Genomic DNA, 57,671 nt, shown 5'->3' with positions numbered 1-57,671 from the left:
ACGTGTACGGCTCACTCGAGGAGATCGAGCGTGACTTCGGTCGACTGCCGGTGAACGCCGACGGCGAGGTCGACCTGCACCGCCCGTTCATCGACGACCTGACGCGCCCCAACCCGGACGACCCCACCGGGAAGTCGACGATGCGCCGGATCACCGACGTGTTCGACGTCTGGTTCGACTCCGGGTCGATGCCGTACGCCCAGGTGCACTACCCGTTCGAGAACCGCGAGTGGTTCGAGTCGCACAACCCGGCCGACTTCATCGTCGAGTACATCGGGCAGACCCGCGGCTGGTTCTACGTCATGCACGTGCTGTCCACCGCGCTGTTCGACCGGCCGGCGTACAAGAACGTCATCAGCCACGGCATCGTGCTCGGCTCCGACGGCCAGAAGATGTCGAAGTCGCTCCGGAACTACCCGGACGTCTCCGAGGTGTTCGACCGCGACGGTGCCGACGCGATGCGCTGGTTCCTGATGTCGTCGTCGGTCATCCGCGGCGGGAACCTCGTCGTCACGGAAGAGGGCATCCGCCAGGGCGTCCGCGAGTTCCTGCTCCCGCTCTGGTCGACGTACTACTTCTTCACCCTCTACGCGAACGCGTCGGGGGAGTCCGGGTACCAGGCGTCGCGGAGCACGGCGAGCACCGACGTGCTCGACCGCTACCTGCTCGCGAAGACCCGGGTGCTCGTGTCGGACGTGCAGCAGCACCTGGACGCGCTCGACACCCCGCTCGCCGCCCAGGCCGTCCGCGACTTCGCCGACGTGCTGACGAACTGGTACGTGCGCCGGTCGCGCGACAAGTTCTGGCTCGGCGCCGAGTCCTCGCCCGAGGCCCGTGCCGCGTTCGACACGCTGTACACCGTGCTCGAGACGCTCACCCGCGTCGCCGCACCCCTCGCCCCGCTCGTGACCGACGCGGTCTGGCGGGGACTGACCGGCGGCCGCAGCGTCCACCTCGAGGACTTCCCCGACGCCGAGGAGTTCCCGGCCGATCAGGCGCTCGTCGACGCCATGGACCGCGTGCGGGACGTCGCCTCGAAGGGGCTCGCGCTCCGCAAGGCCACCGGCAAGCGCGTCCGCCTGCCCCTCGCCACCCTGACGCTCGTGGTGCCCGACCCGGCGGCCGTCGAGCCCTTCGTGGACATCCTCCGCGACGAGCTCAACGTCAAGCAGGTCGTGCTCGAGCAGCAGGAGGAGTCGTCGCTCGGTCGGTACGGCATCGAGCGGAAGCTCACCGTGAACGCCCGCGCCGCCGGACCCCGCATCGGCAAGCAGGTCCAGCAGGTCATCCCGGCCGCCAAGAAGGGCGACTGGACCGCGACCGAGTCCGGCGTGACCGTCGGCGGCGTCGACCTCGTCGAGGGCGAGTACACGCTCGACCTCACCGTTGCCGACGACTCCGTGGCGGTGGCGTTCCTCGACGGCGGCGGCTTCGCGGTGCTCGACACCGTGACGACGCCCGAGCTCGAGGCCGAGGGGCTCGCCCGCGACGTCGTCCGCGCCGTCCAGCAGGCCCGCCGTGACGCCGACCTCGACGTCAGCGACCGCATCGTCCTCACCCTCGGTGCGGACGAGGTCGCCGACGCGGCGGTCCGCACCCACCAGCAGCTCATCGCGGGGGAGACCCTGTCGACGAGCGTCGAGATCGTGCCCCTCGGGGCAGACGCCACCACCACCGACGTCGGTGACGGTGCGAAGGTGACCGTGGAGGTGTCACGCGCATGAGCGAGTACCCCGAAGAGCCGTCCGAGGACGGCATCGAGATCCCCGTCGGCCCCGCCGGTGCGACGGACCCCGCCGACGCCGTGCCCTACGGTGCGGACGACGACGAGGTCAAGCGCGTCGAGGCGGCTCTGTACGCCCGGATCGGCGAGCAGTCGCCCGAACACCGGCTGTCCGCGACCCGGCGCGCCGTCGAGCTCCTCGGCGACCCGCACCTGTCGTACCCCGTGATCCACCTGACCGGCACGAACGGCAAGACCTCGACCGCGCGCATGGCCGAGAGCATCGTCCGGGCACACGGCCTCCGGACCGGACTCATGACGAGCCCGCACCTGGTGTCGATCCGGGAGCGCATCGTCGTCGATGGCACCCCGATCGCCGCCGACCGCTTCGTGGAGAACTGGGACGACATCGCCCCGATCCTCGAGATGACCGACCAGGAGCTCACCGACAAGGGCGAGCTCCCGCTGACCTTCTTCGAGGCGCTGACCGTCCTCGCCCTGGCGTGCTTCGCCGAGGCTCCGGTCGACGTCGCCGTGATCGAGGTCGGCATGGGCGGCGAGTGGGACTCCACCAACGTCGTGCAGAGCCAGGTGCAGGTGTTCACGCCGATCGCGATCGACCACGCCAAGCAGCTCGGCAGTACCGTCGCCGAGATCGCCCGCACGAAGTCCGGCATCATCAAGCCCTCGTCGTCGATCGTCTCGAGCGCACAGACGCCCGAGGCGCTCGCCGAGCTGCAGCGCGCGGCCGAGCTCACTGAGTCGACCCTCGCGGTCGAGGGGGACGGCTTCCGGCTCGTCGACGTGACGCCGGCCGTCGGCGGCCAGCTCATCACCGTGCAGGGCATCGCCGGCCGCTACGACGACCTGTTCCTGCCGCTCTTCGGCCGGCACCAGGCGCACAACGCCGCCGTCGCGATCGCCGCCGTCGAGGCCTTCCTCGGCCGCGGCTCGCAGGCCCTCGACGAGGACGTCCTGTCCGAGGGACTCGCCGGTGCGACCAGCCCCGGCCGACTCCAGCCGATCGCCACGGGTCCGACCGTGGTGGTCGACGCGGCGCACAACCCGCACGGCGCACGCGCGCTCGCCGAGGCGCTCCCCGTGGCGTTCCCGTCCGAGCACGTGGTCGGCGTCGTCGGCATCCTCGGTGACAAGGACGCCCGCGGCTTCGTCCGCGCGCTCAAGGACACCGTCGCGACCTTCGTCGTGACCCAGCCGCCGGGGGAGCGCGCTCTCGACGCGGACGAGTTCGCCCGGGTCGTCGTCGACGAGGTCGGCGAGGACCGGGTCGTCGTCGAGCCGTCGCTCGAGGCCGCCCTCCAGGAAGCCCGTGACCTCGCGGACGACGCCGAGGCCGACGACGCCATGGTGCTCGTCGCGGGCTCGATCGTGATGGTGGGCCGCGTCATGGACCTGGTCCACGCCGAAGGCGGGACGAAGTGACGGACGCGGGCCGCGCCTCCAGGACCCCACGCGCACCGCGCACCCGTCGGCCGCGACGCGATCGCGGTGCACGGGAGAGCCTGCTGTCGATCACCCTCGTGCTCGAGGCGATCATGTTCTTCTTCCCGATGCTCGTCGTGTTCGGCAAGGGGACGCTCCCGCCGGCGGTCGCGTTCGGCGGCGGCATCGGCTCGATGATCGTGCTGGCGCTGGCCTCTCGCCTGACCGGCAACCGCGCCGGTGTAGGGTTCGGGTGGCTGCTGCAGGCGGCCATCCTCGCCACCGGGTTCATCGAACCGTTCATGTTCGCCGTGGCCGTGGTGTTCCTGGCGCTGTGGGTCTTCTGCTTCGTCAAGGGCGGTCAGCTCGACCGTCAGAACGCCGCGAGGCGCGCGGCCCTCGGCGAGGACTGACCACCCCGTTCGACCACGAAACACCAGGAGTTCCGCGTGTCCGATCTCGAAGAGACCCTCGTCCTCGTCAAGCCCGACGGCGTCGCCCGCCAGCTCACCGGTGAGATCCTCCGCCGGATCGAGGCCAAGGGCTACGAGATCGTCGACCTGAAGATGGTGACGGCCCCCCGCGACCTGCTCGACGCCCACTACGAGGAGCACCAGGGCAAGCCGTTCTTCGAGCCCCTCGTCGAGTTCATGCAGTCCGGCCCGGTCGTCGCCGTGCGCGTCGCCGGCAACGGCGTCATCGCCGGCTTCCGGTCGCTCGCCGGCACCACCGACCCGACCTCGGCCGCGCCGGGGACGATCCGCGGTGACCTCGGCCGCGACTGGGGCCTCAAGGTGCAGCAGAACCTCGTGCACGGCTCCGACAGCCCCGAGTCGTCGGCTCGCGAGCTCGCGCTCTGGTTCGCCTGAGTCCGGGGGATCGACGCGTGACGAACAACGACCGTCCCACGAAGAACGAGCGTCGCCAGCACGCCCGTGACGTCGCCCGGCAGCGCGCCGAGGCCGAGAAGCGCCGCAAGCGCCGCAACCGCTGGTTCCTGCAGGGCGGCATCGGCCTCGGGATCATCGCCGTCGCCGCGATCGTCGCGATCGTGGTGGTGAACGTGAACAACCAGCCCGCCGTGTCCGCGGCCGGGCCGAAGAACATGGCGACCGGTGCGATCCAGTTCACCGGCAGCGACGGCACGGTCACCCCCGTGACCTCCGGCGCGGTGGCGGCGAAGGCCACCCCGTCCCCGGTGCCCACCGCGGCCGCCGACGGGAAGGTCCAGGTCACCGAGTACGTCGACTGGGCCTGCCCGGTCTGCAAGCAGTTCGAGGCCGCCTACGCCGACCAGATCCTCGACAAGGTGAAGTCGGGCGACGCGACCCTCGCGATCCAGCCCGTGTCGATCCTCGACCGCAGCTACCAGAACTCGCGGTACGCCAGCCGTGCCGCGAACGCCGCGATGTGCGTCGCGAACTACGCGCCGGACAAGTTCCTCGACGTCCAGACGCAGTTCTTCGACAACCAGCCGGAGGAGGGCACGAAGGGCCTGACGAACGCCGAGATCGCGAAGCTCGTCAAGGCCGGCGGAGCGACCGGGTCCAACGTCTCCGAGTGCCTGTCGAGCGAGCGCTTCCGCGGGTGGGTGACGAAGTCCACCAACGCCGTGCTGGCCGATCCGGCACTGCAGGGCACGCAGGGCTTCGGCACGCCGACCGTCCTCGTGAACGGCAAGAAGATCGCCACGCTGACCGACGTCATCACCGAGATCGACGCCGCGTCGAAGTAGCACGCTGGACGACGACGGCCCCCGCTTCCGATCGGAAGCGGGGGCCGTCGTCGTCCGGAGCGGGCGGGACTACGCCTTCCCACCGTTCTGCTCCACGAACGCGGCGAAGGCGTCCGTGTCGGTGAGCGAGCCGTTGTACTGCTTGCCGTTGACGATCACGGTGGGGGTACCGGTGACCTTGTCGAGCGATGAGTTCGGGATCGGGTCGTTGAGCACCCGGTTGGTCGCGTCGGCAACCCACCCGGCGAACTCCTGGTCCGTGATGCAGGACGCCACGTTCTCGTTCGTCGCCCCGGCGGCCTTCGCCAGCGATGCGAGCTTGTCGTTCGTGAGGCCGCGCGTGCTCTCGGACGGCTGGTTCTCGTAGAGCGACGTGTTGTACGCGAGGAACGCGTCCGGGTCGTAGTTCGCGACGCAGGCTGCGGCGGCGGCCGAACGGGTCGAGTACTTCGAGCCGAGGGACACGCGGTCGAGCAGGTTGAACGGGTGCAGCTCGAGCGTCGCCGATCCGTCCTTCACCCACTGCTGGATCTGGGACATCTGGCTCGTCTCGAACTGGTTGCAGTACGGGCACATGTAGTCCGAGTACACGGTGATGTTCGCGACCGAGTCGTCCTGCTTCGTCGGGGTCGGCTTCCCGCCCTCCGGCGTGGCCTTCGTGGTGACCGGGACGATCTGCCCGTTCGACCCCGTCAGGAGCACACCGTCGCTCGCCATGTTCTTCGGCCCGGGGCCGGCGGGTTGCACGGAGTTCGCGACCACCACGACGACGATCGCGGCGACCGCGAGCGCGCCGACGATGATGCCGCTGATCCCCAGGGTCTTGTTGCGGCGTCGACGCGCCTGCTCCTTCGCGCGGGCGAGGCGTGCGCGCTCCCGCGCTGCCTCCCGCCGGGCCTTCTTGCTCTCGTTCTCGCTCATCGCCATCGAGCGTAGGTCGTGCCGGTGGGTCGATCGGCCGATCTGGCTGGGAAGGACCCAGGAATTCGATGACGCGTCATCGGCAACGCTCAGCGGGCGCTCAGAAGGAGGAGAGGACCCGCGGGAACACGATGAGGATCGACACGGCGATGAACAGGTAGTTCGCCAGCGGGAACGCCCAGCAGAAGGGCAGCAGGGTCCGACCGAGCCGCTGTGCGCCGGCGCCGAAGCGACCCTGCGCGGCGTTCCAGATCGTGAACACCCAGAACATCGGGATCGTCATCGACCACACGAGCATGCACCACGGGCAGAGCGCGCCGATGAACCAGACGGTCTGGGTGAAGAGCCACGTGACGAAGACCCACGCCAGGAACACGCCCGCGTTGAACGCGATCCAGAACCAGCGCGAACCGTTCCGGAACCCGGCGAGGAGCATGACCGCGACGGCGATCGGCGCGACGAAGCCCATGACGCCGAGCAGCGGGTTCGGGAACCCGAGCAGGTGCCCCTGCCAGCTGGCCATCACGTCCGAGCAGTTGATGAACGGGTTGACGTCGCAGGACAGCACTGCCTGGGGGTGCGCGTACTTCTCGAACTCGTCGATGACCAGTCGGAACGCCCCGTACAGGCCGACGGCACCGGTGATCAGGAGGAAGACGCCCATGGCGATCGGACGGCGGACGGCAGGTGCTGGCGTGCTCACGGCGTCATCATCGCATGCTCGATCCGGTCCTTTCCCGGTGCGGCATGCGATAATCCCTGGAGGTCGTGCGGCCATCCGCACGGCGACGAAAGCTTTCCGGGCCCAGCCCGGACGATCAGGTGCGGTGAGAGCGCACCGTGACCGGGACGCGCGCGACGCGACGGTCACAAGACAGCGAACGCGGGGGCGTGGTCGCCACCCGCTACAACTACAGAATTCCCGCCGTCCGGACAGGATGCGAGCGGGGTCAAGGAGTGCACCAGGTCCATGGTGGAGCAGAACAACGACAACACGAACAACGAAGAAGTCGCACCGAAGCGTCGAGGCCGCCTGTTCGGCGGTCGGCGCGCCCGGTCGGCCGGCCAGGAGGCACGGGGTGACGCCGCGCAGACCGGTCCCGTCGAGCAGGTGACCGGGTCTCCGGCGGACGGCACGTCCGACGCCGGCGCGGAGACGCTCGCGGTGACGGACGCAGCGCCGGACGCCGGGGGAGCGCCGGAGGCGCCCACCGTGTCGGTCGCCGTCGAGGCGACCGCCGGCGGCGACGAGCCGCACGACGTGAGCACCCTCACGGGCGACCTGCCGGTCATCACGGCCGGTGACGACACCGAGACCGCAGCCGCACCGGCCGCGACGGTCGAGGCGGACGCGAGCAGCGCCTCCAGTCCGGCGGAGCCCGTCGACGAGCCGTTCGTCCCCAAGGCGACGAGCACGCTCAGCCTGATCTTCCACGCCCCGGTCCTGCCGGACCTGCCCGAGCGCGCGCCCCGTCACGACGAGGACGACGACGACGAGCAGGGCGGCGGACGCCGTCGGTCGCGTCGCCGCGGCACGAGCGCCGACCGCGAAGGCCGTGAGCCGCGTGAGCCGCGCGAGCCGCGGGACCACCAGGAGCCCCGCCGCCGCGAGGTCGAGTACATCACCGAGCCGCAGAAGGTGAAGGGCTCGACGCGGCTCGAGGCGAAGAAGCAGCGTCGCCGCGACGGGCGCGATGCCGGTCGTCGTCGCCAGGTCGTCACCGAGGACGAGTTCCTCGCCCGCCGCGAGAGCGTCGACCGGCAGATGATCGTCCGGTCGAGCGCCTCGAAGATCGAGATCGGCGTGCTCGAGGACGGTGTCCTCGCCGAGCACTACGTGACGAAGTCGCACAACGTGTCGCTCATCGGCAACGTCTACCTCGGCAAGGTGCAGAACGTCCTGCCCTCGATGGAGGCGGCGTTCGTCGACATCGGTCGCGGTCGCAACGCCGTGCTGTACGCGGGCGAGGTCGACTGGAACTCGGTCGACACCGGCAACCACGGGCGTCGGATCGAAGCCGCGCTCAAGCCGGGCGACAAGGTCCTCGTGCAGGTCACGAAGGACCCGGTCGGGCACAAGGGCGCCCGTCTGACGAGCCAGGTCTCGCTGCCGGGCCGCTACCTCGTGTACGTGCCGAACGGCTCGATGAACGGCATCTCGCGCAAGCTGCCGGACACCGAGCGTGCGCGCCTCAAGAAGATCCTCAAGGAGGTCCTCCCGGAGCACGCGGGCGTCATCGTCCGCACCGCCGCCGAGGGCGCGACCGAGGAACAGCTCACCCGCGACGTGCAGCGGCTCACCAGCCAGTGGGAGGTGATCCAGAAGAAGGTCGCGAACGGCCAGGCGCCGGTCATGCTCCACTCGGAGCCGGACCTGCTCGTGAAGATCGTCCGCGACGTCTTCAACGAGGACTTCACCAAGCTCATCATCGACGGCTCCGCGGCGCGCGAGACGATCGACGAGTACCTCACCGCGGTCGCGCCGGACCTCAAGGACCGCGTCGAGATCTACGACGGCCCGGACTCCTTCGAGGAGTACCGCCTCAACGAGCAGATCGAGAAGGCCCTCGACCGCAAGGTCTGGCTGCCCTCCGGTGGTTCGCTCGTGATCGACCGCACCGAGGCCATGACGGTCGTCGACGTCAACACGGGGAAGTTCGTCGGGTCCGGCGGCAACCTCGAGGAGACCGTCACGAAGAACAACCTCGAAGCGGCCGAGGAGATCGTCCGCCAACTCCGCCTGCGGGACATCGGCGGCATCATCGTCGTCGACTTCATCGACATGGTGCTCGAGTCGAACCGCGACCTCGTGCTGCGTCGACTCGTCGAGTGCCTCAGCCGTGACCGGACGAAGCACCAGGTCGCCGAGGTCACCTCGCTCGGCCTCGTGCAGATGACCCGCAAGAAGATCGGCGTGGGGCTCCGCGAGTCCCTCGACGAGGTCAACGCCAAGGTCAACGACAACAACGCCGACCCGGGGCCGTCGAAGAGCCGTCGCAAGAGCCGCGGTGGGGCCGGCAACGGCGGGTCCAACGGTGGGAACGGTTCGAACGGTGGGAACGGGTCGAACGGCGGGTCCGGCAACGGTTCGTCGTCGAACGGCTCGTCGCACGCGCACCAGATCACGGACGACGTGAAGAGCGCGCTGTCCCGGATCGCCGCATCGACCATCCCGCACGAGGAGCACGACGGGGCTGCGACCCCGGCTTCGGCGTCCTCTGCGGTGTCGGCGGGTTCGGCGGCATCGGCGGCATCGGCGGCATCGGCTCCGGAGGCTCCCGCCGCGGAGTCCGGTCCGGACACCGGCGCGTCGCAGCCCGAGCACGGCGAGCAGTCGTCGGGCTCGAAGCGTCGACGTCGCCGTGGTGGCCGTGGTGCCGGTGCGCCCGAGACGACGGCGGACACCGCGTCCGGCTCGTCCTCGACGCCCGATGCACCGTCCGCGCCCGAGCAGGACACGTCGGCTGCTGCCGCTCCGGCTGCGGCGGCTCCGGTCGCTGCTGCCCCCGTCGTCGAGGACGTGCCGGCCAAGGCGCCGACCCGCCGTCGGGTGAGCTCGAGCGCCCCGGTGACCCCGGCCGAGACCTCGGTCGCGATCCTCGACATCCCGATCGCCGCCACGAAGCGCGAGCCGCGCCAGGTCAGCGGGGACGCCGAGTCCCTGCTCGACTCCGTGCTGCAGGCGCTCCCGGAGCCCAAGCAGCCGGGGCAGGGCCGTTCGCGGTCCCGTCGCGTCTCGTCCCCGAGCATCAGCGCACCGGCGACGGCCGAGGGTGACGACACCGACGACGGCGCCGTGATCCTGGGGAACTGACGATGTCGAACCCCGGCGATCCGCAGCGGTCGCAGCACGACCGTGGGTACTACGGCGCGGGCTGGTCCCAGCCCGCGCCGCCCGCCGGTGCCCCGCAGCAGCCGGGCGGAGCGTACGGGGGACCGCAGCAGTCCGGTGTCCCGTACGGTGCGCCGCAGGGCGGCCCGTACCGCGGGCCGCAGTACGGCGGGGCAGCGCCGGCTCCGCGGCCACCGCGGACGCCGGCGGATCCGCGTCGGGCCTTCGCTCCGGGAGCGTCGGTCACGAACACGGCCGGCGCACTCATCGCCGTCGTGTCGATCGTCCTCGTCGAGTTCGTCTCAGGGCTCGTCGGCCTGCTCGGCGCCTCGTTCGTGGTACACCCGTTCGCGAGCTACGGCGCGGGCGGCAGCCTGGTCGGCGGGTTCGTGTCCGGGGTGTTCGCCACGCCGTTCCCGTTCTACGCCGGGGCCTTCCTCGCGCTGGCGTTCCTCACGCCCGTCGACCGACGGAGCCCGCTGCCGACGGTGCTCCTCCGCGCCGTGCTCGCCGGGGCCGCTGGGACGATCGCCCTGGCGCTCGTCGGGGTCTTCACGGGCACGTTCAGCGCCGTCCGCTCGGGAGGCGCCCAGCTCCTCATCGACGTCGTCACCCGCCCGCTGCAGTCCGGTGTGCCGTTCACCCTGATGCTCATCGCGACGTCGACCGCGGCGTGGCTCTGGCTCGGGCGGCCGAGGGGCGGACGTCGTGCGCCCGGAGCACCCGGCACGCCCGGGACGGTCCGACCGGCCGACGCGGTGCCGCCGGCGACCGTGCAGCCGTCGTCGCAGCAGGGTCAGGCGGGCCAGCCGGGGGCACAGGGGGCCCAGGTGCCGCCGTACGCGCCGCCGCAGCCCCCGTCGAACCCGTGGGGTGGTCCGGCGCCGCGCTGAGCCGCTGAGCGGCCGCGTGCGGCTCGTGGCCGTGCGCCGTGTGCCGTGCGCCGCGCACCGGGCGCCGACGTGGTGCGACACGGTCGATGTCGTACGACGTCGACCATGTCGCACGGTGCGTGCGCCGTCCGTTGCACCCGCGGGGGTGCGACGTCCCCGACGTCGTCCGACCTCGGCGATGTCGTTCGGGCTCGCCACGCGCGCTGGCGCCGCACCGCCGCGCCGCGCCACGCCCGGGAGTCGGCCGCGCGCCGAGGGAGGTGCCCGGCGGGGCGGGGGCGCGCCGCGCCTCCTGGACCGCCGCGCGCCACCGCGCCGTGCAGCGTGCGAAGCGCCGGGCAGGGTGCGAGGGTGCGACCGTCGCACCCAGCACGGGACATCGCACCGTGCGTGGGCGGCCGCGCGCTCAGAACGTGTGCTTGTCCCGCTGGGCGACCCGCAGCCCGCTGCCGATCAGGCGCAGCACCAGCTCACGCCCGGTGACCGCCGTGGCCCCCGCGGCGACGAGTTCCTCGTAGCGCGACAACGGCACGTCGTAGTGGTCGTGGTCGAACGCGCGGCGTGGGATACCGACGCGTCCAGCGAACTCGTGCAGCTCGTCGTATGATGTGTCACTGACGAGGTGCGACCACAGAGTGTCGTGTGCGGGCCACGTCGGCGGGTCGATCATCACGGTCACACGGCAATCGTACGTGTGTCGCCGTTTGACCGGACCTGGGGGCATCGAGTATTCTCGATCCCTGGTGTCAGCGGGCCGTTCTGCCTGCGTCGCCGATCGGGCCCGGCCCTCCGGGAACCGCTCGTGCAGAAGTGGGCACCCGAGACTTCCCTCAAGCAGAGTTACGTAAGGATTTCCACGTGGTTTACGCAGTAGTGCGCGCCGGCGGCCGTCAGGAGAAGGTCGAGGTCGGCACGATCATCACGATCGACCGTGCCAAGGCCGACGACAAGGGCAACATCGACCTCGCCCCGGTGCTCCTCGTGGACGGTGACAAGATCACGTCGGCGGCTTCCGAGCTCGCCAACGTGACGGTCACCGCCGAGGTGCTCGAGGACCTCCGCGGTCCGAAGGTCGTCATCCAGAAGTTCAAGAACAAGACCGGGTACAAGAAGCGTCAGGGTTTCCGCGCTGAGCTCACCCGCGTCAAGATCACCTCGATCGCGTAAGGCGGGAGTAGAAGATGGCACACAAGAAGGGTGCGAGCTCCACTCGCAACGGTCGTGACTCGAACGCACAGCGCCTCGGCGTGAAGCGCTTCGGTGGCGAGGTCGTCAACGCCGGTGAGATCATCCTCCGCCAGCGCGGTACCCACTTCCACCCGGGCGCCAACGTCGGCCGCGGTGGCGACGACACGCTGTTCGCCCTCTCGGCCGGTGCGGTCGAGTTCGGCACCAAGGGCGGCCGCAAGGTCGTCAACATCGTCAACGCGTAAGCAGTTCGACGATCTGACTCTGCGGGAGGGGCGGGCCACGTGCCCGCCCCTCCCGTTCTTTCGTTGCAACACCAAGGAGTGGACCCATGGCGACCTTCGTCGACCGCGTGACCCTGCACCTCACCGCGGGGAACGGCGGCAACGGCTGCGTGTCGGTCCGCCGTGAGAAGTTCAAGCCGCTGGCCGGCCCGGACGGCGGCAACGGCGGTGACGGTGGCGACATCGTCCTCGTCGCCGACCCCCAGGTGACGACCCTGCTCGGCTACCACCGCTCGCCGCACCGTTCCTCCAAGAACGGGCAGCCCGGCATGGGCGACATGCGGAGCGGCATCAGCGGTGAGACGCTCGAGCTCCCGCTGCCGATCGGCACCGTCGTGTACGACGAGAACGGCGACGTCCTCGCGGACATGACCGAGCCGGGCATGCGCGTCGTCATCGCCCCCGGCGGTCAGGGCGGTCTCGGCAACGCTGCGCTCTCGACCACGAAGCGCAAGGCCCCCGGTTTCGCGCTGCTCGGCACCGAGGGCTGGGCCGGTGACGTCAGCCTCGAGCTGAAGACCATCGCCGACGTCGCCCTCGTCGGGTTCCCGAGCGCCGGCAAGTCCTCGCTCATCGCCGCGATCTCCGCCGCGAAGCCGAAGATCGCCGACTACCCGTTCACGACCCTCACGCCGAACCTCGGCGTCGTCGAGTCCGGGTCCACCCGCTTCACCGTCGCCGACGTCCCCGGTCTGATCGAGGGCGCGTCGGAGGGCAAGGGCCTCGGCCTCGAGTTCCTCCGTCACGTCGAGCGCTGCGAGGCACTCCTGCACGTGATCGACTGCGCCACGCTCGACCCCGGCCGTGACCCGATCAGCGACCTCGACGTCATCCTCGGCGAACTCGAGCGCTACCCGGTCCCCGAGGGCCAGGTGCCGCTGCTCGAGCGCCCGCAGATGATCGCGCTCAACAAGGTCGACGTCCCCGAGGCCGAAGAACTCGCCGCCTTCGTGCGCGACGAGCTCGAGGGTCGTGGCTACCGCGTCTTCCCGATCTCGACCGCGTCCCGCAAGGGCCTGCGCGAGCTGACGTTCGCGCTGGCCGACGTCGTGGAGCAGGCCCGCGCCTCCCGTGCCGCCGAGCCGGTGGCCGAGCGCATCGTCCTCCGCCCCAAGGCGGTCGACGACAAGCCCTTCACCATCCGCGCCGAAGGCGGCGAGGAACACCGCTTCTACCGCATCCGCGGTGCGAAGCCGGAGCGCTGGGTGCAGCAGACCGACTTCACCAACGAAGAGGCGATCGGCTACCTCGCCGACCGCCTGGCGAAGCTCGGCGTCGAGGACGGCCTGTTCAAGGCCGGAGCCGTCGCCGGGTCCACCGTCGTCATCGGTGGCGACGGCGGCACGATCTTCGACTGGGAGCCCACGCTCACCTCGACCGCGGAGCTCATCACGAGCGCCCGCGGGACCGACGCCCGGATCGGCGCGACCTCGCGTCCGACCCGCAACGAGCGTCGCGAGGAGTACTTCGAGCGCATGGACGCCAAGGCCGCGGCGCGTGCCGAGCTCGAGCAGGAGCGCATCGCCGGGCTGTGGGCGGAGGACGGAGACCTGTCTCCCGCCGAAGCCGACCGGGACGACAGGGACTGACCACGGCATGACCGACACGACCGCACGCACCGACCTCGGACCCGTCACCCGGCGCGAGGACATCCCGCGTGCCAAGCGGATCGTGGTCAAGGTCGGGTCGTCGTCGGTCAGCGGTGACAACACCGGGCAGATCGCTCCGCTCGTGGACGCCATCGCGGCAGCGCACGCCCGGGGGACCGAGGTCGTCCTCGTGTCCTCCGGCGCCATCGCCACCGGGTTCCCGTTCCTCGGGCTCGAGGGCCGCCCCGACGACCTCGCCACCCAGCAGGCGGCCGCCGCGACCGGGCAGAACGTCCTGATGTTCCGGTACCAGAAGGAACTCGACCGGCACGCGGTCGTCGCGGCGCAGATCCTCCTGACCGCGGGGGACCTGCAGAACCCGACGCACCGGGTGAACGCGCAGCGGGCCATCGACCGGTTGCTCGCGCTGCGGGTGCTGCCGATCGTGAACGAGAACGACACCGTGGCGACGCACGAGATCCGCTTCGGGGACAACGACCGGCTCGCGGCGCTCGTGGCCCGGCTGCTCCGGGCCGATGCGCTCGTGCTGCTGTCCGACGTGGAGTCGCTCTACACGCGGCCCCCGGAGCAGCCCGGCGCGGAGCCGATCACGCACGTGCCGTTCGGCGACGAGCTCGCCGGGGTCACGTTCGGGTCGATCGGTGCCGCGGGCGTGGGGACCGGGGGAGCGGGGACGAAGGTCGCTGCCGCCCGGCTCGCGGCCGAGGCCGGCACGGCGGTGCTCGTGACGGCGACGGCGCTCGTGGAGCGGGCGTTGGCGGGGGAGCAGGTCGGGACCTGGTTCGAGGCGGCGGCGCGGGGCTGACGGGGTTCGGTTCCGGTTGGTTCGGTTCCGGTTCGTTCGGTTCCGGTTCGGGAGGCGCGGGTCGGCTGCGACGCGCCGCTCACGTCCGCCGAGGGGGCATTGTTCGTCACGCTCGGCGTCTCCGAGCGACGGATTCCGCGACCTCGGCGGCACGCCTGCGGCGTGTCGTGCCCGCTCGCGAGGCGCGCGGACCGAGGGGCGAGGGCGCTACGGGCGTGTGCTGACTCCTCCACAGGACCCGCGCCTCCAGGGCCCTCCACAGGTGAGCCGGACCGCCGTCATGTGGCGGCCCCCCGCGCCTAGAATCGAGCCATGTCGCTGACCGCATCCGCCCCGACCCTGACCGACAAGCTCGTCGCTGCGCGCGACGCGGCGTCGGTCCTCGCCACGGCGACGACCGCGGTGAAGGACGCGGCGCTCCTCGCGATCGCCGCGGGCGTGCGACAGGCGACGGACGAGATCGTCGCGGCCAACCACGAGGACCTCCTGGCGGGCGAGGAGAGCGGGCTCTCGTCCGGGCTCCTCGACCGACTGCGGCTCGATCCCGTCCGCATCGACGCCCTCGCCGCCGCGGTCGAGCACGTCGTCGGCCTCACCGACCCGGTCGGGCAGCACGTCCGCGGGTCGCGGTTGCCGAACGGGCTGCAGCTCTCCCAGGTGCGGGTGCCGTTCGGGGTCGTCGGCGCGATCTACGAAGCGCGGCCGAACGTCACGGTCGACATCGCCAGCCTCGCGCTGAAGAGCGGCAACGCGGTCGTGCTCCGGGGCGGTTCGGCGGCGCAGCGCACCAACGCGGTGCTCGTCGCCCGGATCCAGGACGCCGTCGCCTCGGCGGGGCTGCCGCGCGAACTCGTGCAGACGATCGACGAGTTCGGGCGTGCCGGCGCGACCGACCTGATGCGGGCACGCGGGCTCGTCGACGTGCTCATCCCGCGGGGCAGCGCCTCACTGATCCAGACCGTCGTGACCGAGTCGCAGGTGCCCGTGATCGAGACGGGTGCCGGGGTCGTCCACGTGTTCCTCGACGAGTCGGCACCGCTCGACCGGTCGATCGACATCGTCCTGAACAGCAAGGTGCAGCGGCCCAGCGTGTGCAACGCGCTCGAGACGCTCCTCGTGCACGAGCGGGCGGCCGACCGGCTCCTGCCCGCGCTGGCCGACCGGCTCCGGGCCGCGGGCGTCACGCTCCGCGGTGACGACGCCACGCGGGTGCTCGTGCCCGGTGTGCTCCGGGCGACGGACGACGACTGGGCGACCGAGTCGATGGACCTCGACCTGTCCGTCCGCGTGGTGCCCGACGTCGACGCGGCGATGGCGCACATCGCGCGCTGGTCGACGCACCACACCGAGTCGATCGTCACGAACGACGTCGACACGGCCGAGCGCTTCCTGGCCGAGGTCGACTCCGCGGTCGTGATGGCGAACGCCTCGACGCGGTTCACCGACGGCGGGGAGTTCGGGTTCGGTGCCGAGGTGGGGATCTCCACGCAGAAACTGCACGCTCGTGGGCCGATGGGGCTGCCCGAGCTGACGAGCACCAAGTGGATCGTGCGCGGGCAGGGACAGATCCGCGGCTAGACTGAACGGCGAATTCCCCCGACCGAACGGAGCATCGGATCAATGACCTTCCTCGCAGAAGCCGCTGAGCACGCCTCGGGGGTCCCCGCGTACGTGTTCCCGCTCGTCGGTGCCCTCTTCTTCGCGTTCCTCGGGTTCGTGACCTGGAGCTTCCGCGACGTGGCCTACCGCCACTCGCACAAGTTCGAGGCCACGCGCACCCACGAGACGGGTGTCGACGAGTTCGGTCGCGCCGAGCACTGACCCGCGACTCCATGCTCGAGAGCACGGGGCGGCCTCGCATCGGCGTGATGGGTGGCACGTTCGACCCGATCCACAACGGCCACCTCGTGGCAGCGTCCGAGGTGGCGCGCGCGTTCGACCTCGACGAAGTGGTCTTCGTCCCCACGGGGCAGCCGTACATGAAGTCCGGTGTGACCGACGCCGAGCACCGCTACCTCATGACCGTCGTCGCCACGGCGTCGAACCCGATGTTCACCGTGAGCCGCGTGGACATCGACCGCCCGGGCCCGACCTACACCGTCGACACGCTGAAGGACCTGCACGAGCAGCGACCCGACGCGCAGCTGGTCTTCATCTCCGGCGCAGACGCCGTCCAGCAGATTGTCGACTGGAAGGACCATGATGGCCTCTGGGACCTCGCGCACTTCGTCGCTGTGACACGTCCGGGACACGCCTTGAGCATCACGGGTCTGCCCGAACGAGACGTAAGCTTGCTCGAAGTTCCCGCGCTGGCAATATCGTCGACCGACTGCCGCGACCGGGTGAGACGTGGTTTCCCCGTGTGGTACTTGGTCCCCGACGGTGTCGTCCAGTACATCTCCAAGCACCATCTGTATCGGAGCGTTGCATGAGTTCGTCCGACGCGCAGCCGCCCCTGTCGCGGCGCCAGGCGCGCGAGCGGGAGCGTGCCGCCGCGGGCGGTGCGCAGCCCGTGACGCCGCCCCCGACCGTCGCCGCCCCGGCCGAGCAGCCGGAAGTGCGCCACCGTCCCGGCAGCCACGTCGCTCCCGCCCCCGGCGCACCCGCACAGTCCGCCGTGCCGTCGTCGGCCTCGTCCGCCGGCTCCGGTGTGCCGTCGATGCCCCCGGCCTCGGCGACCGAGATCGTCCCCGGCTCGGGCGGACTCACCCGTCGGCAGATCCGGCAGCTGCGTGCGGCCGAGGGGCAGGCGATCCAGCCCGTCCCGCTGCAGAACCCGACGCCGCAGTCGTCCGACCGCACCGTCGAGGACGTCCTCGGCTCGGTCGACGCGCTGCACGGTGGACCGGAGCGCCCTGGTACGCCGGACGCGACGGGCACGTCGGCCGCCGCCGAGCCCGAGCCGCTCGCGCAGGAGTCCTCCGTCGACCCCGAGCCCTCGGCCGAGACGGTCGTGCTCGACCAGGCAGCCGTGGCGCAGGCGACCGAGGCAGACGGATCGCCCGACGCGGTCGAGCCCCTCGAGGAAGCCGCCGCACACAGCGAAGAGCCGCGTCGCCACCGTTCGACCTGGGCCCCGCCCGAGGCCACCGAGCCGTCGGACACCGAAGCCGACTCGGACGCGCCGGACGCGCCGGACGCGCCGGACGCTCCGAACACGCTGGGCACCCCGGACGTCCCCGCCACGGCGCAGCGGACCCCGATCCAGTCCTCCACGCCGGCGGTGTTCCCGCTCTCGCTGGACGAGGACGACACGAACGAGGTCCCGGTCCAGAACGCCGCCCAACCCGCGCGTGCTGCCTCGGCACCCACGTCGAGTGGCGCGCCGTCGTCCGCCGGTGACACCGATGGCGACGCCGATGCCCCCCGCGTGCCGGCCTCGTTCCAGCGTCCGGCCGAGCCGAAGCCCCTCACGACCGCGTTCGAGCCGCCCGTCGGCCACTGGTCGCAGCAGGCGCACGACTCGAACGACGCCGAGGTCCACGACGAGGAGACCGGCACCCGCCGCGTCGCCGTGACCAACACGAACGCGATCATCCTGCCGAACTCGGCCCTCGCCGACCCGACGGGTGCGCTGAACGCCACGGGCGAGGTCATCCTCACCGGCTCGATCGACCTGCCGGCGTCGCTGTCCTCGACCGGATCGCACCGGCCGATCGACGGTGCCGAGGTCGACCGTCTGCTCGAGCAGCACGACGAACAGCCCGACACGGACGCCAGCCCGGTCCGTGCCAGCCGTGCGGTGTCGAGCCACACCTCCACGCGGCAGGTCGTCCTCGCGGCGGCCAAGCCGAAGGAGTCGCGCACGCCACTCATCCTCGGCGTGACGGTCGGTGCCGTCGGCGTCGCTGCTGCAGCCGTCATCATCGTGGCCCTCGTCACGACCCACACGTTCTGAGTCCTCCCCACCGCGCACGGCCTGGCCGTGTGTCGGTGGGTGGCTTATGATCGTGACCCATCAAGCGATCCGGCAGCCTGCCAGGTCGACCGACCGGAAGGAATCCGTGACCGCCTCCTCACGCGCAGTGGAACTCGTGCAGATCGCCGCCCAGGCGGCCGACGCCAAGCAGGCCGAGGACCTCGTCGCCCTCGACGTGACCGGGCCGCTGCAGCTCACCGACGTGTTCCTGCTCGCGACCGGCCGGAACGAGCGCAACGTGCTCGCCATCGCGGACGAGATCGAAGAGCGCCTCCTCGAAGCCGGGGCCAAGCCGCTCCGTCGTGAAGGCCGGAGCGAGGGCCGCTGGGTCCTCATCGACTTCGGCGACATCGTCGTGCACGTCTTCCACGAAGAAGACCGCCAGTACTACTCGCTCGAGCGTCTCTGGTCGGACTGCCCGACCATCCCGCTCGAGCTCCCGGTGGACCACACCGCGTAGCTGCGACGCGCCCGGGTGGCGGCGACGATTTCGTCACCCGGCGTTCGCATGGTGTACGCTTCTATGGTGCCTCCGGGGAACGGAGGCACACTGAAGTCGGTGGGAACACCAACACTTCGGGTCTGTGGCGCAGCTGGTAGCGCACCTGCATGGCATGCAGGGGGTCAGGGGTTCGAGTCCCCTCAGATCCACCATCACCCCCGCGGTTCTCCGGAACCGCGGGGGTCTTCTCGTTCCGGGGACGCGCGCCCGAGGCGATCCGGCTCCCGCGTCCCCAGTACGCTGAGCGCATGAGCAGCGACGCACCCCTGTCCGGTTCCGCCCTGACGATCACCGCCGGCGGCTACACGGCCGAGATCGCCTCGGTGGGGGCGACACTGCGGACGTTCCGGTTCGAGGGACGCGACCTGGTCGTGCCGTTCGACGCCGACGAGGTCCGCCCGGCCTTCCGCGGAGCCGTCCTGGCGCCGTGGCCGAACCGGGTCGTCGACGGGAAGTACACGTTCGGCGGGACCGAGCACGAGCTCGCGCTGACCGAGCCGAAGCGGCAGCACGCCCTGCACGGGCTGGTCGCCTGGACCGACTTCCGGATCGTCGCGCACGAACCGGACCGCGCGGTCCTCGCCACGACGGTGCCCGCCCAGGACGGGTACCCGTTCCGCGTCGAGGTGCTCGTCGAGTACCGCGTCGACGGCGAGGGGCTGCACACGACGATCACCGGCACGAACACCGGTGCCGACGCGGCACCGTGGGGGACCGGTCCGCACCCGTACCTCGTCGCTGGCGAGGGTCGTGTCGACGACTGGACCCTGACGCTGCCCGCGGCCGAGGTGCTCGAGGTAACCGAGGACCGCCTCGTCCCGACGGGCCTCGCGCCGGTGCACGACGAGTTCGACCTGCGCTCCGCGACGCGCATCGGCGACCGGTTCATCGACCACGCCTTCACCGGGTTCGACCGCGACGCCGACGGCACCGCGACGATCGTCCTCACCGCCGCCGACGGCCGCGGTGTCCGTGCCTCGTTCGGCCCGGAGTGCGGGTGGGCGCAAGTGCACACCGCCGACCACGTCGTGCCGGAGTACCACCGTGCGGGTCTCGCGGTCGAGCCGATGACCTGTGCGCCGGATGCCTTCAACGCCGGGTCCGACGCGGGGCTCGTAGTGCTCGAGCCCGGGTCCTCGTCGGCGGCCTCGTGGACGATCGCGGCGGTCTGACGGCAGCACCCGCGTCCGCCCGGATCGAGGTCCGGCGGCTGCCGTCGACTCCCGACCTCGGCGCCCTCGCCGCCGCGTCCGGCGCCGACGTGGTCTGGCTCGACTCCTCGCTGCCGGCCGGTTCACCCCCGACCGCGCACGCCCGTGCCCGGTGGTCGGTCCTGGCGCTGACGGACGGCCCGTTCGCAGCGCGGTTCCGGCACGAGACGCGACGGGCGTTCGTCGAGACGACCATGGCGTCCCGATCGTGGTTCGGGGACGTCGCGACCGCCGAGGGATCGGACCGACCCGCCTTCGCGGTCCTCACCGAGTTGCTCGCGCGCACCCCGGTGCTGCCGGAACCGGTCGCGGGCTGCGGCTTCGCGCTCGGCTGGGTCGGGTTCCTCGGCTACGAGCTCGGTCGCGAGTCGGGCGGCGTCGACCGGGCGGCCGAGGGGCACGCGGACGCGGATCTGCGGTTCGTCGACCGCGCGGTGGTCGTCGACGCCGCCGGTGACGCCTGGGCACTGGCCCTGGCGAGCGATGCGGAACCCGAGGCCAGCGCGCGGAACCGCGCATGGCTGGAGACGGTGACCGCTCCGGTCACGCGGGTCGACGTCGACGACGTGGCCCCGTTCCTCCCGGGCCCCGCTCCGGCGACCGGGCGCGTCACGCGCGCCGCCTACGAGACGGCGGTGGACGCGTGCCGCGCGGAGATCCGTGCGGGCAACGCGTTCCAGGTGTGCCTCACGACCGCCTTCGCGGTGCCGCCGGTCCAGGAGGCGCGGCGGGGCCCCGCCACGGACCCCCACCTGACCGAGTACCTGCGGCTGCGCGCGGCGGACCCCGTCCCGTTCGGTGCGTACCTACGGCTCGGCCCGCTGCGCGTGGCGAGCCGGTCTCCTGAGCGGTTCCTGCGGATCGATGCGTCCGGGACGGTGTCCGCGGAGCCGATCAAGGGGACCCGACGGCGCTCCGACGACCCTGTGGAGGACGAAGCGGTCCGTGCCGGACTCGCCGTGAGCGCGAAGGACCGAGCCGAGAACGTCATGATCGTCGACCTGCTCCGGAACGACCTGCTCCGGACGGCGGTACCGGGGTCGGTGCACGTCGACCGGCTCTGCGACGTCGAGACGTACGCGAGCGTGCACCAGATGGTGTCGACGATCGGTGCGGTCCTGCCCGCGGGGACGTCGCGGGCAGCCGTTGTGCACGCCGCGTTCCCGCCGGGGTCGATGACCGGCGCGCCGAAGATCAGTGCCATGGGGATCGCGGATCGGCTCGAGGACGGGCCTCGCGGGCTGTACTCGGGTGCGATCGGGTACTTCTCGGCCAGCGGCGCGGTCGACCTGTCGGTGGTGATCCGCACACTGGTGACGGTCATCGACGACCGGGGCACGGTGCGGTCGCGGTCGTTCGGTGCCGGCGGCGCGGTGACGTGGTCGTCGGTCGCCGCAGACGAGGCGGACGAGGTCGAGACGAAGACGCGCTCGGTGCTCGCCGGTGTGGGGGCCGTCGCCCGCTGGTGACGGCGGATCGTCGGGCGGCGGTGCCGGATCACTCCTCCACAGGGCGCTGATCCACCGCTCACACGGCGTGTCGAACGCGTGTTCGAAGCAACTGTCCACAGGATGTCAGACCCGATTGACATCATCGAACACATGTTCGAATATGAGGGCATGCAGACGGCGGCGGCACTCCGATCGCCCGGGGCTCACCCAGAGCCGACCGGGCGGCCCGGTCCTGCCCGGCCGGTGCGGCGGGTCGACCACCTCGGTGACGCCCGCGCCGCACTCGAACGGATCACCTCGCTGCGGTCGCGTGTGGCCGAGATGGAGTCCACCCGGGTCGACACCGAGGGGCTGCCCACGGCCGAGGCGCTCGCACCGCTCCTGCCGGGTGGCGCGATCCGCGTGGGCGGGTCCTACTCGGTGCACGAGTCGGTGCTCCTCGCGATGACGATGCTGCAGGCAGCCTCGGCCGCCGGTGCCTGGTGCGCGGTGGTGGGGGTGCCGTCCTTCGGGGTCGAGGCAGCGGCCGCGGCCGGCATCGACCTCGAACGGCTCGTGCTCGTGCCGGACCCGGGCGACCAGTGGCTCACCGTGACGGCCGCGCTGGCGGACGTCGCCCAGATCGTCCTCACCCGTCCGCTCGGTCGGGTGGTGCCCGGCGACGTCTCCCGGCTGTCGGCACGGCTGCGTCAGCGTGGTGGGGCGCTCGTCGCGCTCGGGTCCTGGCCCGGGGCCGACGTCTCGCTGCGGGTGACCCGGTCCGAGTGGAGCGGCATCGGGGACGGGCACGGCTTCCTGACGGAACGACGGGTCACGGTGTCGGCGTCCGGTCGTGCCGGAGCGGGCCGACCGGTGGACGCCGACCTGCTGCTGCCCGCGGCGGACGGCACGGTCCGGGCCGCCGTCCCCACCGCTGCGGCGTCCGGCCCCGGCCGGACGACACCCGTGCTGCGTCCCGTGGCGGTGGCGTCGTGAGCCCCCGGGGCGGCGGCCGGACCCGGACGACCGGGTCCCGGGTCACCGGTGCCCTCGCCGGACGCGGGCCCGGGGCAGGCGCGGGTGCGGCGGGCGTGCCCGATGCGCGGTCGATCCGAGCCGACGCACTCGCCCGCGGTGGGGCGCTGCCCGAGCCCCCGCCGACCCGGACGATCGTGCTGTGGTGCCCGGACTGGCCGGTGATCGCGGCCGCTCGCGCTGCCGGGTCGCCGCCGGACCACCCGTTCGCCCTCGTGGTGAAGGGCCAGGTGTACGCCAGTTCCGCCAGTGCTCGGCAGCACGGCGTGGTCCGTGGGCTCCGCGTGCGCGAGGCACAGGCGCGCTGCCCCGAGCTCGTCGTGCAGCCCTACGACGACGCGCTCGACCACCGGGCGTTCGAACCGGTCATCCGCGCGGTCGAGGCGGCGGTCCCCGGTGTCGAGGTGCTCCGCCCGGGCACCCTCGCGCTGCGGTCCCGCGGGCCGGCCCGGTACTACGGCGGAGAACGAGCCGCCGCGGCGACCCTCGCCGGCATCGCTGCCGACCACGGCGCTCCCGGGGTGCGCGCCGGCGTCGCGGACACCCCGTTCGCCGCCGAACAGGCCGCACGGGCTCGCCCGGCACGTCCGGGGGAGCGGGTGCGGATCGTGCCCGTCGACGGCTCGGCGCCGTTCCTGGCCGGGCTGCCGCTCGGCGTGCTCGGCGACGCCGACCTCGCGATGCTGCTCGGGCGCCTCGGCATCCAGACCCTCGGCGAGTTCGCCGCGCTGGCCGACGAACAGGTGCGCGACCGGTTCGGACTCGCCGGGGCGTTCCTGCACCGGCTCGCCGGCGGTCGTGACCCGCGAGAGGTCGCGGCGCGCGCGGTCCCGCCCGAACTCCGGGTCGAGGCGTCGTTCGAACCCCCGCTCGACCGTGCCGACCAGATCGCCTTCGCGTTCCGTCGCTCCGCCGACGACTTCGCCGCACGCCTGCGGGCAGCCGGACTCGTCGCCACCACGATCCGGGTCGGCATCGTCGACGAGCGGGACATCCTGCTCGAGCGCACGTGGGTGCACCCGCGGTGGTTCGACGCCGCCGACGTGGTGGACCGGGTGCGCTGGCAGCTCGCCGGCGGGGTGGACCCGACCGGTCTCGAGGCGCCGGTCGTCCAGGTGGTGCTCGAGCCCGTCGCGGTCGACGACATGGCGAACCACGAACGCGGGCTCTGGGGGACCGGACCGGACGAACGCGTGCACCACGGTCTCGCCCGCGTGCAGGGACTGGTCGGGCACGACGGGGTGGTCACGCCACGGATCGGCGGCGGGCGCACCCTGGCCGAACGCGTGGTGCTCGTGCCGTGGGGCGACGCTCCCGTCGGTGGCGAGCGTGCGCTGGCGACCGTCCGCGACCGCCCGTGGCCCGGCAAGCTTCCCGGTCCGCCGCCGGCGACCGTGCTCGACCGTCCGCGCCCGGTGGACGTCGTCACCGGCGACGGCGGCACCGTCGACGTCGACGACCGCGGCGTCCTCACCGGGGTCCCGGAACGGTTCCGTGCCGAGGGGGAGCGTGGTGGCCGGTTCGACGCCGTGACCGCGTGGGCCGGACCGTGGCCGCTCGTCGTGCGCTGGTGGGAGGCCGGCGGACGCCGACTCCACCGGTTGCAGCTCGTCGACGCCGACGGACGTGCGTGGTACCTCGTGCTCGCCGACCACCGGTGGTGGGCCGAGGCGGTGGCGACGTGACCGCCCGGACGGGGGAACACTGATGGGGTACAGCAACCCGCCGATCCCGTGGTCCCAGTTCGAACGTGCGCTGTCCGACAAGCGGAGCCCCGGCAGCACGCACGACGGCGACGGCGGGGACAGCCCCGCGTGGTCCCGCAAGCGCGAGCCCTACGCGCCGACGACCCCGCCGGTGGCCGACGACACGAACGTGCCGGTCGTGCCGTACGCCGAGCTGCACGCGCACTCGACGTTCAGCTTCCTCGACGGCGCGAGCGGCCCGGAACAGCTCTTCGAAGAGGCCGCTCGGTTGCACCTGCACGGGCTCGCCCTCACCGACCACGACGGTTTCTACGGTGCCGCGCGCATGGCCGAGGTGGCCGAGGCATACCCGACCGTCGCCACGGTGTACGGCACCGAGCTGTCCCTCGGGTTGACCGAACCGCAGAACGGCGTACCCGACCCCGAGGGCACGCACCTGCTCCTGCTGGCGGACGGGCAGGACGGGTACCACCGGCTCGCCGGTGCCGTCACCCGGGCGCACCTGGCCGCCGGCGCCGAGAAGGGACGACCCCGGTACGACCTCGACGACCTCGCAGCACGATCGGACGGGCACTGGCGCGTCCTGACCGGGTGCCGCAAGGGGGCCGTCCGGCAGGCGCTCGAGCGCGGGGGCGAGTCCGCGGCCGAGGACGCCCTGCGCGCCCTGCTCGACCGGTTCGGCACGGCGGGGGTCGTCGTCGAGCTCACCGACCACGGCGACCCGATGGACACCGCGCGGAACGACGTCCTGGCCGCCCTCGCCGCGAAGCACGCGCTGCCCACGGTGGCCACGGGCAACGTGCACTACGCCACCCCGGACCGCTTCCCGGTGGCGACGGCGCTCGCCGCGGTCCGGGCCCGCCGCAGTCTCGACGAGATCGACGGGTGGCTGCCGGCCGCACCGACGGCCCACCTCCGCTCGGGGGCCGAGATGACCCGGCGGTTCGCCCGCTACCCCGGGGCGATCGAGCACAGCGTCGAACTCGCCGACGAGCTCGGGTTCCGGCTGAAGACGGTCAAGCCCGGGTTGCCCGACATCGACGTCCCCGACGGGCACACCACGATGTCCTGGCTGCGGGAGCTCACCTGGCGCGGCGCCCGCCGGTTCTACCCCGGCAGTGCCGATGGTGTCGACCCGCAGAAGCGCGAGCGCATCGAACGCGAGCTCTCGGTGATCGAGGACAAGGACTTCCCCGGCTACTTCCTCATCGTGCGGGACATGGTGCAGTACGCCCGTGAGCGCGGCATCCTCTGCCAGGGCCGCGGCTCGGCGGCGAACTCGGCGGTCTGCTACCTGCTCGAGATCACCGCGGTCGACTCGATCCGCTACGGGCTGCCGTTCGAACGCTTCCTGTCGGCCATGCGCGACGAGGAACCCGACATCGACGTCGACTTCGACTCCGACCGGCGTGAAGAGGTCATCCAGTACGTCTACGAGAAGTACGGCCGGTTCAACGCCGCACAGGTCGCGAACGTCATCACCTACCGGCCGAAGGGCGCCGTGCGGGACATGGCGAAGGCGCTCGGCCACAGCCCCGGGCAGCAGGACGCCTGGTCGAAGCAGGTCGAACGCTGGGGCTCGGTGACCGAGAGCCAAGACCACGACATCCCCGACACCGTGGTCGACATGGCGCAGCAGGTGCTCGGGTTCCCCCGGCACCTCGGCATCCACTCCGGCGGCATGGTCCTCACCGACCGGCCCGTGGGCGAGGTCGTACCGATCGAGCACGCCCGCATGGACGGTCGGACGGTGCTGCAGTGGGACAAGGACGACTGCGCCTACATGGGGCTCGTGAAGTTCGACATGCTCGGGCTCGGCATGCTCGCCGCGCTGCAGTACTCGTTCGACCTCGCCGACGAGCACTGCGGGGAGCGGTGGGACATGCACTCCATCCCGAAGGAGGAACAGGGCGTCTACGACCAGCTGTGCCGCGCGGACACCATCGGGGTGTTCCAGGTGGAGTCCCGAGCGCAGATGGGGACGCTGCCCCGACTGCTGCCGCGGCGCTTCTACGACCTCGTGATCGAGGTCGCCCTGGTGCGCCCCGGGCCGATCCAGGGCGGTGCAGTCCACCCGTACATCCGGCGGCGCACGGGCGAAGAGCCGATCACGTACATCCACCCGTCGCTCGAACCCGTGCTCGAGCGGACCCTCGGCGTCCCGCTCTTCCAGGAACAACTCATGCAGATGGCGATCGCGGTGGGCGGGTGCTCGGGGGACGACGCCGACCTGCTCCGGCGTGCGATGGGGTCGAAGCGCGGGCACGAGAAGATCGACCGGCTCCGCGAGAAGCTCTACGCCGGGATGGCCGCGAACGACATCCACGGCGAGGACGCCGACGCCATCTACGCCAAGATCCAGGCGTTCGCGAACTTCGGCTTCGCGGAGAGCCACTCCATCAGCTTCGCGCTCATCGTCTACGCGAGCGCGTGGATGCGGCTGCACTACCCCGGAGCCTTCCTCGCCGCGCTGCTCCGTGCGCAGCCGATGGGGTTCTACTCACCCCAGACCCTGGTGGCCGACGCCCGTCGGCACGGGGTCACCGTCCTGCGACCGGACATCCTGCGCTCCGGCGTGGACGCCACGTTGGAGCCGCTGCACGACGACGCCGCCGACGACGACGCCGACGGCGGTCCAGGAGGCGCGGCGCACGTCCACGCGACGGGTCACGACGACTGCCTGGCCGAGGAACAGCCCCCGGTGCTGCCGTTCGACAAGGCCACGCCCGACGACACGGCGCGGCACCGGCGGGACGGCGCCTTCGCGGTCCGTCTCGGGTTGGCCGAGGTCTCCTCGCTCGGCCGGAAGAGCGCCGAGAAGATCGTCGCCGAGCGGGATGCCCACGGTCCCTTCACCGACATGTCCGACCTCGCTCGCCGTGTCGGCCTGACCACGGCGCAGCTCGAGGCGCTCGCCGCCGCCGACGCCTTCGCGTCGATCGGGGTCGACCGGCGCGGTGGGATGTGGTCGGCAGCACAGGCCGCGGCCGAGCGTCCCGACCAGCTGCCCGACACCCAGGTGACGGTGCAGCCGCCGCTGTTCGGGCAGATGACCAGCGGTGACGTCCTCATCGCGGACATGTGGTCGACGGGGATGACGACGGACGACCATCCCGTGCGGCACGTCCGTGGTGGCCTCGTGGCCCGCGGGGTGCTCAGCGTCCAGGACACCGCGACGGCCGAGACCGGACGGCGGGTCGAGGTCGGGGGGATCGTGACGCACCGGCAGCGTCCGGCGACGGCGTCCGGCATCACGTTCATGAACGTCGAGGACGAGACCGGGCTGGTGAACGTGATCTGCAGCGTCGGCGTGTGGGGGCGGTACCGACGGGTCGCGCGCGAGGCGCCGGCCGTGATCGTGCGGGGGATCCTCGAGCGGTCGCCGGACGGGGTCGTGAACCTGGTGGCCGACCGGATCGAACACCTGTCCCTGTCGGTCCGCACCCGGTCGAGGGACTTCCAGTGACCGACCGGCTACTGCACCTCGGGGATGCGGATCGTGACCTCGAGCCCACCGGACCGCACGTTCCGGAGCGACGCCGTCCCGCCCGCACGCTCCGCCACGGCCCGCACGATCGCGAGCCCGAGTCCGGAACCACCCGGCAGGGGGATCGTGCCGGTCGCGGGGTCCGGGTTCGGGCGGGACTTCCGGGCCTCGTCGGGGCGGGTGAACCGGTCGAAGGCGACGGGGATGAACGACTCCGGCACACCGGGGCCGTCGTCCGTGATCTGCAGGATCCCCTCGCCGCCGGCACTGCGCCACGAGACGAAGACGCCGCCGCCGCGGGGGAGTGCCGAGACCGCGTTGCCGGCGATGTTCGTGACGAGCTGCGCCATGCCACCGGTGTCGAGTCGGTACCGCGGTTCCACGGTGCCGCCGCCGATGCCCGGGCCGGAACCCCCGACGGCGACCGGGGACTCCAGGTCGAAGTCGACGGTGATGTCCTTGGCGGACGCGATGAGCCGGACGCGGTCGACGGCACTCATGACCTCGTCGCCGAGGTCCGACCAGCCCGTGGGCTGCTGCTCGGCACCGTCCTGTTCGCGGCGCTCGGACTCCTCGATGCGGGACAGCGCGAGCAGGTCGTTCGCCAGGCGGGACAGCCGCGCGACGCTGAGCTTCGCGCGCTCGATGTGGGCGGCGAGGGCGGCCGCGTCGTCCCCGTCGAGGGACGCCAGGTCGAGCTGGGTCGTCAGGATCGCGAGGGGCGTGCGGAGTTCGTGGCTCGCGTCCGAGACCATCTGGCGCTCGCGTTCGGTGGCCTGGCGCGTGCGGGCGAGGAAGGCGTTGAGGGTCGTCGCCAGCGAGGCGAGTTCGTCCTGGGCAGGACCGACCGGCAGTTCGGCGCGTTCGGGGGCGACGGAGAGGCGCTCGGCCTCGCGGCGCATCCGGTTCACCGGGCGCAGGGCGGCGGTCGCGAGCACCCACGAGGCGATGCCGAACGCGACCAGGATCGCGAGGCCGGTGAGCGACAGCGTCGAGGTCAGGTCGTCGACGACGATCGCCTCGGCCTGCGAGTTGCGGGCCGCCACGACCGTCCACCGACCCGCCTGGTTGACGGGGTGCTCGACGACGACGCGGTACTCCGAGCCGGCGACCCGGATGAGGGACGTCCCGGCCTTCGTCTCGGTGAGGCTGCCGAGCGCGCGCTCGACGCGGGGCGGCATGGTCGACAGGGCGATGTCACCGGACGGCGAGACCACGGCCACGAGCTGCGCGTTGCCCGGCGGGGACAGGTCGGGATCGCTGTCGACCTCGAGCGTGGCCACGTACGGGTCGGCGTCCGCGTCGAGCAGCGTGCGCGTGGCACTCGCGACGACGCTGACGACCTGGAACCGCATGACGAGCACGAGCAGCACGATGACCACCGCCGCGATCGCCGTGGACCCGATGGTGATCCGAGCGCGGAGCGACAGGTTCCGCAGCGGACGGATCAGGCCACGCCCGGAACCGGTCACGCTCCGAGCAGATCGAGCCGGTAGCCGCGGCCGCGCACGGTGGAGATCGCGACCGTCGCCTCGTGCGAGGTCAGCTTCTTGCGGAGGTACGAGATGTACTGCTCGACGACGTTCGGGTCGACGTGCTGCGAGCCGTCCCAGACCTCTTCGAGGATCTTCGGGCGGTCGACCACGGTGCCCACCGACCGTGCGAGCAGCCGGAGGAGCGCGAACTCGGTGGGGCTCACGGCGACCCGCTGGCCCTTGATCAGGATGCGACGGGCCTCGGAGTCGATCGCGACGTCGCCCACCTCGATGGTGCGCGGGGCGCCGGCGGACTCGCGACGACCGAGGGCACGGAGCCGAGCGGTGAGCTCGGCGAAGGCGAACGGCTTCGTGAGGTAGTCGTCGGCGCCGGCGTCGAGGCCGAACACGCGGTCGTCCACGGCGTCCCGCGCGGTCACGAGGAGGATCCGGACCGGGTCCTCGCGCTCGCGGATGCGGCGGGCGAGCTCGAAGCCGGACATGCCGGGCATCATGACGTCCACGACGGCCAGGTCGAACGCCTGGTCGCCGAGCGCGATCAGCGCCTCGACCCCGTTCTCGACCGCGGTGACGCGGTACCCCTCTGCCGCGAGCCCACGTTCCATGAGCGCGCGCATCTCGTCATCGTCCTCGACCACCAACAGGCGCATAGCGACCTCCTCGACCCCATCGTGGCATCGAACCTGTACATGCGGGAGATCCCACGGCTGAACTCGCTGAATCTCGTCACAGTCACGGCGGTCGGACAGGTAGAACGGTCTGTCCCCCGTTCGTGGGACGTGAGGACTGCTTGCTTCGTTGCTATGCTCGCGCACCGGAAGCGGCGTACCCGACGTCACATCCGCAGTGGGGGCACCATGAACGACATGCCGGAACACCCGGCCCTCGTCCGTCTGCGTGCCGAGCTCGACGCCGCTTGGAAGGGCATCGGCGTGCTCGGTGACATGGAGGACGACAGCCGCGACCGTGTGGTCGCCGAGCTCCGGGCGGCGGTCCCGGACATCGCGAGCGTCGCTGCTCGTGCCGCGGGGGCCGATGCCGTCGTGGCCGAGATCAGCCGGTTCGCGAGCGTCGAGGTCGTCTCGAGCGACTCGACCGTGCCGACGGCGACGATCTGGGACGACATCGTGCACTCCGCGGCCGAGGCAGCGTCCGCCGCACGCTGACGCGCCACGTGCCGGTGAGCAAGGCGGTGCCGGCCGCACGCTGACGCGCCACGAGCGCGCACGCGCACGCGCCCGCCCACGTTCCGCGTCAGTCGTCCTCGCCGAGCAGCTCCTCGCGCACGCGCCGGATGTCCTCGAGCAGCGCCCCGATCAGGATCCAGTGCCGCGAGTTCGGCTGGATCACCTCGAGCGGCGCCGTGAGTGCCGGCTCCGCGACGTCCTCGTCGTGCTGCGGCGACGTCGGCACCGACCACCGGGGCCGAGGGGACGCGGCGGTCGACACGGGCACCTCCTTCGCGGCGACCCGGGCACTGAGCGCCCGGACGTCGGCCGCGATCCGGGCGACCTCGGTGGCGATGCTCCCGACGACGGGGTCGGCCCGGAGGTCGGGCGCCGTGTTGTCCTGGATCGCCCGGGTCATGCCGGTGACCCGGGTGACGAGCACACGCAGGTGTTCGGCCACGACGATGTCCTCGTCGAGGACGGTCCGGTGCCGGCCGCCGCGCGGGTTCATCGTGAGGGACTCCCGGGCCGCGGTGAGCGACGCCTCGGCGCGGGCGTGCTGCTGCCGGAGCGCCCGGGCCTGCAGGAGCGCCTCGTGCCAGCGGTCCTGGTCCCACCCCTCGGTGAGCCCGATCGCCACCCGCTCGAACGCGGCGGCGGTGTCCCGGGCGAGCCGTGCGACCGCGAGGTGCGCCGGACCGAGCAGCACCGGCGGCACGATGAGCGCGTTCACGATGAGGGCGACGATCGCTCCGAGGACGGTCTCGAGGATCCGGTCGGCCGAGTAGTTCGGCGTGACGACGCCCGCGGTCAGCACGAGCATGCCGCTGATGCCGACCTGCGTCGCCGAGGTCGGGGTGAGCCGCAGGGCCCACGCGATGAGGATGGCGAGCACGATGACCAGCAGCACGACCCACACGGTGTCGCCGAGCAGCAGGTGGAACCCGGTGGCGAGCACGACCCCGAGGACGACCCCGGCGCTGCGCTCGAGTCCCTTCACGAACGACTGGTTGATGCTCGGCTGCACCACGAGCAGCGCGGCGATCGCGGCGAAGGTCGGGAACGGGCCGTCGATGAGCACCCGGCACAGCAGCACGGCGGCGACCACCGCGACCGCGGTCTTGACGACCTGCAGGAACGGCGTGCGACTGGAGCTGCGGAGACGCGCGACCGGGTTCACGACGACCACCGTAGCCACGGTGCGCGCGCCGAGCCGTGCACGAACGCGACGAATCCCGCCCCGTCCGGTTGACTGGTCTCGTGTGGCCCAACCATGAGCGCGTCATCCCGCAGGCCTTCGCCGGCTCCGGGACCTCCGTGGTGGCCGCACGCGCGCACTCGGTCGAACCCTCGGGCAACGGCTACCTGTACGGGTACGAGGTCGACACCGTGGACCGCAACGGCCAGCGCGCCACGGTCCTGACCTACGTCGACACGGGCGGGACCCACGACCAGAACAGCGCGATCGTCACCGACCCCGCGACGGGCGAGCCGGTCTCGGTGTGGGCGTACCCGAACGACCCCGGGCTGCCGGTGCTGCCCCAGGTGACCTACCGCGACGCCGTCGCCGAGCTCCTCACGACGCTCGGCATGCCGGTCACCGACCCGACCCTCACGGTCGCGGCGTACCGACCGGGCAAGCGTGCCGTGGTGCGGGTCGACGCCGCCGAGGGGACCCTCTTCCTCAAGGTCGTGCGTCCGCACCGGGTGGCCCCGATCGAGAAGTCGCACGAGCAGTTCGTCGCCGCCGGACTGCCGGTGCCGCGGGTGCTGTCGAGCCGTGGGGACGGTCTGCTCGTCCTCGAACGCATCCGCGGGGTCCCCGCCGGCAGCCGCATCCTCGAGATCGCGGACGACCCGCGCTTCGTGGCCTCCCTCGCGGCGCTCACCGGGCGGATCGCGACGGTCCCGATGACGCAGCAGGCCCGCGCCGACGCGATGGACCACGCCGACTGGCACCGCCGCACCCTCGTCGCCGCGCTGCCGCAGGACGCCGAGGAGATCGACGCGCTCTACGACGCCATCGGACGACGCTCGATCGGCTGGGCGACCGCGACGAAGCAGGTCGTGCACGGCGACCTGCACCTCGAGCAGGTCTTCGTCGACGAGGACGAGCCGTGGCGCATCTCCGGCCTGCTCGACATCGACACGGCGGGCTGGGGCTACCCGGTGCGCGACATCGGTGCCGTGGTGGCGCACCTCGTCGTCACGGGGCTGTGGCACCGGTCGCGCGGCGACGCGGAGCGCGGGGCGGCCGCCGAACGCCTCGCCGACGCCGTCGCGCGCGACTGGATCGCGCGCAACCCCGACCAGTCGGACCGGATCGGCCCGGCGATCGGCGCGCAACTGCTCGCGCACGCCGGCGGCCAGGCCACGACCGGTTCCGCGAACGGCATCCACACGGCGGAGCAGCTGCTGGCGGCGACGCAGGCGGCCCTCGCCGAGGCGACGCCGATCGTCCCGTCCGACGGCCTCCTCCGCCCGCGCTCCGCACCACAGGCCTGACGCGACCACCTGCGCGACGCCGGTCGCGGGACGGGTCCGCACCGCGCCTCCTGGACCCGACAGCAGGCGGATCCAGGAGGCGCGACTCGCGCGGGCGTCGTCGAGTCGCCTCCGTCGGTGGTCGGGGAGTAAACTGAGCGCGCACGCACCGCGTTCCCGCGTGCCGCGTCGATTCCGGACGCAGCAGTCGGTCACTTGACCGACGTGGGAACCGGGTCCGTGATCGCTCCGAGGGGGCATCACGTGCGTGTGACGGCGCCGGATCCCGGCGCGGACCGTCGCATCCGGCCCCACCCGGTGGCCGCGATGGGAACGGTCCGCGGGACTCCACGTCCCCCGGACGGGGACCGGCGAAGCGGTGGGCCACGGTGGCCCCCGGAACACCGGAGCCGTGCCAGGCGCCGGTTCAGGACTTCCGCCCCGCGGGGCGGCTCGCCCGCACGAACGGGCGGAACAGGAGGAGCGTTGGCTCGATCAGGCACCCGGCGAGCAGCCGGCGGGACGCGGACCGCGTCGCGTCGCACCAGGCCGCTCGACAACGACGGCGTCATCCCCGTGCTCGCCCGCGCCGTGCGCGAGGTCGAGGCGGCGGCGCAGCGTGGACCGCTCAAGGCGTCGAACCGTTCGAAGTTCCAGGCGGTCGCCCTGCTCATGCGCGAGGAACGCGCACGGGTCAAGGCGGACACCGAACTCACCGACTCGCAGCGCGCCGAGCAGCTCAAGCGGCTCGACGGCGTCGCGACGATCCTCGCGAAGACCGCGGCGCGGGACACGAGCGTGATCCAGCTCCTCACGGAAGAGGCGTCGGTCAGCGAGACGACCCGCACCGTGAAGCGCGACATGATGATCGCGGGTGGCATGGAACTGCAGCCCGAGGAACTCGTCATCGCGGCGGAGCCCTCGCCGACGGTGGAGAGCCCGGTGCGTGCGGTCGTGCCGCAGGCGGTCGTGCAGCGACAGCTCGCGAACCCGTTCCTGCCGCCGGACTTCGCGCTCGCCGACCAGCCCGTCGCGCACCCGCGTCGCCTGGCGAACTGGGAGCTGTTCGGCCCGCTCTTCAAGTCGTTCGAGTACGGCGCGGGCGGGGGAGCGGCGACGATGCCGCTGCCGGAGCCCACGACGCTGCACTCGCGATCGGGCACCACGCTCATGAAGCACCAGGCGGAGCTCATCGCCGCCGCGGCGCAGGGCCACCGCACGTTCCTGCTCGCCGACGAGCCCGGCCTCGGCAAGACCGCGCAGTCGCTCCTCGCCGCCGAGGCCGCGAACGCCTTCCCGCTGCTGGTCGTCGTGCCGAACGTCGTCAAGACGAACTGGAAGCGCGAGGCCGCCCGCTGGGTCCCGAACCGCACCGCCACGGTCATCCACGGCGACGGGGACGACCTCGACGGGTTCGCCGACATCGTCATCGTGAACTACGAGATCCTCGACCGGCACGCCGGCTGGCTCGGGAACTTCGGGTTCAAGGGCATGGTCGTCGACGAGGCGCACTTCATCAAGAACAAGGACTCGCAGCGCTCGAAGTTCGTGCTGCAGCTCGCCGAGGCGATCCGGTCGCGCACCTCGTCGCCGCTGCTGATGGCACTCACCGGTACGCCGCTGATCAACTCGGTCGAGGACTTCCGCACCATCTGGGAGTACCTCGGCTGGATCGACGACAAGAAGCCGCGCGCCAAGCTCATGAACGAGCTCGAGGAGATCGGCCTGACGCCGGCCGACCCCGGGTTCTTCGTCGAGGCCCGCAAGGCCGTCATCGACCAGGGCATCGTCCGGCGCCGCAAGGTCGACGTCGCCGCGGACATCCCGGCACGTCGGATCGCCGACATCCCCGTCGAACTCGACGACGAGGTCGGCCGCTCGATCCGCGACGCCGAGCGCGAGCTCACCGCGAAGCTCGTCAAGCGGTACCACCAGGCGCTCGACGCCCGCACCGGGCAGGACCCGGTCGTCGGCATCGACCACAAGCTCGTCCGCCAGGTCGCGCGCTGGGAGCTCGAGGACCAGGACGCCTCGCCGACCGGGGAGAACGTGTTCTCGATGGTGCGGCGCATCGGTCGGGCCAAGGCACAGCTCGCGGCGGACTACGCGGCGCAGCTCGCCTCGAACGTCGGCAAGGTCGTGTTCTTCGCGAAGCACCTCGACGTCATGGACCAGGCGGAAGAGGTGTTCGCTCGTCGACACCTCCGCACCGCGACGGTCCGGGGCGACCAGACGCCGGCGCAGCGCACGGCCGAGATCGACTCGTTCGTGAACGACCCCGACGTCGCCGTGATCGTCTGCTCGCTCACCGCGGCGGGCGTCGGCCTGAACCTGCAGGTGTCGTCGAACGTCGTGCTCGCCGAGCTGTCGTGGACGAGCGCCGAGCAGACCCAGGCGATCGACCGCGTGCACCGCATCGGGCAGGAGGAGCCCGTCACGGCGTGGCGCATCATCGCCGCCCAGACGATCGATACCAAGATCGCCGAGCTCATCGACTCGAAGGCGTCCCTGGCCGCCCGCGCGCTCGACGGCTCGGACGAGGAGATCGTCGACTCCGGCGACATCCAGCTCGACGCGATGGCGGCGCTGCTGACCGAGGCACTGGAGCGCGGCTAGGGCCGGCGCGTGCGGCGCGTGCGGCGCGTGGCGCGCATGTCTCTCGCACAACGGAAGTCCGTCCGAACCACGCGATCGCGCGGTTCGGACGGACTTCGGTTGTGCGGGGCTCCGCGGCGTCAGATGCGCGACTGGACCTCGGCGAGCGAGGGGTTCGTCGCCGTGCTGCCGTCGGGGAACACCAGCGTCGGCACGGTCTGGTTGCCGCCGTTGACCTCGGCGACGAGTTCGGCCGTGCCGGGCGTCTGCTCGATGTCGACCTCGCGGTAGGGGACCCCGGCCTTGGACATCTGGTTCTTCAGGCGCGCGCAGTAGCCGCACCAGCTGGTCGTGAACATCGTGACGGCGCCGGCCTCCGGCACGAACGCGTCGCGGGTGATCGTCTCGCTCATGTGCTCAGGCTAACCCCGCCGGTTCGGGGAACACGGGGAAGCCCTGGTAGACAGGACCGCGTGAGCGACACGCACCTCGAGATCGAGCGAACCTACGACCTGCCCGAGGGCGGTGCCCTGCCGGACCTCGTCGGCATCGGCGGCATCATCCGCACCGAGCACCAGGAGCCGTTCGACCTCGACGCGACGTACTGGGACACCGAGCGGTACGACCTCGTGGCCGCCCGCGTGACGGTGCGCCGCCGGACCGGTGGCCCCGACGCCGGCTGGCACATCAAGCGCGCCTCGTCCGACACCGTCCGGCACGAGCAGCACTTCCCGCTCACCGACGACGCCGACACCGTCCCCGACGAGGTCCTCGCCGCACTCTTCACCGAGCGCCGTGGCCGGGGCCTCCACCCGGTGGTCCGGATCACGACGACCCGCACGGTGACGCGGCTGCTCGACGAGGACGGCGACCAGATCGCCGAGCTCGCCGACGACCAGGTCCGCGCGACGCGGCTCGACGACGACGCCCCCGAGACCCCGCGCACCTGGCGCGAGGTCGAGGTCGAGATCGTCGGCGGCGTCGACCCGCAGGTCGCCCACGAGCTCTTCGCGTCGCTCGACGGGCGCTTCGCCGCCGTCGGCGCCGGCCCCGCCGCCGTCTCGTCCAAGCTGGCACGTGGGCTGGCAGGAGCACCGGCACCGCGCCTCCAGGCCGAGGACAAGCCGGACAAGGGAACGACCGCGCGCGTGCTGGTGAAGCGGCTGCGGAAGCTCCGCGCCGCGCTCCTCGCCCAGGAGGCGCGGCTCCGCTCCGGCGACGCCACCGACCTCCGGCAGGCGGCCGAGACCGCCCTCGAGATCGCCGCGATCCTCGGCGCGTACCGTCCGGCGTTCGCCGCCGGCGACGCCGTCGACCGCGCTGCCGCGGGGGCGGACGGACTCGCCGCCGTCACCGCGCGCGCTGCGTTGGCGGAGTACCTCATCGACCGGCTGCCGCGCGCGTCGACCCCGGCGCAGGACGAGCTCGTCGACGCGATGACGCGCGAGCGGATCCTGGCGGCCACCCGCGAACGTCGCGACCAGTCGGTCCGGGACGTCGTGGCGTTCCTGCACGGCGAGCCGTTCCTCGAGCTCCTCGACGCCCTCGACGACGCGGTCGAGCGACCCGCACCGACCGCGTGGGCCCTCCGGTCGCCGAAGAAGGTCGCGCAGGACGTCGTCGCCCAGGTGAAGCCGGAGGTCCGCGAACTCGTGCGCGCCGCGGTCGCCGACGACACCTCGGACACCGCCGCTGCGCGTGAGGCCGCCGACCGCGCCACGACCGAGGCCGCCTGGCAGGCGACGATGCGCGCGCGCCTGACGATGGACGTGCTCGGCGACGACGCGTTCCCGCACGCACTGTGGAAGCGGATCGGGACGGCGGCCGACGTCCTCACCGAGCGGGTGCGCTCCCTGCACGCGCTCGACACGCTGCGCACGAACGCGGCGATCGCCGAGCGCGGCGGCGAGGGTACGTTCGGGTACGGGGTGCTCGCGGGCGACCGGGTGCGCCTCGCCGAGGAGTCCTACGACGAGGCGGTGCACGCGCTCAACCGCGTGTGACGCGCCGGGCGGCGGGCGGCGCGCGCTCGCGCGCTCGCTTGGTGAGCAGAAATGGTCGGGTGCCGATGGGCAACCCGACCATTCCTGCTCACGAAGTCGTCACGCGGCGGGCGCTTCGTCCGCCAGCCCCAGGACGTCGAGGAGCCAGGCGAGCTCGAACGCCCGCTCCTTCCACGAGGCGTACCGGCCGCTGACGCCGCCGTGCCCCGCAGCCATCTCGGTCTTGAGCAGCACCGGAGCGCCGACCTCCCGCAGCTTCGCGGTCCACTTCGCGGGCTCGACGTACAGCACCCGGGTGTCGTTGATGGACGTCACGGCGAGGATCTTCGGGTACTGCACGTCGTCGCGGACGTTCTCGTACGGCGAGTACTCGCTCATGTACCGGTAGACCTCGGGGTCGTGCAGCGGGTCGCCCCACTCGTCCCACTCGATGACCGTCAGCGGCAGGTCGGGGTCGAGGATGCTCGTCAACGCGTCGACGAAGGGCACCGCCGCGAGGATCCCGGCGAACCGTTCCGGGGCGAGGTTCGCCACGGCGCCCATCAGGAGCCCGCCCGCGCTGCCGCCCTCGGCGACGAGCCGGTCGGCGGTGGTGCGTCCGGTGTCGATCAGGTGCGTGGCGACCGCGACGAAGTCGGAGAAGGTGTTCTTCTTCGTGAGGGTCTTGCCGTTCTCGTACCAGTGCCGACCCATCTCGCCGCCACCGCGCACGTGGGCGACGGCGAACACGACGCCGCGGTCGAGCATCGACAGGCGCATGACGCTGAACCCGGGGTCGATCGAGTGCTCGTACGAGCCGTAGCCGTAGAGGTGCAGCGGTGCCGGACGGTCGGTGTCGACCGCGTCACGGCGCCACACGAGGGAGATCGGCACGCGGGTGCCGTCGTCGGCGGTGGCCCAGTCGCGCTCCTGGACGTAGTCGGCCGGGTCGTAGCCGCCGAGCACGGGCTGACGCTTCAGGACCGTGACCTCGCCGGTCGCGAGGTCGAGGTCGCTCACCTCGGACGGGGTGACGAACGACGTGAACCCGATCCGGAGCGTCGGCTGGTCCCACTCCGGGTTGCCACCGAGCCCGGCCGAGAACAGCGCCTCGTCGAAGGGGACCTCGTGCGCGTCACCGTAGCCGTCGCCCTCGATCGGGATGATCGCGACGCGGGGGAGCGCCTCGGACCGGTACTCGAGCGCGAGGTGTCCGGCGAAGGCGTCCACCGCCTCGATCCGACGCTCGGCGTGGTGCGCGACGACGACCCGCCGGTCACGCTCCGACGTGGGGTCGTCCGCGGGGACGTCGACGAGCTCGAAGTTCTCGGCACCGTCGTTGTGCAGGACGAGGAACCGGTCGCTGCCGCCCACGATCGCGTGCTCGATCTCGTACTCGACGCCCTCGCGCCGGGGCCACACGACCTGGAACTCGCCGGTGGGGTCGGCCGCGTCGAGGACGAGCGCCTCGGAGGTGATCTTCGACCCGAGCTCGATCACGATGTACTGCGACGACCGGGTGACCCCGACGCCGACCCAGTAGCGGTCGTCCGGCTCCTCGAACACGACGACGTCGTCGGCCGCCGGGCTGCCCACGGTGTGCCGCCAGATGCGGTCGGGCCGCCAGGAGTCGTCGACGGTCGGGTAGAACACGAAGCGCCCGGACGGGTCGAACGTCGCCCCGGAGCCGGTGTTCGGGATCTCGTCGCCGAGGTCGGTGCCGGTCGTGAGGTCCCGCACGTGCAGGGTGTACCGCTCGTCGCCCTCGACGTCGATGCCGTAGACGAGCCGTGTGCCGTCGTCGCTGATGTCGTAGGAACCCAGCGAGAAGAAGTCGTGCCCGTCCGCGAGCGCGTTGCCGTCGAGGACGACCTGCTCGCCGGGGAGCGTCGCTTCGCCCTCGGTCACCGCCGGCGGGGTCCAGTCGTCCGGGCCGCTGATCGGCGCACGGCAGTGCACGCCGTACTGGCTGCCCTCGGCCGTGCGCGTGAAGTACCACCAGTCGCCCATGCGGACGGGCACCGAGAGGTCGGTCTCCTGCACGCGGTTCTTCACCTCGGCGAAGATCCGGTCGCGCAGTCCGTCGAGGTGCGCCGTCGCCTGTTCGGTGTGGCGGTTCTCGGCTTCGAGGTAGGCCAGGGTGTCCGGCGACTCCTTGTCGCGCAGCCACTCGTAGTCGTCGACGAAGTCGATGCCGTGGTGGGTCCGCGTCACGGGCCGCTTGGCGGCGGTGGGCGGGGTGGCCTGGGCGTGCTCGGTGCTCACCACCCCACCCTATTCGCCCGGTGTGTGACGGCGTCTTGGACGCGGTCGGTGAAGGCCGTCACCTCGTCGGCGACGGCCACCGCGAGCCACGCTCGGCGACGGCGCCGCTCGGTCACCGGCCGCAGCACCCCGGCGCGGCAGAGGTCGTCGGTCACCGTGTCGATCGAGCGGGCGTCGTCGCCGAGCAGCTGCTCGAGGTGGTCCTCGGTGACGACGGGATCGTCGAGGAGGGTCCGGGCGCCCTCGTCGAGGAGCAGCGCCGTGACCGTGGCTTCGTCGCACACCGTGCCGATCGCGATCGCGAGGTCACGGACCCACTCGTCGACGACACCACGACGGTACCGGTCGAGGTGCCAGAAGTACCGGTCCCGCTCGGCGACCAGGGCGGTCGCGACCGGCACCGTGACGGTCCGAGCGAGTCCACGACGCCGGAGCACGGCGGCGACGAGGGCGCGGCCGATCCGCCCGTTGCCGTCGGTGAACGGGTGGATCGACTCGAACTGCGCGTGCGCGATGGCCGCCTGCGCGATCGGGTGCAGGTCGTCGCGGTGGAGGAACGCGAACAGGTCGTCCATCAGCTCGGGCACGAGCGTGGCCGGCGGCGGGACGTGGCGCGCGAGCCGGGGCGTGGCGCCGCCGCCGATCCAGTTCTGCACGTCCCGCCAGCGTCCGGCGTACCGGCCGTCGACCGGGTCGTCGCGCATGAGCCGGTGGTGGGCCGCGAGCAGCGCCCGTTCCGTGATCGTCCCGGACGCCGCGGAGGACACGAGCGTCTCGATCGCCCCGCCGGCACGGACCATCGCCGTCGCGCTGCGGTTTGCCCGGACGCCGACGACGGCCCGCGCGAGGTCGTCGAGCGTGGCGTGCTCGTCCTCGATGCGGGAGGTCGCGACGGCCTCGGTCCGGTCGAGCACGCGACCGAGCACGGCGAGCCGGTCGCCGTGGTGCTCGTCGAGGTGCACGAGCGCGGCGGCGGCGCGGTCGAGCAGCGCTGCGGTGTCGGCGTCCGGGGACCAGGGGAGCCGGGCGATGCGCGGCGGGACCGACGCCACCACCGACGTCGTCTCGCGGTCCTGCCGCGGGCCGCGCACGCTGCTGCGCCAGGGGAGCGTGACGGTGGTGTGGGACGGCCAGGGGTGCTCGGTGCGGGGCATCGGTTCCTCCACGGTGGACGAGACGGGACGACGGGACGACGGGACGACCGGCCGACGACTCGACGCTAGAGCGGCGTCGGCCACCGCCGCGAGGAATCTGCATGTCGTGTGCACGGCCGCGGTGTCCGCCCCCGTCGGTACCGTGGTGGCATGAGCAACTCCTTCGTCGTGACGAACGCACACGTGGTCCCCGTCACCGCCCCCGAGTTCGACGGCGGCGCCGTCGTGGTCGAGGACGGTCGCATCACCGCGATCGGCCCGGACGTCTCGCCCCCGGCCGGGCTGCCGGTCGTCGACGCCGCTGGCGCGTGGCTCGTCCCGGGCTTCGTCGAGTCGCACGGGCACGTCGGCATCCACGAGGAGGCGAACGGCGAGGCGGGCAACGACACGAACGAGATGACCGGCCCGAACATGGCCGGGGTTCGCGCGATCGACGCGATCGACATCGACGACGAGGGCTTCCGCGACGCCCTCGCGGGCGGCATCACCTCGATCGTCGTCAAGCCCGGGTCCGGCAACCCGATCGGCGGCCAGACCGTCGCGATCAAGACCTGGGGCGGCCGCACGATCGACGAGCAGCTCATCTCCGACGCGGTGAGCATCAAGAGCGCGCTGGGCGAGAACCCGAAGCGCGTGTACGGCGGCAAGGGACAGACCCCGTCCACCCGTCTCGGCGTCGCGAAGATCATCCGCGACGCCTTCGTCGAGGCCCAGAACTACCGTGCCGCCCGCGACGCCGCCGCCGCGAAGGGTGACCCGTTCGCCCGCGACCTCACGAAGGAGGCGCTCGTCCGCGTCCTCGACGGCGAGCTCGCGTGGGACCAGCACACGCACCGCCACGACGACATCGCCACCGCGATCCGGCTGGCCGAGGAGTTCGGGTACCGCCTGGTCGTGAACCACGGCACCGAGGCGCACAAGATCGCGCACGTCCTCGCCGAGAAGGACATCCCCGTCATCTACGGCCCGCTCTTCACGAGCCGCTCGAAGGTCGAGCTCCGTGACCGCGGCATCTCGAACCTCGCGGCGATCGCGGCGGCCGGGGTCCGCGTAGCGATCACGACCGACGCCCCGGTCGTCCCGATCGGCATGCTCGTCGACCAGGCCACCGCGGCGGTGAAGGAGGGGCTGCCCCGCCAGACCGCGCTCGAGGCGCTCACGACGAACCCCGCCGACTTCCTCGGGTTCGGGGACCGCGTCGGCCGCCTCGCCGAGGGCTACGACGCCGACCTCGTCCTGTGGGACGGCGACCCGCTCGACGCGACCAGCCGCGCGACGCACGTCTGGATCGAGGGTGAGTCCGTCTTCGAGTGGGCCGACGGCACGGGCGTCACCACGCCGCGCTGGTAGCGACCAGGGTCCGGACTGGAGGCGCGGTGCGGGCCCGCACCGCGCCTCCCGTCCCCCGCCCGCAGGCGGGTCTCAGACCTCGCGCGCCAGCAGGAAGTCGTTGATGCGCGTCGTGAGTTCCGCGTCGATCGCCCGCGCGACACCGTTCACCGACCGGATCGGTGCCGCCTGGCGCACGCTCGAGACGAGCCAGGCCGCGTCCGCCGCGTGGAAGTCGTCCAGTGTGAGGAGCTCGTAGGCGGTCTCGATGCCCGCTTCCTCGGCGAAGCGGAACACGTCCGCCTGCGTCGTCCCGGCGAGGATCCCGATGTCGGTGCGCGGCGTCACGAGCCGCCCGCCGACGGAGAGGACGAGGTTCGCGCGCGTGCCCTCGAGCACGTAGCCGTCCGTCGACACGAACACGGCGTCGTCCGCTCCGCGTCGGCCGGCCTCGCGGAGCGCTGCCATGTTCACCGCGTACGACAGCGTCTTCGCGCCCTGCAGTAGCCACGGAGACGTCCGCTCGACGTCGTGCCGGTAGCCGCGGTCGAGCGTGACGACCGAGATGCCCTCGGTGCGTGCGGCGGTCGAGTCGCCGGACGGTGCCGCGTAGACCCACCCCGTCGGGCGGTCCGTTCCCTCGACGCCGCGGGTGAGGACGGTCTTGACGAAGGCCTCGCGGACCGGGTCGAGCCGGGCGCACACCGCCTCGATCGCCCGGCGCCAGGCGTCGGTGTCGGGTGCGGGCAGGTCGAGCATCGCGGCCGAGCGGCCGAAGCGCGCCAGGTGCGCCTCGAGCGCCTGCGGGTGCCCGTCGATCACGGTGACGGTCTCGAAGACCCCGTCGCCGCGGATGATGCCGAGGTCCTGCACCTGGACGTGCTCCTCGAGGGGCTTCGCCCACGTGAACGCGTCCGCCGACGGGTCGTGCGGCGCGCGGTCGCGGGAGGGCTGGTTCAGGACGGCGAGCACGGTTTCGGTCATGGGGCCATCCAACCGCAGCCCGGCCGGGAACGACCTAGCCGGCTTCGGGGAGCGCGCCCATGAGCTTCCACACCGCCGGCGTCAGCTCGGGGTGCTGCAGCGCGATGCGGCGGAGCCGGTGGTACTCCTCGCCGAGGCGGGTGCCCTGCCCGGAGGCGGGGTGCATCGACCACTGCGCGCTCCGCTGCCCGATCGCGGCGTCCAGCTCGACCGCGTCGGCGCGGAGGATGAGCACGACCTGCTCGTCCACGGTGGGGAGCGTCGGCATGAACTCCCACGGGTCCTCGCCCTGGCGGCTGCGGTGCTCGACGATCATCGAGATCTCCTCGGCTGCCTCGGCGCGCAGCACTTCGAGGCTGCGCCCGGTCCTGCCCGGCTCAGCCATGGTGCCCCCGCAGCGTGCCCGCCATGGAAAAAGCCTACGCCAGAACTTCGGCCAGACTGGACGCGTGACCCCACGCGACCCGAGCAAGTCCCAGCACCCCGCCGTGGTCGTCGTCTACCTCATGCGCGACGGCGAGCGGGGCCCCGAGGTGCTCCTCGGGGAGAAGCGACGCGGCCTCGGGACCGGCCGGCTCGTCGGACCCGGCGGCAAGCGGGAACCGGGGGAGTCCGCCGTCGAGACGGCGGTGCGCGAGGTCGCGGAAGAGGTCGGCCTGCGGATCGACGCGGCGGACCTGGAGGCGCGGGGCACGTTGGACTACCGGTTCCCGTACCGCCCGTCCTGGTCCCAGGTCTCGGACGTCTTCGTCTGCCGCCGCTGGCAGGGCAGCCCGTCGGGCAGCGACGAACTCGAACCCCGCTGGATCCCGGTCGACGCCGTGCCGTTCGACGCGATGTGGGACGACGCGAAGTACTGGCTGCCGGGCGTGCTCGGCGGGGGATCGGTGCGGGCGCGGTTCACGTTCGCCGAGGACGATGCCACGGTGTCGGGCTACACCGGCACCGGGGTGGCAGCGCCGTCGGGACCCTGACCCGTCGCCGTCCCAGCGCGTCGTCTACCGGGTGGGGGTCTGCGTGCGGGTGCTGCCGGTGCGGGCTTCCTCGGCCGCGGCGATGACCTCGGCGTCACCGCTCCGTCCGCCGAGCGGGCGCACGAAGAAGTCGATGATGCCGAACACGATCGCGCCGATCATCGCGAACATCGCCCAGCCGACGAACAGCCCGGCGACGTTGCGGCCGTCGGCGGGGGCGAGCAGCACACTCGCCGCGTAGAACCCGACCGTCAGCACGAGGAACACGACGACGACGGTGACGAGGACGCGGTGCCAGGCGATGCGCGGGTTCATGCCCCCAGGATACGCGCCCTGCGCGGGCGATCCGGGCGTCGGTCGTGTCGATGCGCGTGCACCGTGCGACATGACGCGAGTCGATCGACTGGCACAGTGTCGAAGGGTGCACGTGCATCGGATGCGTGTGCACCGTTCGACATCGTGCCCGTCGATCGACGCGTGCGATGTCGGAACATGCACACGCACGGGCGCCGCACACGCACGGGCGCCGCGCGCGCGGGGCTGCGCGCGCAGCCCGGGGCTCAGCGGTCCGCGTGCCGACCGTGCGGGCGCTCGCCGGCGCCGTCGGCGGGGCGACCCGTGGCGTCGGCGCGACCCGGTGCCCTGGACCCGTCCGCCCGTGGGACGGGACGGGTGCGGGGGCCGGTCGCCGCGCCTCCTGGACGCTGCACCGGACCGGTGCGGTCCCCACGGACGACGGGGATGCGACCCGTGGGCGTGGTCTCGGTCTCGAGGCCGTCGCGACCGCCCATGAAGACGTCGCCGCCGACGCGTTCGTCCTCCCAGTCGTCGTCGTGGAGGACGCTCAGCGTGCCGGTCTCGGTCGAGGTGAGCCCGTGGCGCTCGAGCTCGGCGTCGCGCTGCTTGCCGAGGAACTCGCGGTTCGCGGTCTGGGCGTCCTGGAACATCGTCGTGCGGCCGGTGACGATGGCACGGATGCGTCGGCGCTCCCACCACTGCTTGCCGAAGTACATGAGGACGAGTCCGGCGCCGGCGTAGCAGGCCATCGTGATGAGGCCGCGCGAGTACGACGGGCCGACGCCGTAGATCTGGTGCTTGATCATGTCGACCATGCTCGAGCCGACGACGACGTTGTTGAGCCACGCGAACGGCTCCGGCATGAACCACTTCGGGTAGGCGCCGCCGGACGACGGCATCGACAGGAAGACGAAGCAGATCATGGCCGGCGCGGCGATGAACCGGCCGACGAAGTAGCTCAGCCCGTTGACGGCGAGGCCGATCGCGACGATCCAGCCCCAGGCGATGAGGACGAGCTCGATCCAGTGTCCGTGGATGGCGCCGACCACGGGCCCGGCGAGGGTGTTCGTGATGAGCGAGATGACCAGGCCACCGACGACGATGACGGCCATGCGCGTGCGGTGCCGGAGCGGGCCGCCCATGATGCCGATGAACATCGCGACCATGTAGCCGCCGATGCACCAGGCGAGCATGACGTACATGGCGACGGTGCCGTACTCGTCCCAGGCGGGCAGCGGAGCCAGTTCGGTCACGGTGGGGGCTGCCACCCCGATGCCGGTCAGGACGGTTGTCAGCGTCACGGGGACGAGCGAGGCGACCTGGAACTGGTGCGCGGTGGCCTTGAAGACCTCGTTCGTCGAGGGGTCGTACGCCACGGCCATGGTGCCGGCGAGCACGTCGCGCTTCGCCTGCGCGAGGGAGTCGTAGGTGTGGAAGAGGTACTCGCCCGGGAGTGCCTTCTGCATCGCGGCCACCAGGGTCGGGTCGCTGCCGACGAGTGCCACGGGGACGTCGTGCGGGTGCGGGGCGTGGAACGCGAAGACGTAGCAGAGGCAGAAGCCGACGATGAAGAACAGCGGCATCCAGAGCTGCAGGCCGATCAACTGGAGCGACGGGTGCAGCGTCCCGAACCAGCGCCGGTAGCCGCTGATGCGCTGCGGTTCCGGGACGGGTGCCTGCCGGACGCGACCGGAACTACCGGAGCCGGTTCGGGTCGGCCGGGTGCCGGCGACCGGGGCACCGCGTCGGGGCTTCGAACCACCGCGGGTGGACGGACGTGTCGTGCGCTGCTTGGGAGCGGATGACTGCCGCGGCCCCCCGTCACGATCCGGGAGGTCGTTGTTCCTGGGGACGTCGTTCCGCGGCGTGCTCACTCGGCGATGCGCTCCTGTTCTGGGTCGGGCCGCCAGGATACGCCCGGGATCCTGGTCGCGGTCAGGACCGGCTGCGCGACGCCTGTGCCGAGTCCATCGCGAGTTCCTCGGCGTCGAGGGTCACGAGCACGCGGCGCATGACCTCCTCGTCGAGGTTGCCCTTCTCGCGTTCCTCGAGCACGATCTCGCGGCGACGGTCGAGCAGTTCCCGCCGGATGTCCTGGATCTGGGCACCCCGCAGGCGGACCGGGGCGTTGCGCTCCTCGTCCTCCTCTTCCTCGGCGTCGCGGCGGAACGTCTCCGCCTGGCGCTCGAGCCGGGCCTTGAGCCGGTTCACGACGGCATCGACGGCCTCGTCGCCGTACTGCTTCGACCAGTCCGGACGTCGCTTCTCGAGCAGCTCGATCGCGGCCTCGGTCGTGCGCTGGTTGAGGCGCATCTCGCTGCGGACGTCCTCCTCGCCCTCGGCCGGGTCCTGCACCTTGAGCGACCGGATCACGAACGGCAGGGTGAGTCCCTGGAGCAGGAGGGTCCCCACCGTCACGATGAACGCGATGATGAAGATGGTGTCCTGGGCCTTGATGTCGACCGGGTTCGCCACGACCGACACGGCGGCGGCGAGGGTCACCACGCCACGCATGCCCGTCCACGAGATGACGGTCAGCTCGCGCCAGTTGAGTTTCGGTTCCGCCGAGCCGCGCATCCACCGCAGGGACGGGTGGCCGCGGGACAGCCGGATGCGCAGGGGTCGGAACCACCTGCCGTTGAAGCGGTTGCGCACGTAGGACTCGAACACGAAGAGCGGCCGCACGAGGATCACCACCACGAGCACCACGGCCGCGGCGGTCAGGGTCTGCCCGAGGCTGCGCTCGCTCTCGACGAGGTCCTGCACGACGGTGTTGAGCTGGAGCCCGATCAGGGCGAAGACGAACCCCTCGAGGATGACGTCGATGCTCGTCCAGAGCGGGCGCTCCTGCAGCCGGGTCGCGTAGCCCTCCTTCGGCGAGTTGTAGCCGATGTAGAGGCCGGCGGTCACCACCGCGATCACCCCGGAGCCGGAGAGGTCCTCGGCGAGGATGTACGCGACGAACGGCAGCAGGATGCTCATGATCGTCTCGACCACCGGGTCGTTGATCCGCATCCGGATCCAGTGCACCGCGACGCCGAGGACGATGCCGACCGCCAGCCCGACGCCGATCGCGAGGCCGAAGATCCCGAGGTCCTGCCAGATCGTGAGCGAGGTGCCCGCCGCGATCAGGGTGAACACGCGCACGAGCGTCAGGGACGCGGCGTCGTTGATGAGGCTCTCGCCGGACAGCACCGTCATCACGCGGCGGGGGAGCCCGAGCTTCCGGCCGATCGCGGCGGCCGACACCGCGTCCGGCGGGGCGACGATCGCGCCGAGCAGGATCGCCGCGGGCCAGTCCATGTCGGGGATGATGATGTACGCCGCGAGGCCGACGGCCAGTGCCGTGATGATCACGAGGAAGATGCCGAGTCGACGGATCTGCTTGATCGACTGCCGGAAGCTCTGCCACGACACGTCGAGCGCCGCCGAGTAGAGCAGCGGCGGCAGGATGATCGTCAGGATGACCTCGGAGTCGATCTCGATCGGCGGGAGGCCCGGCAGGAACGACGCGGCCAGGGCGACGGCCGTCACGAGCAGTGGCGCCGGCAGTCCCTTGGCCCGAGCGAACCCCGTCACCGCGAGCGATCCGACCAACAGGATGAGGAGCTCGACGGTGTCCATGCCGTCCATTCTCCCATCGGAATGGTTCCGGATCTGAACGAGTCCGAAGGCGACATGAACAGCAGGTGTCCGACAGGGTTTGCCAGGCGGCGTCCAGCCTGGGACACTTGCCCGCGGTGGACATCACACTCATAGTCGTCCTGGTCATCGCGTTGGCCCTCTTCTTCGACTTCACAAACGGTTTTCACGACACCGCCAACGCGATGGCGACCCCGATCGCCACCGGTGCGATGAAGCCCAAGGTGGCCGTCACGGTCGCCGCGGTGCTCAACCTCGTCGGTGCGTTCCTCAGCACCGCGGTGGCGACGTCGATCTCGCACGGCCTCATCAACGAGGGGCCCGGAGGCGTGGCGATCAGCCCGGAGATGATCTTCGCCGGGCTCATCGGGGCGGTCGTCTGGAACATGATCACGTGGCTGCGCGGCCTGCCGTCGTCGTCCTCGCACGCGCTGTTCGGCGGGCTCATCGGTGCCGCGATCGTCGGTGCGGGGTTCAACGCCGTCAACTACGCGGCCCTGCTGACGGTGGTGATCATCCCCGCGTTCCTCTCGCCGGTGATCGCCGCGCTGGTCTCGTTCCTGTCCACGCGGATCGCGTACCGGATCACCCGGCGCCCGGTCTTCCCGAACGAGCGCGGCGGCTTCCGCATCGGCCAGGTCTTCACGAGCTCGATGGTGTCGCTCGCGCACGGCACGAACGACGCCCAGAAGACGATGGGCGTCATCACGCTGACCCTCATCGCCTCGGGTGCGCAGTCGTCCGAGCAGGGCGTGCAGTTCTGGGTCGTCATCGCCTGCGCCCTGGCGATCGCCCTCGGCACGTACACCGGCGGGTGGCGCATCATCCGCACGCTCGGGTCCGGCATCACCGAGATCCGCGCGACGCAGGGGTTCGCGGCCGAGGCGTCGACCGCGGCGACGATCCTCGCCTCGAGCCACCTCGGCTTCGCGCTGTCCACCACGCAGGTGTCCTCCGGCTCGATCATCGGCGCCGGTCTGGGCCGCCGCGGGTCGAAGATCCAGTGGTCCACCGCCGGCAAGATCGTGATCGCCTGGTTCATCACCCTCCCGGCAGCCGCTGCCGTCGGCGCGGTCGCGTCCGGCATCGCCCGCCTCGGCGTCACGGGCCTCGTCATCGACGCGGTCGTCGGCGCCGCGGTGATCCTCGGGCTCTACCTGTGGTCGCTCCGCAAGCCGCACGAGCAGGCCGCCGCGATCGAGGTGGACGTCGCCGCCAACGCGGTGTTCACCCGCAAGGAGCTGCGTGACCTGCAGCGGAAGAAGCGCGCCGAGACCGTCGCCGCGCGTCGAGCCGAGCTGAGCCGCGAGCGCACCCTGCGCCGCATGGCCGGCCGCAAGGGAGGACGACGCTGATGGGGATCGACTGGTTCGCGTTCCTGACGGTCGCGATCGTGTCGCTCGTCGGCGCGTGCTTCGTGGTCACCGTGTACTCGATCGGCCTCCGCTTCTGGAGCGCCGCCGACACCCGCGCCGGCAAGTTCACCGTGAAGGACGACGGCACGATCGGTCCGGCGACGGTCGGGTTCCCGCACCCGTCGAACGTCACGACCGCCGTGCGCTGGTTCCGGACGCTGTCCGTCGCCTGCTTCGTCGTCTGCGGCGCGGCCGTCCTCTACGGCATCTACCTCATCGTCCCGCAGTTCCACTGACGCATCCCGCGCCGACCGGCGTGCGTGCCCTGGGCGCGACCCCCTGACGGCCTGGAGGCACGGTGCCGACCCGCACCGCGCCTCCAGGCCGTCACCGCGCGCGTCCACCGCGCCACCCGCGACGTCCTCGCACGTCGCGACGCGCCCGCCCGGGCCGGGGCCCGGCCCCGACCGGCCGGACGGGCTACCCTCGTGGGCGTGACCGGCAACGAAGCAGCACAGACCCGTACCGAGACCGACTCCCTGGGGTCGCGTGACGTCCCAGCGGACGCGTACTGGGGCATCAACACCCTCCGCGCCCTCGAGAACTTCCCCATCACCTCGGTGCCGATCGCGGTCTACCCGGACCTCATCGAGGCCCTCGCGACCGTCAAGCAGGCGGCCGCCCGGGCGAACAAGGCGATCGGGGTGCTCGACGCCGAGCGTGCCGACGCCATCGACCGTGCCGCGCAGGAGGTCCGCGACGGCTCGCTCCGGGACCAGTTCGTCGTCGACATCGTGCAGGGCGGTGCCGGTACCTCGACGAACATGAACACGAACGAGGTGCTCGCGAACCGCGCCCTCGAGCTCCTCGGCCGCGAGAAGGGCGACTACGGGTACCTGCACCCGATCGACCACGTCAACCGCAGCCAGTCGACGAACGACACGTACCCGACGAGCATCAAGCTCGCGATGATCCTCGGCGTGCGGCGGCTCGTGTCGCAGCTCGAGGCGCTGTCCGACGCCTTCGCGGAGCGCGGGCACGCCTTCCAGGACGTGCTGAAGATCGGGCGCACCCAGCTGCAGGACGCGGTGCCGATGACCCTCGGGCAGGAGTTCACCGGCTTCTCGCACACCATCCAGGAGGACGTCCTCCTGCTCAAGACGGTCATGCCGCTGCTCGCCGAGACGAACCTCGGCGCGACGGCGATCGGCACGGGCATCACGGCCGACCCCCAGTACCGCGACGAGGTCCGCCGCCAGCTGCAGGTCGCGTCCGGGCTCGACATCGTGACGGCCCCGGACCTCATCGAGGCGACGAGCGACGCCGGCGCGTTCATGACCCTCTCCGGCACCGTGAAGCGGAGCGCGGCGAAGCTCTCGAAGATCTGCAACGACCTGCGGCTGCTGGCCTCGGGTCCGCAGGCCGGCCTGGGGGAGATCACGCTCCCGGCCCGGCAGGCGGGGTCCTCGATCATGCCGGGCAAGGTGAACCCGGTCATCCCCGAGGTCGTGAACCAGATCGCGTTCGCCGTCGTGGGGGCGGACACCACGGTCACGATGGCGGCCGAGGGCGGGCAGCTGCAGCTCAACGCGTTCGAGCCGATCATCGCCCACTCGATCCTGCAGTCGCTGCAGTGGATGGCGAGCGGGTGCGCGACGCTCCGGGTGAACTGCGTGGCCGGGATCGAGGCGAACGAGGCGAAGCTTGCAGCACAGGTGGACACGAACGTCGGCGTCGTCACCGCGCTCACGCCGTACATCGGGTACGCGGCCGCGGCGTCGATCGCGCACACGGCGTTGACGACCTCGACGCCCATCTCGACGCTCGTGACCGCGGCGGGGCTCATGGAGGAGGACCAGGTCCAGCGCGTCCTGAGCCCGGCGCGGCTGTCGGGCATCGAGCTGGCGACGGGGGCGATCCCGGTCGTCACCGAGGAGATGCTCGACCGGGCGGCGCGCGAGCGCTGACGCGGGGCGCCGCGCCTCCGCAGTGTGCGAGGTTCCGCGCACGGTGCGGGGCAATCGCGCTCCCACACCGGTCGGAACCTCGCACACTGCGATCGCGGGCTCGCACCGTGCGAGCAGCGTTCACCCGGTGCCTACGGCATCGGCGGCTCGCCGACCCGCACCTGCCGGGACAGGTCCCGCAGGTGTTCCGCCGCCTCGGCCTGGGCGGGATCGGCGTCGTCCTCGGCCGCCCGCTGCGCCGCGATCGTCCGGACGTGGTGCGCGGCGGCGATGTCGGCGTCCCGCCACCGGGCGAGCGTGAAGTTCCGTGTGACGTCCCGCAGCGGCAGCCGGATGGACTCGTCGGCCTCGATCCCGGCGAGGAGCTGGCGCATCCGGATCACCTCGGAGTCGAGCTCACCGCCCACCACGAGCACGAAGTTCGAGATGTACAGGTACACGAGCAGCAGGATCGCGCCACCGAGCCACCCGTAGGCCTTGTTGCCGCCGCCGATCGTCTCGACGTAGAGCGAGAACCCCAGCGTCGCCAGTGCCCACGTCACGATGGCGAACCCGGCACCGGCGGACACCCACCGCAGCTGCGGCGTCTTCACGTTCGGCGTCGCGTAGTACAGCACCGCGACCATCACGACGAGGTCGGCGGCGAGGATCGGCCACTTCACCACGTTCCAGAGGTCGTCGATCCACGGCGCCCACCCGAACGACCGGATGACCGCGGCGGAGATCGTCGGGGTGCCGAGCAGGATCACGATCGCGATCGCACCGCCGGCCATCACGAGCAGCGTGACGAGGAGCATCATGCTGCGGAACTTCCAGATGCGACGCCCCTCCTCGACCTCGTAGGCGGTGTTCATCGCCCGGCCGAACGCCGTCGCGTACCCGGAGAGCGACCACAGCGTCAGCACGACGCCGATCGCGAAGCCGAGCCACGGGTTGTCCAGGGTGAGGAGCTGCCGGAGCGGACCCTCGAGGTGCGACGCCGTCTCGGGGCGGACGATGAACCCGAGGATCCCGATGATGTCCTCGAGGCTGTCGCCCTGCCGGTCCACGATCGACAGGGCCGACACCACGGTCAGCGTCGTCGGGAACACCGTGAGCAGCGCGAAGAACGTCAGCGACGCCGCCGCGTCGACGACGCGGTGCCGGATGACCGAGTGGTAGGTGCGCCGGACCACGGCGCGGACTCCCGTCCGCTGGAGGTCGCGCGATGCGCTGTCCGGCATGCGTTGTACGGTACCCGACACCTGCGGGCCAGGAGGCGCGGTGGCAGCCCGCACCGCGCCTCCCGTCCGGTCGACGGTCGCGTCCGGCGGCCGCTCCGCTCGTCAGTTCGCGTGCGGGTGCCGTGCGTCGTACCGGCGGAAGGACGGCACCGCGCGGAGGAGCAGCGCGACCAGGCCGATGATCAGCACGCCGCCGATGATCGGCGGGTACGCGATGCCGGCGGCGACCACGAGCCCCGCGTAGAGGTCGCCCAGCCGCGGTCCACCGGTGACGACGACGATGAAGATGCCCTGCAGGCGTCCGCGCATGCCGTCCGGGGAGGCGGCCTGCAGGATCGTGTTCCGGAACACCGAGCTGACGTTGTCCGCGCCGCCGGCCGCCGCGAGGAAGAGTGCCGCGAGGCCGAGCGCGGGCAGGATGCCGGTGCTGAACGCGTCGCCCTCGCGGCCGCCGAGCGCGTGGGCACAGGCGATGACCACGCCGAACGCCGCGATCGCGCCACCGTAGGCGGTGATCGCCCAGCCGACCGCCTCGCCCTGGCGGCGGACGTGTCCGAGCGGACCGGAGAACACGCTCGAGAGCAGGGCTCCGATCGCGTACGCCGCGGTGAGGGTGCCGACGGTGATCGACCCGCCGCCGATCACGAGCGCACCGATCGCGGGGAAGAGCACGCGGGGCTGCCCGAACGTCATCGCGACGATGTCGAGCACGAACGTCATGGTGATGTTCCGCGACCGTCGGAGGAACCGCGCCCCCTCGACGAGCGAGCTGAGCCCCGGACGGAGCGCGTCCCGGTCGGCGGCCATCCGCGGCAGGGTGAACACCCCGAGGAACGCGAACGTGAACAGGACCACGTCGATCGTGTACGTCGGGGCGAAGCCGACGGCCGCGATGAGCACGCCCGCGACCGCGGGACCCACCGTGACCTGGAACCCCGAGGCGATGCCGCCGAGGGCGCTCGCCGCCGGCAGCAGGTCCGTGCCCACGAGCCGGGGCACGATCGCGGAGCGGGACGCGTTGCTCACGGTCGCGGCGACGGCGTTGACCGTGGCGAGGACGTAGAGCAGGGCGACGCTGTGCAGTCCGAGCCAGGCGTGCGTGGCGATCAGGGCCACGGCGGCCCAGGCGATCACGGCGGACACGAGTGCGACGGTGCGCCGGTCGAACGCGTCGGCGAGCATCCCGCCGTAGAGGCCGGCGACGATCATCGGCAGGAGCGCGATCACGCCGACGAGGGCGACCGCGAAGGTGGAGCCGGTGATGTCGTAGACCTCGAGGCCGACGGCGACGGTGGTCATCTGCGTGCCGATGCCGGCGATGGCGGTGCCGAGCCAGAGCCGGGCGAACGCGGGGGAGCGGCGGAGCGGGGTGAGGTCGGCGAGGAGACGGCGTCGGCGCTCGCCGGTCGGTGTGGATGATGTCACGGTGGAACCATTCTGGGGGCTGCGGCGCCGTCCGTGGACGTGCGGGGCCGTGTCCGCGCTCTCTGGTTGACTGGCGGGCATGACTGACCTGAACAGCAAGCCCGAGTTCGACGCCCCCGAGGGCCCCGCCCCCACCGAGCTCGTCATCACCGACATCGTCGAGGGCTCCGGCGACGTGGCCTCCGCCGGGTCGACCGTCAAGGTGCACTACGCCGGCGTCGAGTACGAGACCGGCGAGGAGTTCGACAGCTCGTGGAACCGCGGCGAGCCGATCGACTTCCCGCTCGCCGCCCTGGTGCGCGGCTGGCAGGAGGGCATCCCCGGCATGAAGGTGGGCGGGCGCCGCAAGCTCGTCGTCCCGCCGGAGCTCGCCTACGGCCCCGCCGGCGGTGGCCACTTCCTGTCCGGCAAGACCCTGATCTTCGTCATCGACCTGCTCGGGGTCCGCTGATGCAGGTCGGCGCACCGACCATCGAGCTGAACGACGGACACCGGTTCCCGGAGCTCGGCCTCGGCACCTACGGGCTGAACGGCGACGAGGGCGCCGCGGCCGTCGGGACGGCGATCGCGGGCGGCTACCGGCTGCTCGACACCGCGCTCAACTACGGCAACGAGGACGCCGTCGGCAAGGCCGTCCGCGAGTCGGAGGTGGCACGCGAGGACCTCGTCGTCACGTCGAAGCTCCCCGGCCGCCACCACGGCTACGACGAGGCGCACCGCTCGGTCGACGAGACCCTCGGCAACCTGGGCCTCGACTCGGTCGACCTGTACCTGATCCACTGGCCGAACCCGTCGGTGGACAAGTTCGTCGACACGTGGAAGGCCTTCGTCGACCTCCGCGACAGCGGCAAGGTCCGCTCGATCGGCGTCTCGAACTTCACCCCGGAGCACCTGCGTCGCATCGTGGACGCCACGGGTGTCGCCCCGGCCGTGAACCAGGTCGAGCTGCACCCGTACTTCCCGCAGGGCGAACTGCGGAAGGTGCACCAGGAGCTCGGCATCGTGACCGAGAGCTGGAGCCCCCTCGCGAAGCGGTCGGAACTCCTCACGGAGCAGCCGATCGTCGACGCCGCCGCCGCGCACGGGGTCACCCCCGGGCAGGTCGTGCTCCGCTGGCACGTGCAGATCGGTGCCGTCCCGGTGCCGAAGTCCGGCGACGCGGCCCGGCAGCGCGAGAACCTCGACGTCTTCGGCTTCGAGCTGACCGACGCCGAGGTCGCGGCGATCTCCGGCCTCGAGCGCGGACGCCTCTGGGACGGCGACCCGGACACGCACGAAGAGATGTAGGAAGCCTCACTTCGGGATGGGGGGACTACACTGGGTCCCCCTGTCCCGAAGGGTTGTGTGTGTCAGAACCGACCGAGATCGACCGCGAGCGCGGCTACGTGGACGGCCTGTTCGGCCGTCTCGACGAGCTGACCGCCGAGGCCGAGCAGCGTCTCGCCGAAACCCGCCGTCAAGCGGTCGGCGGGAACCACCAGAGCCGCAGTGAACGCGACGCGTACGCCCGGCTCTACGAGGACACCATCGCGACGCTCGAGCGCGTCGGCGACCGCCTGGTCTTCGGGCGGCTCGAGGTGTCCGAGCCGGACAGCGACGAGGACTCGTTCCGCTACATCGGCCGCGTGGGCCTGCGGGACCGCGACCACCGACCGCTCCTGCTCGACTGGCGCGTCCCCGGTGCCAGCGCCTTCTACCAGGCGACCGCCGCGCACCCGATGGGCATGCGCGCCCGCCGGCACCTGACCCTGGACGGGCGCAGCGTCGTCGGCATCGAGGACGAGGTCTTCGACGCCACGCTCTACGACGACGAGCGCACGCACCTGCAGGGCGAGGGCGCGCTCCTCGCCGCGGTCACCGCCGAGCGCACCGGCCGGATGACGGACATCGTCGCGACGATCCAGGGCGAGCAGGACCGGATCATCCGCTCCCCGCTCGAGGGCGTGCTCATCGTCCAGGGCGGCCCCGGTACGGGCAAGACCGCCGTGGCCCTGCACCGTGCGGCCTACCTGCTGTACTCGTACCGCGAGCGGCTCCGGGGGTCCGGCGTGCTCATGGTCGGCCCGTCGCCGGCGTTCCTGACCTACATCGAGCAGGTGCTCCCGTCGCTCGGTGAGACCGGCGTGGTGATGGCCTCGCTCGGCTCGCTCTACCCGGGCGTGCACGCGACGAAGCACGACCAGCGCGACGTCGCCGCGGTGAAGGGCTCGGCCGAGATGGCGCAGCTGCTCCGTCGCGCGGTGCGGTCCCGCCAGGTCGTCCCGACCGAGTCGGTCACGCTCGACGTCGAGGGGGAGCGGCTCGTCGTGCCGCCCGAGCTCGTCGCCGACGCCATGAAGCGTGCGCAGGACCGCGGGAAGCCCCACAACGCCGCCCGCGTCACGTTCAACAAGACCGCGCTCGACGCCATGACGCGGTTGCTCGCCGAGCAGCTCCGCCAGCGCGGGACCACCGTCGACGAGGCGGACGAGAAGGTCCTGCGCGAGGACATCCGGTCGTCGTACGACGCCCGCGTGCTCCTCAACACCGCGTGGCTGCCGCTGCCGCCGGAGAAGCTCCTCGAGGACCTGTACGCCCGGCCGAACTGGCTCGCCTCGCTCACCCCCCACTGGACCCCGGAGCGCCGCGCGCTGCTGCTGCGTGAGCGGGGAGCCGCGTTCACGGTCGAGGACGTCCCGCTCCTCGACGAGGCCGCCGAGCTCCTCGGCCCGTTCGACCCCACGGGCGGGGCGGCCAAGCGTGCGGCGAAGGCCAGCCGCAACCGCGACATCGAGAACGCCCGCCAGGCCATCGAGAACATGGGCGTCGAGGGCATCGTCACCGCCGAGCAGGTCGCCGGCTCGTTCGCCGAGGGCGGCGACCCCCGCTCCACCGCCGAGCGCGCCGCCGAGGACCGCGAGTGGACCTACGGCCACATCGTCGTCGACGAGGCGCAGGAGCTCTCCCCGATGCAGTGGCGGGTGCTCGCCCGCCGGAACCCGCTCCGCTCGTTCACGATCGTGGGGGACATGGCGCAGGGGTCCTCACCCGGGGCCGCCCGCACGTGGGACGACGTCGTCGGCGCCCTCGCCCGTCGTCGTCGGGGCCGCGCGCCCCAGGTGCCCATCGAGCACCGCGTCGAGGAACTCACCGTCAACTACCGCACGCCGCGCTCGATCGTCGAGGCCGCCGGGGCCTTCGCGGACGCCGCCGGCCTCGCAGTGACCCGGACCGAGGCCGTGCGCGACGGCGACCCCGTGGTGCGCGTCACGTCCAGCCGGGCCGAGGTGCTCGACACGGTCGCCGCGATCGTCGGCAGCGAGCGGGAGCACATCGGGGCCGGCACGATCGGCGTCATCGTGCCCGAGGCCGACGTGGACGCGGTCCGCGAGCGGTTGGCCCGGACCGAGGTGGACGTCCGGTCCCTCGGGTCGCCCCGGCCGGGGTCCGTCACGGTGCTCACGGGTGCCGATGCGAAGGGCCTCGAGTTCGACGGGGTGCTGCTGGTCGACCCGGAGCGGGTCGGTGCGGACGCGGCGCGTGCGGCTGCCGCCGTGTACGTCGCCATGACGCGCCCGACGCGCCGCCTGACCGTCGTCGACGTCGCGTGAGCGCGGCGCGCGTCAC

Annotated in this window: 49 protein-coding genes and 1 tRNA gene (1 of these 50 cut by a window edge); 34 read left to right on the top strand and 16 right to left on the bottom strand. The window is 71.9% G+C overall.

Features of this window, described 5'->3' with window-relative positions:
• The 5 genes in view from ileS to BIV01_RS01490 are tightly spaced (at most 36 nt apart) and all read left to right on the top strand, a layout consistent with a single transcriptional unit that may run on beyond the window.
• Positions 1–1,724 carry the 3' portion of an isoleucine--tRNA ligase gene (gene ileS, locus BIV01_RS01510; protein ID WP_071301701.1) on the top strand. It extends 1,528 nt beyond the left edge of the window, so only the last 1,724 of its 3,252 coding nucleotides appear in the window; the start codon falls outside the window, past its left edge; it ends in the stop codon at positions 1,722–1,724.
• Positions 1,721–3,166 carry a bifunctional folylpolyglutamate synthase/dihydrofolate synthase gene (locus BIV01_RS01505; RefSeq protein WP_083413700.1) on the top strand — a complete coding sequence of 482 codons (1,446 nt, stop codon included), beginning with the start codon at positions 1,721–1,723 and terminating at the stop codon, positions 3,164–3,166. Before ileS ends, BIV01_RS01505 begins: the two co-directional genes overlap by 4 nt.
• On the top strand, positions 3,163–3,579 hold the full coding sequence (locus BIV01_RS01500) for a DUF4233 domain-containing protein (RefSeq protein WP_070416559.1): 417 nt from the start codon (positions 3,163–3,165) through the stop codon (positions 3,577–3,579). The genes BIV01_RS01505 and BIV01_RS01500 overlap by 4 nt, the downstream gene beginning before the upstream one ends.
• A 36-nt stretch (positions 3,580–3,615) precedes the next feature.
• Positions 3,616–4,035, top strand: coding sequence for a nucleoside-diphosphate kinase (ndk, locus tag BIV01_RS01495; RefSeq protein WP_070416558.1), 420 nt, complete (start codon positions 3,616–3,618; stop codon positions 4,033–4,035).
• A gap of 17 nt (positions 4,036–4,052) precedes the next feature.
• A complete protein-coding gene (locus tag BIV01_RS01490; protein WP_071301700.1) occupies positions 4,053–4,901 on the top strand; it encodes a DsbA family protein in 849 nt (282 codons plus the stop codon).
• Between the two features lie 69 nt (positions 4,902–4,970).
• Here the strand turns inward: BIV01_RS01490 and BIV01_RS01485 are convergent, their stop codons facing one another.
• Positions 4,971–5,822, bottom strand: a complete 852-nt coding sequence (locus tag BIV01_RS01485) for a DsbA family protein (protein ID WP_175473612.1) — start codon at positions 5,820–5,822, stop codon at positions 4,971–4,973.
• Between the two features lie 100 nt (positions 5,823–5,922).
• Positions 5,923–6,525, bottom strand: a complete 603-nt coding sequence (locus BIV01_RS01480) for a vitamin K epoxide reductase family protein (RefSeq protein ID WP_229085097.1) — start codon at positions 6,523–6,525, stop codon at positions 5,923–5,925.
• 267 nt (positions 6,526–6,792) lie between these two features.
• Here BIV01_RS01480 and BIV01_RS01475 point away from each other — a divergent pair, with 267 nt between their 5' ends.
• Positions 6,793–9,636, top strand: coding sequence for an Rne/Rng family ribonuclease (locus BIV01_RS01475; protein ID WP_071301698.1), 2,844 nt, complete (start codon positions 6,793–6,795; stop codon positions 9,634–9,636).
• Between the two features lie 2 nt (positions 9,637–9,638).
• Complete coding sequence (locus BIV01_RS01470; RefSeq protein WP_071301697.1) at positions 9,639–10,547, top strand: hypothetical protein; 909 nt, start codon at positions 9,639–9,641, stop codon at positions 10,545–10,547.
• A 406-nt stretch (positions 10,548–10,953) separates the two neighbouring features.
• Here the strand turns inward: BIV01_RS01470 and BIV01_RS01465 are convergent, their stop codons facing one another.
• Positions 10,954–11,217 carry a DUF4031 domain-containing protein gene (locus BIV01_RS01465; protein WP_229085138.1) on the bottom strand — a complete coding sequence of 88 codons (264 nt, stop codon included), beginning with the start codon at positions 11,215–11,217 and terminating at the stop codon, positions 10,954–10,956.
• A 188-nt stretch (positions 11,218–11,405) separates the two neighbouring features.
• Here BIV01_RS01465 and rplU point away from each other — a divergent pair, with 188 nt between their 5' ends.
• The 15 genes from rplU to BIV01_RS01390 all read left to right on the top strand — a co-directional run bounded on the left by rplU (position 11,406) and on the right by BIV01_RS01390 (position 27,703).
• Entirely contained in the window at positions 11,406–11,714 is a 309-nt protein-coding gene (gene rplU, locus BIV01_RS01460) for a 50S ribosomal protein L21 (RefSeq protein WP_022905369.1), read from the top strand.
• Between the two features lie 14 nt (positions 11,715–11,728).
• Positions 11,729–11,980 (top strand): 50S ribosomal protein L27, encoded by a 252-nt coding sequence (rpmA, locus tag BIV01_RS01455; protein ID WP_070416551.1) that lies wholly within the window; start codon positions 11,729–11,731, stop codon positions 11,978–11,980.
• An 86-nt stretch (positions 11,981–12,066) separates the two neighbouring features.
• The gene (gene obgE / locus BIV01_RS01450; protein ID WP_070416550.1) at positions 12,067–13,608 is read left to right on the top strand and encodes a GTPase ObgE; all 1,542 of its coding nucleotides are present in this window, start codon (positions 12,067–12,069) and stop codon (positions 13,606–13,608) included.
• A 7-nt stretch (positions 13,609–13,615) separates the two neighbouring features.
• Complete coding sequence (gene proB / locus BIV01_RS01445; RefSeq protein WP_083413699.1) at positions 13,616–14,434, top strand: glutamate 5-kinase; 819 nt, start codon at positions 13,616–13,618, stop codon at positions 14,432–14,434.
• Positions 14,435–14,746: 312 nt separating this feature from the next.
• Positions 14,747–16,012, top strand: a complete 1,266-nt coding sequence (locus BIV01_RS01440; RefSeq protein ID WP_070416549.1) for a glutamate-5-semialdehyde dehydrogenase — start codon at positions 14,747–14,749, stop codon at positions 16,010–16,012.
• A gap of 42 nt (positions 16,013–16,054) precedes the next feature.
• A complete protein-coding gene (locus BIV01_RS01435; protein WP_070416548.1) occupies positions 16,055–16,255 on the top strand; it encodes a hypothetical protein in 201 nt (66 codons plus the stop codon).
• Between the two features lie 11 nt (positions 16,256–16,266).
• Positions 16,267–16,866: a nicotinate-nucleotide adenylyltransferase gene (gene nadD, locus BIV01_RS01430; RefSeq protein WP_022907294.1), complete on the top strand. Its 600-nt coding sequence runs from the start codon at positions 16,267–16,269 to the stop codon at positions 16,864–16,866.
• Positions 16,863–18,332, top strand: coding sequence for a hypothetical protein (locus BIV01_RS01425; RefSeq protein ID WP_071301696.1), 1,470 nt, complete (start codon positions 16,863–16,865; stop codon positions 18,330–18,332). The genes nadD and BIV01_RS01425 overlap by 4 nt, the downstream gene beginning before the upstream one ends.
• A gap of 106 nt (positions 18,333–18,438) precedes the next feature.
• Positions 18,439–18,813: a ribosome silencing factor gene (gene rsfS / locus BIV01_RS01420; RefSeq protein ID WP_070416546.1), complete on the top strand. Its 375-nt coding sequence runs from the start codon at positions 18,439–18,441 to the stop codon at positions 18,811–18,813.
• A 118-nt stretch (positions 18,814–18,931) separates the two neighbouring features.
• Positions 18,932–19,007 (top strand) — tRNA-Ala (locus tag BIV01_RS01415).
• A 96-nt stretch (positions 19,008–19,103) separates the two neighbouring features.
• Positions 19,104–20,027, top strand: coding sequence for an aldose 1-epimerase family protein (locus BIV01_RS01410; protein WP_071301695.1), 924 nt, complete (start codon positions 19,104–19,106; stop codon positions 20,025–20,027).
• On the top strand, positions 20,006–21,535 hold the full coding sequence (locus BIV01_RS01405) for an anthranilate synthase component I family protein (RefSeq protein ID WP_071301694.1): 1,530 nt from the start codon (positions 20,006–20,008) through the stop codon (positions 21,533–21,535). The genes BIV01_RS01410 and BIV01_RS01405 overlap by 22 nt, the downstream gene beginning before the upstream one ends.
• Before the next feature lie 132 nt (positions 21,536–21,667).
• Entirely contained in the window at positions 21,668–22,492 is an 825-nt protein-coding gene (locus BIV01_RS01400; RefSeq protein ID WP_175473611.1) for a hypothetical protein, read from the top strand.
• Positions 22,489–24,216, top strand: a complete 1,728-nt coding sequence (locus BIV01_RS01395) for a DNA polymerase Y family protein (RefSeq protein ID WP_254791756.1) — start codon at positions 22,489–22,491, stop codon at positions 24,214–24,216. Before BIV01_RS01400 ends, BIV01_RS01395 begins: the two co-directional genes overlap by 4 nt.
• Before the next feature lie 22 nt (positions 24,217–24,238).
• Positions 24,239–27,703, top strand: coding sequence for an error-prone DNA polymerase (locus BIV01_RS01390; protein ID WP_071295405.1), 3,465 nt, complete (start codon positions 24,239–24,241; stop codon positions 27,701–27,703).
• Between the two features lie 8 nt (positions 27,704–27,711).
• On the opposite strand, the gene BIV01_RS01385 is transcribed toward BIV01_RS01390, so the two are convergent.
• Complete coding sequence (locus BIV01_RS01385; protein WP_083413697.1) at positions 27,712–29,196, bottom strand: sensor histidine kinase; 1,485 nt, start codon at positions 29,194–29,196, stop codon at positions 27,712–27,714.
• Positions 29,193–29,870, bottom strand: a complete 678-nt coding sequence (locus BIV01_RS01380; protein WP_070416542.1) for a response regulator transcription factor — start codon at positions 29,868–29,870, stop codon at positions 29,193–29,195. Before BIV01_RS01380 ends, BIV01_RS01385 begins: the two co-directional genes overlap by 4 nt.
• A gap of 216 nt (positions 29,871–30,086) precedes the next feature.
• On the opposite strand from BIV01_RS01380, the gene BIV01_RS01375 reads away from it, so the two are divergent.
• Entirely contained in the window at positions 30,087–30,386 is a 300-nt protein-coding gene (locus tag BIV01_RS01375) for a hypothetical protein (protein ID WP_139199160.1), read from the top strand.
• 88 nt (positions 30,387–30,474) lie between these two features.
• Here BIV01_RS01375 and BIV01_RS01370 read toward each other — a convergent pair whose 3' ends face one another.
• A complete protein-coding gene (locus BIV01_RS01370) occupies positions 30,475–31,569 on the bottom strand; it encodes an FUSC family protein (protein WP_071295495.1) in 1,095 nt (364 codons plus the stop codon).
• An 80-nt stretch (positions 31,570–31,649) separates the two neighbouring features.
• Between BIV01_RS01370 and BIV01_RS01365 the strand changes: the two genes are divergently transcribed.
• Together BIV01_RS01365 and BIV01_RS01360 are read left to right on the top strand one after the other, a co-directional pair.
• Entirely contained in the window at positions 31,650–32,894 is a 1,245-nt protein-coding gene (locus BIV01_RS01365) for an aminoglycoside phosphotransferase family protein (RefSeq protein ID WP_071295406.1), read from the top strand.
• A 465-nt stretch (positions 32,895–33,359) separates the two neighbouring features.
• Entirely contained in the window at positions 33,360–35,489 is a 2,130-nt protein-coding gene (locus BIV01_RS01360; protein ID WP_071301693.1) for a DEAD/DEAH box helicase, read from the top strand.
• A 119-nt stretch (positions 35,490–35,608) separates the two neighbouring features.
• Here BIV01_RS01360 and BIV01_RS19585 read toward each other — a convergent pair whose 3' ends face one another.
• The gene (locus BIV01_RS19585; RefSeq protein WP_070416538.1) at positions 35,609–35,881 is read right to left on the bottom strand and encodes a mycoredoxin; all 273 of its coding nucleotides are present in this window, start codon (positions 35,879–35,881) and stop codon (positions 35,609–35,611) included.
• A gap of 60 nt (positions 35,882–35,941) precedes the next feature.
• Between BIV01_RS19585 and BIV01_RS01350 the strand changes: the two genes are divergently transcribed.
• The gene (locus BIV01_RS01350) at positions 35,942–37,471 is read left to right on the top strand and encodes a CYTH domain-containing protein (protein WP_071301692.1); all 1,530 of its coding nucleotides are present in this window, start codon (positions 35,942–35,944) and stop codon (positions 37,469–37,471) included.
• Positions 37,472–37,570: 99 nt separating this feature from the next.
• On the opposite strand, the gene BIV01_RS01345 is transcribed toward BIV01_RS01350, so the two are convergent.
• Positions 37,571–39,715 carry a S9 family peptidase gene (locus BIV01_RS01345; RefSeq protein WP_071301750.1) on the bottom strand — a complete coding sequence of 715 codons (2,145 nt, stop codon included), beginning with the start codon at positions 39,713–39,715 and terminating at the stop codon, positions 37,571–37,573.
• Positions 39,712–40,869 carry a Fic family protein gene (locus BIV01_RS01340; protein WP_071301691.1) on the bottom strand — a complete coding sequence of 386 codons (1,158 nt, stop codon included), beginning with the start codon at positions 40,867–40,869 and terminating at the stop codon, positions 39,712–39,714. Before BIV01_RS01340 ends, BIV01_RS01345 begins: the two co-directional genes overlap by 4 nt.
• A 150-nt stretch (positions 40,870–41,019) precedes the next feature.
• Here BIV01_RS01340 and BIV01_RS01335 point away from each other — a divergent pair, with 150 nt between their 5' ends.
• The gene (locus BIV01_RS01335; protein ID WP_071301690.1) at positions 41,020–42,219 is read left to right on the top strand and encodes an amidohydrolase; all 1,200 of its coding nucleotides are present in this window, start codon (positions 41,020–41,022) and stop codon (positions 42,217–42,219) included.
• A 72-nt stretch (positions 42,220–42,291) separates the two neighbouring features.
• Here the strand turns inward: BIV01_RS01335 and BIV01_RS01330 are convergent, their stop codons facing one another.
• On the bottom strand, positions 42,292–43,182 hold the full coding sequence (locus tag BIV01_RS01330; RefSeq protein WP_071301689.1) for an aminodeoxychorismate lyase: 891 nt from the start codon (positions 43,180–43,182) through the stop codon (positions 42,292–42,294).
• 34 nt (positions 43,183–43,216) lie between these two features.
• Positions 43,217–43,567, bottom strand: a complete 351-nt coding sequence (locus tag BIV01_RS01325; RefSeq protein WP_070416534.1) for a tryptophan synthase subunit alpha — start codon at positions 43,565–43,567, stop codon at positions 43,217–43,219.
• A 64-nt stretch (positions 43,568–43,631) separates the two neighbouring features.
• Between BIV01_RS01325 and BIV01_RS01320 the strand changes: the two genes are divergently transcribed.
• Positions 43,632–44,156 carry an 8-oxo-dGTP diphosphatase gene (locus BIV01_RS01320; RefSeq protein ID WP_175473610.1) on the top strand — a complete coding sequence of 175 codons (525 nt, stop codon included), beginning with the start codon at positions 43,632–43,634 and terminating at the stop codon, positions 44,154–44,156.
• A gap of 24 nt (positions 44,157–44,180) precedes the next feature.
• On the opposite strand, the gene BIV01_RS01315 is transcribed toward BIV01_RS01320, so the two are convergent.
• The 3 genes from BIV01_RS01315 to BIV01_RS01305 form a co-directional block, all read right to left on the bottom strand.
• Positions 44,181–44,471, bottom strand: coding sequence for a hypothetical protein (locus BIV01_RS01315; protein ID WP_071295411.1), 291 nt, complete (start codon positions 44,469–44,471; stop codon positions 44,181–44,183).
• A gap of 245 nt (positions 44,472–44,716) precedes the next feature.
• Entirely contained in the window at positions 44,717–46,057 is a 1,341-nt protein-coding gene (locus BIV01_RS01310; protein WP_139199158.1) for an ABC transporter permease, read from the bottom strand.
• A gap of 331 nt (positions 46,058–46,388) precedes the next feature.
• Positions 46,389–48,077, bottom strand: a complete 1,689-nt coding sequence (locus BIV01_RS01305; RefSeq protein WP_071295413.1) for a cation:proton antiporter — start codon at positions 48,075–48,077, stop codon at positions 46,389–46,391.
• A gap of 116 nt (positions 48,078–48,193) precedes the next feature.
• Between BIV01_RS01305 and BIV01_RS01300 the strand changes: the two genes are divergently transcribed.
• The 3 genes from BIV01_RS01300 to BIV01_RS01290 all read left to right on the top strand — a co-directional run bounded on the left by BIV01_RS01300 (position 48,194) and on the right by BIV01_RS01290 (position 51,417).
• A complete protein-coding gene (locus BIV01_RS01300; protein ID WP_083294992.1) occupies positions 48,194–49,450 on the top strand; it encodes an inorganic phosphate transporter in 1,257 nt (418 codons plus the stop codon).
• The gene (locus tag BIV01_RS01295) at positions 49,450–49,746 is read left to right on the top strand and encodes a hypothetical protein (RefSeq protein WP_071301687.1); all 297 of its coding nucleotides are present in this window, start codon (positions 49,450–49,452) and stop codon (positions 49,744–49,746) included. The genes BIV01_RS01300 and BIV01_RS01295 overlap by 1 nt, the downstream gene beginning before the upstream one ends.
• Before the next feature lie 198 nt (positions 49,747–49,944).
• Positions 49,945–51,417 carry an aspartate ammonia-lyase gene (locus tag BIV01_RS01290; RefSeq protein WP_070419138.1) on the top strand — a complete coding sequence of 491 codons (1,473 nt, stop codon included), beginning with the start codon at positions 49,945–49,947 and terminating at the stop codon, positions 51,415–51,417.
• Positions 51,418–51,548: 131 nt separating this feature from the next.
• Here the strand turns inward: BIV01_RS01290 and BIV01_RS01285 are convergent, their stop codons facing one another.
• On the bottom strand, positions 51,549–52,640 hold the full coding sequence (locus BIV01_RS01285; protein ID WP_071301686.1) for a YihY/virulence factor BrkB family protein: 1,092 nt from the start codon (positions 52,638–52,640) through the stop codon (positions 51,549–51,551).
• A 102-nt stretch (positions 52,641–52,742) separates the two neighbouring features.
• Positions 52,743–54,065 carry an MFS transporter gene (locus BIV01_RS01280; protein ID WP_083403314.1) on the bottom strand — a complete coding sequence of 441 codons (1,323 nt, stop codon included), beginning with the start codon at positions 54,063–54,065 and terminating at the stop codon, positions 52,743–52,745.
• 79 nt (positions 54,066–54,144) lie between these two features.
• On the opposite strand from BIV01_RS01280, the gene BIV01_RS01275 reads away from it, so the two are divergent.
• The 3 genes from BIV01_RS01275 to BIV01_RS01265 are packed head-to-tail and all read left to right on the top strand — an operon-like array spanning position 54,145 to position 57,655.
• Entirely contained in the window at positions 54,145–54,516 is a 372-nt protein-coding gene (locus tag BIV01_RS01275) for an FKBP-type peptidyl-prolyl cis-trans isomerase (protein WP_092094011.1), read from the top strand.
• The gene (locus BIV01_RS01270; protein ID WP_071301685.1) at positions 54,516–55,352 is read left to right on the top strand and encodes an aldo/keto reductase; all 837 of its coding nucleotides are present in this window, start codon (positions 54,516–54,518) and stop codon (positions 55,350–55,352) included. Before BIV01_RS01275 ends, BIV01_RS01270 begins: the two co-directional genes overlap by 1 nt.
• A 59-nt stretch (positions 55,353–55,411) precedes the next feature.
• Positions 55,412–57,655, top strand: coding sequence for a HelD family protein (locus tag BIV01_RS01265; RefSeq protein ID WP_175473609.1), 2,244 nt, complete (start codon positions 55,412–55,414; stop codon positions 57,653–57,655).
• Positions 57,656–57,671 lie beyond the last annotated feature (16 nt).

The organism is Curtobacterium sp. MCBA15_013 (genome assembly GCF_001865095.1).
GTDB lineage: Bacteria > Actinomycetota > Actinomycetes > Actinomycetales > Microbacteriaceae > Curtobacterium.
The sequence above is the reverse complement of the archived record's forward strand: the minus strand, read 5'-3'. Positions and strand labels throughout refer to the sequence as shown.

Coding starts and splice junctions, on each gene's coding strand:
- BIV01_RS01505 (WP_083413700.1), top strand. CDS start 1,721: ATGAGCGAGTACCCCGAAGAGCCGTCCGAGGACGGCATCGAGATCCCC.
- BIV01_RS01485 (WP_175473612.1), bottom strand. CDS start 5,822: ATGAGCGAGAACGAGAGCAAGAAGGCCCGGCGGGAGGCAGCGCGGGAG.
- BIV01_RS01475 (WP_071301698.1), top strand. CDS start 6,793: ATGGTGGAGCAGAACAACGACAACACGAACAACGAAGAAGTCGCACCG.
- BIV01_RS01470 (WP_071301697.1), top strand. CDS start 9,639: ATGTCGAACCCCGGCGATCCGCAGCGGTCGCAGCACGACCGTGGGTAC.
- BIV01_RS01465 (WP_229085138.1), bottom strand. CDS start 11,217: ATGATCGACCCGCCGACGTGGCCCGCACACGACACTCTGTGGTCGCAC.
- rpmA (WP_070416551.1), top strand. CDS start 11,729: ATGGCACACAAGAAGGGTGCGAGCTCCACTCGCAACGGTCGTGACTCG.
- obgE (WP_070416550.1), top strand. CDS start 12,067: ATGGCGACCTTCGTCGACCGCGTGACCCTGCACCTCACCGCGGGGAAC.
- proB (WP_083413699.1), top strand. CDS start 13,616: ATGACCGACACGACCGCACGCACCGACCTCGGACCCGTCACCCGGCGC.
- BIV01_RS01440 (WP_070416549.1), top strand. CDS start 14,747: ATGTCGCTGACCGCATCCGCCCCGACCCTGACCGACAAGCTCGTCGCT.
- BIV01_RS01435 (WP_070416548.1), top strand. CDS start 16,055: ATGACCTTCCTCGCAGAAGCCGCTGAGCACGCCTCGGGGGTCCCCGCG.
- nadD (WP_022907294.1), top strand. CDS start 16,267: ATGCTCGAGAGCACGGGGCGGCCTCGCATCGGCGTGATGGGTGGCACG.
- BIV01_RS01425 (WP_071301696.1), top strand. CDS start 16,863: ATGAGTTCGTCCGACGCGCAGCCGCCCCTGTCGCGGCGCCAGGCGCGC.
- BIV01_RS01410 (WP_071301695.1), top strand. CDS start 19,104: ATGAGCAGCGACGCACCCCTGTCCGGTTCCGCCCTGACGATCACCGCC.
- BIV01_RS01400 (WP_175473611.1), top strand. CDS start 21,668: ATGTTCGAATATGAGGGCATGCAGACGGCGGCGGCACTCCGATCGCCC.
- BIV01_RS01390 (WP_071295405.1), top strand. CDS start 24,239: ATGGGGTACAGCAACCCGCCGATCCCGTGGTCCCAGTTCGAACGTGCG.
- BIV01_RS01380 (WP_070416542.1), bottom strand. CDS start 29,870: ATGCGCCTGTTGGTGGTCGAGGACGATGACGAGATGCGCGCGCTCATG.
- BIV01_RS01375 (WP_139199160.1), top strand. CDS start 30,087: ATGCCGGAACACCCGGCCCTCGTCCGTCTGCGTGCCGAGCTCGACGCC.
- BIV01_RS19585 (WP_070416538.1), bottom strand. CDS start 35,881: ATGAGCGAGACGATCACCCGCGACGCGTTCGTGCCGGAGGCCGGCGCC.
- BIV01_RS01340 (WP_071301691.1), bottom strand. CDS start 40,869: ATGCCCCGCACCGAGCACCCCTGGCCGTCCCACACCACCGTCACGCTC.
- BIV01_RS01335 (WP_071301690.1), top strand. CDS start 41,020: ATGAGCAACTCCTTCGTCGTGACGAACGCACACGTGGTCCCCGTCACC.
- BIV01_RS01330 (WP_071301689.1), bottom strand. CDS start 43,182: ATGACCGAAACCGTGCTCGCCGTCCTGAACCAGCCCTCCCGCGACCGC.
- BIV01_RS01325 (WP_070416534.1), bottom strand. CDS start 43,567: ATGGCTGAGCCGGGCAGGACCGGGCGCAGCCTCGAAGTGCTGCGCGCC.
- BIV01_RS01315 (WP_071295411.1), bottom strand. CDS start 44,471: ATGAACCCGCGCATCGCCTGGCACCGCGTCCTCGTCACCGTCGTCGTC.
- BIV01_RS01305 (WP_071295413.1), bottom strand. CDS start 48,077: ATGGACACCGTCGAGCTCCTCATCCTGTTGGTCGGATCGCTCGCGGTG.
- BIV01_RS01295 (WP_071301687.1), top strand. CDS start 49,450: ATGGGGATCGACTGGTTCGCGTTCCTGACGGTCGCGATCGTGTCGCTC.
- BIV01_RS01285 (WP_071301686.1), bottom strand. CDS start 52,640: ATGCCGGACAGCGCATCGCGCGACCTCCAGCGGACGGGAGTCCGCGCC.
- BIV01_RS01275 (WP_092094011.1), top strand. CDS start 54,145: ATGACTGACCTGAACAGCAAGCCCGAGTTCGACGCCCCCGAGGGCCCC.
- BIV01_RS01270 (WP_071301685.1), top strand. CDS start 54,516: ATGCAGGTCGGCGCACCGACCATCGAGCTGAACGACGGACACCGGTTC.